The sequence below is a fragment of the Roseibium marinum genome (assembly GCF_002906165.1).
GTDB classification, from domain to species: domain Bacteria; phylum Pseudomonadota; class Alphaproteobacteria; order Rhizobiales; family Stappiaceae; genus Roseibium; species Roseibium marinum.
On the sequence record NZ_PPCN01000011.1, the window covers coordinates 57672 to 114087 of the forward strand.

Annotated in this window: 56 protein-coding genes (1 of these 56 running past the window's edge); 26 read left to right on the forward strand and 30 right to left on the reverse strand. The window is 60.1% G+C overall.

The features are described 5' to 3' along the window. Positions 1 to 17: 17 nt before the first annotated feature. From fabF to fabD, 4 genes are all read right to left on the reverse strand, one after another. Positions 18 to 1283 carry a beta-ketoacyl-ACP synthase II gene (fabF, locus tag CLV41_RS21095; protein WP_103224457.1) on the reverse strand — a complete coding sequence of 422 codons (1266 nt, stop codon included), beginning with the start codon at positions 1281 to 1283 and terminating at the stop codon, positions 18 to 20. An 86-nt stretch (positions 1284 to 1369) separates the two neighbouring features. Further along, positions 1370 to 1603: an acyl carrier protein gene (locus tag CLV41_RS21100; RefSeq protein WP_008194310.1), complete on the reverse strand. Its 234-nt coding sequence runs from the start codon at positions 1601 to 1603 to the stop codon at positions 1370 to 1372. Positions 1604 to 1864: 261 nt separating this feature from the next. Continuing rightward, positions 1865 to 2602 (reverse strand): 3-oxoacyl-[acyl-carrier-protein] reductase, encoded by a 738-nt coding sequence (gene fabG / locus CLV41_RS21105; RefSeq protein WP_103224458.1) that lies wholly within the window; start codon positions 2600 to 2602, stop codon positions 1865 to 1867. A gap of 72 nt (positions 2603 to 2674) precedes the next feature. Continuing rightward, entirely contained in the window at positions 2675 to 3619 is a 945-nt protein-coding gene (gene fabD / locus CLV41_RS21110) for an ACP S-malonyltransferase (protein ID WP_103224459.1), read from the reverse strand. Positions 3620 to 4186: 567 nt separating this feature from the next. On the opposite strand from fabD, the gene rpsF reads away from it, so the two are divergent. The 11 genes from rpsF to CLV41_RS21165 all read left to right on the forward strand — a co-directional run bounded on the left by rpsF (position 4187) and on the right by CLV41_RS21165 (position 14437). Continuing rightward, a complete protein-coding gene (gene rpsF, locus CLV41_RS21115) occupies positions 4187 to 4651 on the forward strand; it encodes a 30S ribosomal protein S6 (RefSeq protein WP_103224460.1) in 465 nt (154 codons plus the stop codon). Between the two features lie 6 nt (positions 4652 to 4657). Continuing rightward, positions 4658 to 4906, forward strand: coding sequence for a 30S ribosomal protein S18 (rpsR, locus tag CLV41_RS21120; protein WP_103224461.1), 249 nt, complete (start codon positions 4658 to 4660; stop codon positions 4904 to 4906). A gap of 115 nt (positions 4907 to 5021) precedes the next feature. Then, positions 5022 to 5630 carry a 50S ribosomal protein L9 gene (gene rplI, locus CLV41_RS21125; protein ID WP_103224462.1) on the forward strand — a complete coding sequence of 203 codons (609 nt, stop codon included), beginning with the start codon at positions 5022 to 5024 and terminating at the stop codon, positions 5628 to 5630. 364 nt (positions 5631 to 5994) lie between these two features. Continuing rightward, positions 5995 to 7479: a replicative DNA helicase gene (locus CLV41_RS21130; protein WP_103224463.1), complete on the forward strand. Its 1485-nt coding sequence runs from the start codon at positions 5995 to 5997 to the stop codon at positions 7477 to 7479. Between the two features lie 181 nt (positions 7480 to 7660). Beyond that, positions 7661 to 8791 carry an alanine racemase gene (alr, locus tag CLV41_RS21135; protein ID WP_103224464.1) on the forward strand — a complete coding sequence of 377 codons (1131 nt, stop codon included), beginning with the start codon at positions 7661 to 7663 and terminating at the stop codon, positions 8789 to 8791. Positions 8792 to 8806: 15 nt separating this feature from the next. Further along, entirely contained in the window at positions 8807 to 10201 is a 1395-nt protein-coding gene (gene radA / locus CLV41_RS21140) for a DNA repair protein RadA (protein ID WP_103224465.1), read from the forward strand. A gap of 73 nt (positions 10202 to 10274) precedes the next feature. Next, positions 10275 to 10886, forward strand: a complete 612-nt coding sequence (locus CLV41_RS21145; protein WP_103224466.1) for a CvpA family protein — start codon at positions 10275 to 10277, stop codon at positions 10884 to 10886. A 183-nt stretch (positions 10887 to 11069) separates the two neighbouring features. Continuing rightward, a complete protein-coding gene (purF, locus tag CLV41_RS21150) occupies positions 11070 to 12542 on the forward strand; it encodes an amidophosphoribosyltransferase (RefSeq protein WP_103224467.1) in 1473 nt (490 codons plus the stop codon). Positions 12543 to 12604: 62 nt separating this feature from the next. After that, a complete protein-coding gene (locus CLV41_RS21155; protein WP_103224468.1) occupies positions 12605 to 13333 on the forward strand; it encodes an SDR family NAD(P)-dependent oxidoreductase in 729 nt (242 codons plus the stop codon). A 71-nt stretch (positions 13334 to 13404) separates the two neighbouring features. Continuing rightward, positions 13405 to 14019, forward strand: a complete 615-nt coding sequence (locus CLV41_RS21160) for an HAD family hydrolase (RefSeq protein WP_103224469.1) — start codon at positions 13405 to 13407, stop codon at positions 14017 to 14019. A gap of 4 nt (positions 14020 to 14023) precedes the next feature. Continuing rightward, on the forward strand, positions 14024 to 14437 hold the full coding sequence (locus CLV41_RS21165) for a VOC family protein (protein WP_235867211.1): 414 nt from the start codon (positions 14024 to 14026) through the stop codon (positions 14435 to 14437). Between the two features lie 23 nt (positions 14438 to 14460). Here the strand turns inward: CLV41_RS21165 and CLV41_RS21170 are convergent, their stop codons facing one another. The 8 genes from CLV41_RS21170 to CLV41_RS21205 all read right to left on the reverse strand — a co-directional run bounded on the left by CLV41_RS21170 (position 14461) and on the right by CLV41_RS21205 (position 21999). Beyond that, positions 14461 to 15258 (reverse strand): inositol monophosphatase family protein, encoded by a 798-nt coding sequence (locus tag CLV41_RS21170; protein WP_103224470.1) that lies wholly within the window; start codon positions 15256 to 15258, stop codon positions 14461 to 14463. Between the two features lie 95 nt (positions 15259 to 15353). Then, a complete protein-coding gene (gene der, locus CLV41_RS21175; RefSeq protein ID WP_103224471.1) occupies positions 15354 to 16781 on the reverse strand; it encodes a ribosome biogenesis GTPase Der in 1428 nt (475 codons plus the stop codon). A gap of 150 nt (positions 16782 to 16931) precedes the next feature. Further along, positions 16932 to 18284: an outer membrane protein assembly factor BamB family protein gene (locus tag CLV41_RS21180; protein WP_103224472.1), complete on the reverse strand. Its 1353-nt coding sequence runs from the start codon at positions 18282 to 18284 to the stop codon at positions 16932 to 16934. Further along, on the reverse strand, positions 18285 to 18965 hold the full coding sequence (locus CLV41_RS21185) for a tetratricopeptide repeat protein (RefSeq protein WP_103224473.1): 681 nt from the start codon (positions 18963 to 18965) through the stop codon (positions 18285 to 18287). Between the two features lie 199 nt (positions 18966 to 19164). Then, positions 19165 to 19746 (reverse strand): NnrU family protein, encoded by a 582-nt coding sequence (locus CLV41_RS21190; RefSeq protein ID WP_103224474.1) that lies wholly within the window; start codon positions 19744 to 19746, stop codon positions 19165 to 19167. Between the two features lie 96 nt (positions 19747 to 19842). After that, positions 19843 to 20250 carry a Fur family transcriptional regulator gene (locus CLV41_RS21195; RefSeq protein ID WP_103224475.1) on the reverse strand — a complete coding sequence of 136 codons (408 nt, stop codon included), beginning with the start codon at positions 20248 to 20250 and terminating at the stop codon, positions 19843 to 19845. Beyond that, positions 20247 to 21074, reverse strand: coding sequence for a metal ABC transporter permease (locus CLV41_RS21200; RefSeq protein ID WP_103224476.1), 828 nt, complete (start codon positions 21072 to 21074; stop codon positions 20247 to 20249). The genes CLV41_RS21195 and CLV41_RS21200 overlap by 4 nt, the downstream gene beginning before the upstream one ends. Beyond that, positions 21064 to 21999: an ATP-binding cassette domain-containing protein gene (locus CLV41_RS21205; protein WP_103224621.1), complete on the reverse strand. Its 936-nt coding sequence runs from the start codon at positions 21997 to 21999 to the stop codon at positions 21064 to 21066. Before CLV41_RS21205 ends, CLV41_RS21200 begins: the two co-directional genes overlap by 11 nt. A 189-nt stretch (positions 22000 to 22188) precedes the next feature. On the opposite strand from CLV41_RS21205, the gene CLV41_RS21210 reads away from it, so the two are divergent. Both CLV41_RS21210 and pcaF read left to right on the forward strand, forming a co-directional pair. Further along, a complete protein-coding gene (locus tag CLV41_RS21210; RefSeq protein WP_103224477.1) occupies positions 22189 to 23592 on the forward strand; it encodes a mannose-1-phosphate guanylyltransferase/mannose-6-phosphate isomerase in 1404 nt (467 codons plus the stop codon). A 111-nt stretch (positions 23593 to 23703) separates the two neighbouring features. After that, positions 23704 to 24909 (forward strand): 3-oxoadipyl-CoA thiolase, encoded by a 1206-nt coding sequence (gene pcaF, locus CLV41_RS21215; RefSeq protein WP_103224478.1) that lies wholly within the window; start codon positions 23704 to 23706, stop codon positions 24907 to 24909. 40 nt (positions 24910 to 24949) lie between these two features. Here pcaF and CLV41_RS21220 read toward each other — a convergent pair whose 3' ends face one another. Next, the gene (locus CLV41_RS21220; protein WP_146048619.1) at positions 24950 to 25396 is read right to left on the reverse strand and encodes a hypothetical protein; all 447 of its coding nucleotides are present in this window, start codon (positions 25394 to 25396) and stop codon (positions 24950 to 24952) included. A 185-nt stretch (positions 25397 to 25581) separates the two neighbouring features. After that, on the reverse strand, positions 25582 to 26493 hold the full coding sequence (gene puuE, locus CLV41_RS21225; protein WP_103224480.1) for an allantoinase PuuE: 912 nt from the start codon (positions 26491 to 26493) through the stop codon (positions 25582 to 25584). Positions 26494 to 26668: 175 nt separating this feature from the next. On the opposite strand from puuE, the gene CLV41_RS27860 reads away from it, so the two are divergent. Further along, positions 26669 to 26818 (forward strand): hypothetical protein, encoded by a 150-nt coding sequence (locus tag CLV41_RS27860; RefSeq protein ID WP_170107277.1) that lies wholly within the window; start codon positions 26669 to 26671, stop codon positions 26816 to 26818. 15 nt (positions 26819 to 26833) lie between these two features. On the opposite strand, the gene CLV41_RS28010 is transcribed toward CLV41_RS27860, so the two are convergent. Further along, a complete protein-coding gene (locus CLV41_RS28010; RefSeq protein WP_208987650.1) occupies positions 26834 to 27235 on the reverse strand; it encodes a hypothetical protein in 402 nt (133 codons plus the stop codon). A gap of 266 nt (positions 27236 to 27501) precedes the next feature. Here CLV41_RS28010 and CLV41_RS21235 point away from each other — a divergent pair, with 266 nt between their 5' ends. The 5 genes from CLV41_RS21235 to CLV41_RS21255 all read left to right on the forward strand — a co-directional run bounded on the left by CLV41_RS21235 (position 27502) and on the right by CLV41_RS21255 (position 35385). After that, entirely contained in the window at positions 27502 to 28059 is a 558-nt protein-coding gene (locus CLV41_RS21235; protein WP_103224481.1) for a helix-turn-helix transcriptional regulator, read from the forward strand. A gap of 27 nt (positions 28060 to 28086) precedes the next feature. Further along, the gene (locus tag CLV41_RS21240; RefSeq protein WP_103224482.1) at positions 28087 to 29190 is read left to right on the forward strand and encodes an efflux RND transporter periplasmic adaptor subunit; all 1104 of its coding nucleotides are present in this window, start codon (positions 28087 to 28089) and stop codon (positions 29188 to 29190) included. Continuing rightward, on the forward strand, positions 29187 to 32741 hold the full coding sequence (locus CLV41_RS28200; RefSeq protein WP_103224483.1) for an efflux RND transporter permease subunit: 3555 nt from the start codon (positions 29187 to 29189) through the stop codon (positions 32739 to 32741). The genes CLV41_RS21240 and CLV41_RS28200 overlap by 4 nt, the downstream gene beginning before the upstream one ends. Before the next feature lie 263 nt (positions 32742 to 33004). Then, positions 33005 to 33958 carry a bifunctional helix-turn-helix transcriptional regulator/GNAT family N-acetyltransferase gene (locus CLV41_RS21250; protein ID WP_103224484.1) on the forward strand — a complete coding sequence of 318 codons (954 nt, stop codon included), beginning with the start codon at positions 33005 to 33007 and terminating at the stop codon, positions 33956 to 33958. Between the two features lie 482 nt (positions 33959 to 34440). Continuing rightward, complete coding sequence (locus tag CLV41_RS21255; protein WP_103224485.1) at positions 34441 to 35385, forward strand: substrate-binding periplasmic protein; 945 nt, start codon at positions 34441 to 34443, stop codon at positions 35383 to 35385. Positions 35386 to 35578: 193 nt separating this feature from the next. Here CLV41_RS21255 and CLV41_RS21260 read toward each other — a convergent pair whose 3' ends face one another. From CLV41_RS21260 to CLV41_RS21275, 4 genes are all read right to left on the reverse strand, one after another. Then, a complete protein-coding gene (locus CLV41_RS21260) occupies positions 35579 to 36328 on the reverse strand; it encodes an SDR family oxidoreductase (RefSeq protein WP_103224486.1) in 750 nt (249 codons plus the stop codon). A 151-nt stretch (positions 36329 to 36479) separates the two neighbouring features. After that, positions 36480 to 37355 carry a CDP-alcohol phosphatidyltransferase family protein gene (locus CLV41_RS21265; RefSeq protein WP_103224487.1) on the reverse strand — a complete coding sequence of 292 codons (876 nt, stop codon included), beginning with the start codon at positions 37353 to 37355 and terminating at the stop codon, positions 36480 to 36482. 5 nt (positions 37356 to 37360) lie between these two features. Next, positions 37361 to 38065: a phosphatidylserine decarboxylase gene (locus tag CLV41_RS21270; protein WP_103224488.1), complete on the reverse strand. Its 705-nt coding sequence runs from the start codon at positions 38063 to 38065 to the stop codon at positions 37361 to 37363. A 151-nt stretch (positions 38066 to 38216) separates the two neighbouring features. Continuing rightward, complete coding sequence (locus tag CLV41_RS21275; protein WP_103224489.1) at positions 38217 to 39167, reverse strand: LysR family transcriptional regulator; 951 nt, start codon at positions 39165 to 39167, stop codon at positions 38217 to 38219. Between the two features lie 97 nt (positions 39168 to 39264). On the opposite strand from CLV41_RS21275, the gene CLV41_RS21280 reads away from it, so the two are divergent. After that, positions 39265 to 39456: a hypothetical protein gene (locus tag CLV41_RS21280; RefSeq protein ID WP_146048620.1), complete on the forward strand. Its 192-nt coding sequence runs from the start codon at positions 39265 to 39267 to the stop codon at positions 39454 to 39456. A 29-nt stretch (positions 39457 to 39485) separates the two neighbouring features. Here the strand turns inward: CLV41_RS21280 and CLV41_RS21285 are convergent, their stop codons facing one another. The 3 genes from CLV41_RS21285 to CLV41_RS21295 all read right to left on the reverse strand — a co-directional run bounded on the left by CLV41_RS21285 (position 39486) and on the right by CLV41_RS21295 (position 43608). Further along, a complete protein-coding gene (locus CLV41_RS21285) occupies positions 39486 to 41339 on the reverse strand; it encodes an ABCB family ABC transporter ATP-binding protein/permease (RefSeq protein ID WP_328590052.1) in 1854 nt (617 codons plus the stop codon). 142 nt (positions 41340 to 41481) lie between these two features. Continuing rightward, positions 41482 to 41874: an ArsR/SmtB family transcription factor gene (locus tag CLV41_RS21290; RefSeq protein ID WP_208987652.1), complete on the reverse strand. Its 393-nt coding sequence runs from the start codon at positions 41872 to 41874 to the stop codon at positions 41482 to 41484. A gap of 240 nt (positions 41875 to 42114) precedes the next feature. Next, entirely contained in the window at positions 42115 to 43608 is a 1494-nt protein-coding gene (locus CLV41_RS21295) for a LysM peptidoglycan-binding domain-containing protein (RefSeq protein ID WP_103224491.1), read from the reverse strand. Between the two features lie 214 nt (positions 43609 to 43822). Between CLV41_RS21295 and CLV41_RS21300 the strand changes: the two genes are divergently transcribed. Further along, on the forward strand, positions 43823 to 44440 hold the full coding sequence (locus CLV41_RS21300; protein WP_103224492.1) for an LOG family protein: 618 nt from the start codon (positions 43823 to 43825) through the stop codon (positions 44438 to 44440). A gap of 182 nt (positions 44441 to 44622) precedes the next feature. Here the strand turns inward: CLV41_RS21300 and rarD are convergent, their stop codons facing one another. The 6 genes from rarD to cysS all read right to left on the reverse strand — a co-directional run bounded on the left by rarD (position 44623) and on the right by cysS (position 50432). Beyond that, positions 44623 to 45567, reverse strand: coding sequence for an EamA family transporter RarD (rarD, locus tag CLV41_RS21305; RefSeq protein ID WP_103224493.1), 945 nt, complete (start codon positions 45565 to 45567; stop codon positions 44623 to 44625). Positions 45568 to 45699: 132 nt separating this feature from the next. After that, positions 45700 to 47295: a citramalate synthase gene (gene cimA, locus CLV41_RS21310; protein ID WP_103224494.1), complete on the reverse strand. Its 1596-nt coding sequence runs from the start codon at positions 47293 to 47295 to the stop codon at positions 45700 to 45702. A gap of 68 nt (positions 47296 to 47363) precedes the next feature. After that, on the reverse strand, positions 47364 to 47861 hold the full coding sequence (locus CLV41_RS21315) for a GFA family protein (RefSeq protein WP_103224495.1): 498 nt from the start codon (positions 47859 to 47861) through the stop codon (positions 47364 to 47366). After that, positions 47858 to 48352 (reverse strand): GFA family protein, encoded by a 495-nt coding sequence (locus CLV41_RS21320; RefSeq protein ID WP_103224496.1) that lies wholly within the window; start codon positions 48350 to 48352, stop codon positions 47858 to 47860. The genes CLV41_RS21315 and CLV41_RS21320 overlap by 4 nt, the downstream gene beginning before the upstream one ends. Next, a complete protein-coding gene (locus CLV41_RS21325; protein WP_328590050.1) occupies positions 48352 to 48837 on the reverse strand; it encodes an endonuclease domain-containing protein in 486 nt (161 codons plus the stop codon). The genes CLV41_RS21320 and CLV41_RS21325 overlap by 1 nt, the downstream gene beginning before the upstream one ends. A gap of 179 nt (positions 48838 to 49016) precedes the next feature. Then, positions 49017 to 50432, reverse strand: a complete 1416-nt coding sequence (gene cysS / locus CLV41_RS21330; RefSeq protein WP_103224498.1) for a cysteine--tRNA ligase — start codon at positions 50430 to 50432, stop codon at positions 49017 to 49019. Positions 50433 to 50764: 332 nt separating this feature from the next. Between cysS and CLV41_RS21335 the strand changes: the two genes are divergently transcribed. The 3 genes from CLV41_RS21335 (at position 50765) to CLV41_RS21345 (ending at position 53228) form a co-directional block, all read left to right on the forward strand. Next, positions 50765 to 52378, forward strand: a complete 1614-nt coding sequence (locus CLV41_RS21335) for a L,D-transpeptidase family protein (RefSeq protein ID WP_208987653.1) — start codon at positions 50765 to 50767, stop codon at positions 52376 to 52378. Between the two features lie 141 nt (positions 52379 to 52519). Further along, on the forward strand, positions 52520 to 52708 hold the full coding sequence (locus CLV41_RS21340) for a sugar transporter (RefSeq protein ID WP_103224500.1): 189 nt from the start codon (positions 52520 to 52522) through the stop codon (positions 52706 to 52708). A 178-nt stretch (positions 52709 to 52886) separates the two neighbouring features. After that, entirely contained in the window at positions 52887 to 53228 is a 342-nt protein-coding gene (locus CLV41_RS21345) for an ArsR/SmtB family transcription factor (protein WP_103224501.1), read from the forward strand. A gap of 32 nt (positions 53229 to 53260) precedes the next feature. Here the strand turns inward: CLV41_RS21345 and CLV41_RS21350 are convergent, their stop codons facing one another. Together CLV41_RS21350 and CLV41_RS21355 are read right to left on the reverse strand one after the other, a co-directional pair. After that, positions 53261 to 53776, reverse strand: coding sequence for a CreA family protein (locus CLV41_RS21350; protein WP_103224502.1), 516 nt, complete (start codon positions 53774 to 53776; stop codon positions 53261 to 53263). Positions 53777 to 53912: 136 nt separating this feature from the next. Then, positions 53913 to 55202 (reverse strand): MBL fold metallo-hydrolase, encoded by a 1290-nt coding sequence (locus CLV41_RS21355; protein ID WP_208987654.1) that lies wholly within the window; start codon positions 55200 to 55202, stop codon positions 53913 to 53915. 345 nt (positions 55203 to 55547) lie between these two features. On the opposite strand from CLV41_RS21355, the gene CLV41_RS21360 reads away from it, so the two are divergent. Together CLV41_RS21360 and CLV41_RS21365 are read left to right on the forward strand one after the other, a co-directional pair. Next, positions 55548 to 56048 carry a MarR family winged helix-turn-helix transcriptional regulator gene (locus tag CLV41_RS21360; RefSeq protein WP_103224503.1) on the forward strand — a complete coding sequence of 167 codons (501 nt, stop codon included), beginning with the start codon at positions 55548 to 55550 and terminating at the stop codon, positions 56046 to 56048. 190 nt (positions 56049 to 56238) lie between these two features. Continuing rightward, positions 56239 to 56416: the start of a DUF2865 domain-containing protein gene (locus CLV41_RS21365; protein WP_103224504.1), read on the forward strand. It continues 1193 nt past the right edge of the window; the window shows 178 of its 1371 coding nt (coding positions 1-178); the start codon lies at positions 56239 to 56241; its stop codon lies beyond the right edge, outside the window.

A 56416-nucleotide genomic window follows, 5' to 3' on the forward strand; every position in this document is an offset into this window, starting at 1 on the left:
GATAGAATTTGAATGGGTTATGCGGCAACTTTACGGAAGACAAGCGAGGCATTTGTGCCACCGAATCCGAAGGAATTCGACAAGGCGACGTTGATGTCCATCTTTTTCGGCTTGTGCGGCACCAGATCAATTGCGGTCTCGACCGACGGATTGTCCAGATTGATGGTCGGTGGAGCCATGCCGTCGCGGATAGCCAGAACCGAGAAAATGGCTTCGACGGCCCCTGCCGCACCCAGCAGATGGCCGATCGAGGATTTGGTCGAAGACATGGTGAGGCCGGACGCATGTTCGCCGGCGAGCCGGGTCACGGCGCCCAGTTCGATCTCGTCTCCCAGCGGTGTCGATGTCCCGTGGGCATTGACATAGTCGATGTCGGCCGGGGTGATTTCCGCGCGTTTCAGTGCCGCAACCATGCAACGGAAGGCGCCGTCGCCGTCGGAGGACGGGGCGGTGATGTGAAAAGCGTCGCCGGAGAGCCCGTAGCCGATGACCTCGGCGTAGATATTCGCGCCTCGACGCACGGCATGCTCATATTCTTCCAGAACCACGACGCCGGCGCCCTCACCCATCACGAAGCCATCGCGGGCCTTGTCATAGGGCCGCGATCCTTGTTCGGGTCTGTCGTTGAACCCGGTGGACAGGGCCCTGCACGCGGCAAATCCGGCGAGCGACAAACGGCAGATCGGAGACTCGGTCCCACCTGCCACCATGACATCCGCGTCGTCGAAGGCGATCAGGCGGGCTGCATCGCCGATGGCGTGTGCTCCGGTGGAACACGCGGTCACCACGGCATGATTCGGTCCCTTGAGACCGTGACGGATGGAGACATAGCCGCCGGCCAGATTGATGAGGCGGCCGGGAATGAAAAACGGGCTGAGACGCCGCGGGCCTTTTTCCGCCAGCAGATACGCCCCCTGTTCAATGCCCTGAAGTCCGCCGATGCCCGAGCCGATCAACACCCCTGAACGGACTTGCTGCTCATAGGTTTCGGCCTTATAGCCTGAATCGGCCATTGCCTGTTCGGCGGCAGCCATGGCGTAGACGATGAAGTCATCGACCTTGCGCTGCTCCTTGACTTCCAACCAGTCGTCCGGATTGAAAGCACCTTCTGCGGAGGGATCGCGCGGGATCTGGCAGGCGATCTGACAGGCCAAATCGTCGACTTCGAAATTGGTGACCTTGTTCGCCCCGCTTTTGCCTTCGAGGATCTTTTTCCAAGTGACATCGACACCACACCCAAGCGGCGTCACCATGCCAACCCCAGTTACGACAACTCGCCTCATACACCTGCACTTGCGTTGGAAAGGCCTGGCGGGGACCTGCCCCGCCGGCACCATCTTTCAGATCAAAATCAGGAAGGGCTGAGCCCTTACTTGTTGGCTTCCAGAAACTTGACGGCGTCGCCAACAGTCAGGATGGTTTCTGCTGCGGTGTCCGGGATTTCCACGCCGAATTCTTCTTCAAATGCCATCACCAGTTCAACGGTGTCGAGGCTGTCCGCGCCGAGATCGTCAATAAAGCTTGCGCCTTCCACGACCTTTTCCGCATCCACACCGAGGTGTTCAACGACGATTTTCTTTACCCGATCCGCGATATCGCTCATCTTTTATTTCCTTAGTTTTCGTCTGTTCATCTCTGGCGAAGCTGTCCCGCACCGGTTTCCAGGAAAGCGGTGGCGGGCGATCGCTGTCTTCAAGATGCCTACGCGCAGGCAAGATGAAATTCCGAACACGGAATTTCGAACTTGACTGCGCAATTCGTAACAATCGGCGGGTTGGTAACATACTTTGTTGCCCTTTACCAGCCGGTCCAGACCGCATGGAAGCGACCCGGATTCTTTTTGCCTGCTTGGCGAAATTTCCTTTTAAATCATAGCCATGCCGCCATTAACGTGCAGCGTCTGACCGGTCACATAGGCCGCTTCCTCGCTGGCAAGATAAAGCGCTGCGGACGCAATCTCCATCGAAGTCCCCAAACGGCCCGCCGGGACGTTTGTCAAAATCGATTCTTTTTGCTTGTCGTTCAGCGCATCGGTCATCGCGGTTTCGATGAAACCCGGTGCGATCGTGTTGACCGTTATGCCGCGGCTGGCCACTTCCCGGGCAAGAGACTTATACATGCCGATCATGCCGGCCTTCGCCGCGGCATAGTTGGCCTGCCCCGGATTTCCGGTAACCCCGACAACAGACGTGATGCCGATGATCCGGCCGGAGCGGCGCTTCATCATGCCCCTGATCGCAGCCCGGCACAGATGAAAGCCGGAGGTCAGGTTGACCTCCAGAACCTGATCCCACTCTTCATCCTTCATTCGCATGAAAATGTTGTCGCGGGTAATGCCGGCGTTGTTGACCAGGATGTCCACGGAGCCCATCTTTTCCTCGGCCGTGGCAAGAAGTCCCCCGACAGCTTCCCGGTCCGACAGGTTCGCGGGCGTCACAAAGGCGCGCTCGCCCAGATCCGCGGCAAGGGTTTCCAGTTTCTCCGCCCGGGTTCCGGACAATGAAACCGTCGCTCCCTGCGCATGAAGCACACGGGCGATGGCCTCGCCGATCCCTCCGGTTGCGCCGGTGACGAGAGCGTTTTTCCCTGCCAAGCTGAACATGTGGGGGTCCTTCCCTGATCCTGAATGCGCCCCGCAGCGGGACTTGAGGTCTGATGGCCGGCGATAGAGGCGTCAGCCGGAGATTTTTTCCAGCACGGCGTCGATGTCTTCCGGTGTGTTCACGGCAAGACCGGTGGCGTCCTTGTGAATGCGCTTGACCATACCGGTCAGCACCTTACCCGTTCCGATTTCGACAAATGTGTCGACCCCGTTTTCCGCAAGCCAGGTAATACTCTCCCGCCAGCGCACTGTGCCGGTTACCTGTTCGACGAGCCGGCCCCGGATTTCATCGGGATCGGTGACCGGTCCGGCGACGACATTGGCCACCAGCGGCACCGCGGGGGAGCGGACCTCCGCATTGGCGAGCGCTTCGGCCATCTTGTCAGCCGCAGGCGCCATCAGCGCGCAATGGAACGGTGCGCTGACCGGCAGCAGCAAGGCGCGGCGGGCGCCCTTGGCCTTGGCAATCTCGATGGCGCGCTCGACGGCGGCCACGTGACCGGAGACGACCACCTGACCCGGCGCATTGTCATTGGCCGCCTGGCAGACCTCGCCCTGGGCCGCGGCCTCGGCGACTTGCACGACCGTGTCGAAATCAAGCCCCAGAAGTGCTGCCATTGCTCCCTGACCGACCGGCACCGCGTTCTGCATGGCATCGCCGCGCACGCGCAGCAGGCGGGCGGCGGTTGCCAGATCCAGGCTGCCGGCAGCCGCGAGCGCGGAATATTCACCAAGCGAATGCCCGGCCACATAGGCGACGCCGGCGGCCAGATCGAAGCCCTTGGATTCCAGGACGCGCATGGTGGCGAGGCTGACGGCCATGAGGGCCGGCTGGGCATTCGCGGTCAGTGTCAGCGCGTCCTCCGGACCGGTCCACATGATTTCTGAGAGTTTTTGACCCAGCGCCTCGTCCACCTCATCGAAGACAGCTTTCGCTTCCGGATAGGTATCGGCAAGGATCTTGCCCATCCCGACACTCTGGCTGCCCTGTCCGGGAAAGGTGAATGCGATGGTCATCTGGAATACGCCTCCGTGACACGTATGAAATCCCTGCCGTCCGGCAAAAGATCTTCGGCTTTGATTGAAAGCGGTGCAGCGGCCCGCCCGGGGCCACATGTCTAACTTGGCGCGAGGCTATGATACGCTCTTGACCAAACTGTCAAGGCCCAGCCCTCAATCAATTACAAATTCGTGCCTTGTTTACGCGTTTTCCTGCCGGGCCGCATCCGAAAAGCCAATTTTCCGATTTCTTTCTCCAGATGTTGATTGCGGTAGGGACAGCCCGTAAAAACGTGTTCCCAAGAGTCATTCCGGCAAGAAACCGCTGCTTCCAGAGGGGCAATGCAGGCTTTGCGGTTTCCCTCATCTTTTGGCGGATTGAGCTTGCAATTTCCATGAAACGGAGTATAGAGCGCGCTTCATCCGGGGTATGGCCGGGGGCTGAACGGAAGGGCATTTGCCAGGATCCCTGAAAAGATCCGACTTCCCGTGTTCCCGCTCTCGTTAGAATTCTCGTGCCTTTCCGAAGCTGCGAGGAGGCTTTGCGCCAGCCCTGCGTTGTCAACACGAAGAAAGGCTTGTTTCATGCCTCTTTACGAGCACGTTTTCCTGGCGCGCCAGGATGTTTCGGCCCAGCAGGTCGAACAACTCGTCGAACAGTACAAGGGCCTCATCGAAGGCGCCGGCGGTACTGTCGGCAAGGTGGAGACCTGGGGTCTGCGATCCCTTGCCTACCGTATCAAGAAGAACCGCAAGGCTCACTACACCCTGATGAACCTCGACGCACCGCATGCAGCGGTTGCCGAGATGGAACGCCAGATGGGTCTGAGCGAAGATGTCCTGCGCTTCATGACGTTCCGCGTCGAAGAGCTGGACGAAGAACCGTCCGCAATGATGCAAAAGCGTGACCGTGACGACCGCCGTGGTGGCGGCGGACGCGGCGATGGACCTCGTGGTGACCGGGGCGATCGCGGTGACCGGGGCGATCGTGGCGACCGGGGCGACCGCCCGGGTGGCAGCCGTCCTCCGCGCCGTGCAGAAGGGGAGTAAGAGATCATGGTTGATGTTGCACAGCTTCCGAGCCGCCGTCCGTTCTTCCGCCGCCGGAAGACCTGCCCGTTCTCCGGTTCCAACGCGCCGAAGATCGACTACAAGGACATCCGTCTGCTGCAGCGCTACATTTCCGAGCGCGGCAAGATCGTTCCGAGCCGCATTACCGCGGTTTCAGCCAGAAAGCAGCGTGAACTGGCCCGTGCGATCAAGCGCGCCCGCCTGCTCGGCCTGCTGCCTTTCCTGATCGCCTAAGCGTCTCCCGTCTCTGGAGACGCCTTTCTCCCGGGTCCGCCCGGGAGTCCCGAATTGGGGCCGCGGGCAAACGGCCTCTAACCACCGCTAACGGTGGGACAGTAGGAGAAATAAAATGCAAGTTATCCTTCTTGAGCGTATCGCCAGGCTCGGCCAGATGGGCGACACCGTACGCGTTCGCGACGGCTACGCCCGTAACTTCCTTTTGCCGCAGGGCAAGGCGCTGCGCGCCAACAAGGCCAACCTGGAACGTTTCCAGAATGAGCGTGCTCAGCTTGAAGCCCGCAACCTCGAGCGCAAGAGCGAAGCGGAAGCGGTTTCCTCCAAGCTCAACGGCGAAATTCTGGTCATGATCCGCTCTGCCGGCGAAACCGGCCAGCTCTACGGTTCGGTGTCCACCCGCGATATCGCGGAAGGTCTGACCGGCACCGGCTTCAGTGTTGCCCGCAGCCAGGTTGAATTGCGCACTCCGATCAAGACGATCGGCCTGCACAGCGTTCTGATCAGGCTCCACCCGGAAGTCGAAGTCTCCGTTACGGTCAACGTTGCCCGTTCCACGGACGAGGCAGTCCGTCAGGCAGCCGGTGAAGACCTCACCACTCCGGAAATGGACGTCTTCGAATTTGAAGAAGAAGAAGAAGAAAGCGGAGACGACGCTGAGTCCGAAGATGGCGAAGAAGCTGCCGAGGCCGCCGAAGAAGCGGTCGACGAAAAGCCAGAATAACCCCTTCGCAAATCTTATCCGGCTAAAGTTAAACGGCGCTGCCCGCAGCGCCGTTTTTATTTTGCCGGCAATTCTTCTTCCCCGTTACGGAACCCGGCTAAACCGGCAAATTCAATCTCCGCCGCAAGGCATTGAAACCCATGATAAATTCTTAACCGTCTATTCATCATTCCAAAAAAAGATGTAATTTCAATAACTAAGACCTAGCGCGTTGAGTCCACAACAGGCTTTTAAGTCAAGCGGGATTCGATTCTATCCCCGTTGATCTGTGGATGTCAGTGGGAAACAAAATCATCCATTTTGTCGCTTGAGCCTGTCACCGTCTGAGGGTATTCCGAATGAAGTTGGGCCACCGGGGGACGATATGAACGGCAAACTGCAGAAGGTCGAAACTGAGGAAGACATCCAGCGTCTGGCACCGCATAACGCGGAGGCCGAACGGCAACTACTGGGTGCGATTCTGGTGAACAACGAAACGTTCTACCGGGTGTCCGACTTTCTCGAGCCGCACCATTTTTTCGTACCGCCCCACACGGATGTTTACGAGAAGATCTCCCATCTTATCCGGGCCGGCAAAACCGCGTCTCCGGTCACGCTGAAAACCTTCTATCCGACGTCCGCGAAAATCGCCGACCTCACCGCGACCCAGTTTCTGCTGCGCCTTGCAGGCGACGCCGCGTCGATCATCAATGCGGAGGACTACGGCCGCACGATCTACGATCTTGCCATCCGCCGGAACCTGATCCGCATCGGCGAGGACATGGTCAACATCGCCTATGACGCCCCCATCGACGTACCGCCGACCCAGCAGATCGACGACGCCGAACGCCGGCTGTTCGATCTGGCCGAAACAGGGCGAACCGAAGGCGGGTTCGTCTCCTTCAGCGACGCCCTGTCGGAAACCATCGAAATGGCGCATGCCGCCTACAACCGGGAGGGCGCCCTCTCAGGCATTTCCACGGGCATGCGCGAGCTCGACCGGCTGATGGGCGGGTTGCAGTCCTCCGACCTTATCGTTCTCGCAGGCCGTCCCGCCATGGGCAAAACCTCGCTTGCGACCAACATCGCCTACAATATCGCCCAGTCCTACAAGGCGGAAGAACGGCCCGACGGCAGCCTGGAAACAATCAACGGCGGTGTGGTCGGCTTTTTCTCGCTGGAAATGTCGGCGGAACAGCTCGCCACGCGTATCATTTCCGAACAGGCGGAAATTTCGTCCTCGAAAATCCGGCGGGGGGAGATTACCGAAGCTGAATTCGAGAAACTCGCGGCCTGTGCCCAGACCATGCAAACGGTCCCTCTGCATGTGGACCAGACCGGGGGTATCTCCATTGCCGCCCTGGTGTCGAAGGCCCGGCGGCTGAAGCGCCAGCGCGGGCTTGACCTGCTGGTGGTCGACTATATTCAGCTGCTCTCGGGATCCGCCAAGAACTCCGGCAACCGGGTTCAGGAAATCACCGAAATCACGACCAACCTGAAGGCACTGGCAAAGGAGCTGCAGGTTCCGATCATCGCCCTGTCCCAGCTCTCCAGGCAGGTGGAATCTCGAGACGACAAGCGGCCGATGATGTCGGACCTGCGTGAATCGGGCTCCATCGAGCAGGACGCGGACGTGATTCTGTTCGTTTATCGCGAGGAATATTATCTTTCCAAAACAGAGCCGGAAATCGGCTCACCGGAATACGCGGCCTGGGAAGCCAAGCACGAGGCCGCCAAGGGCAAGGCGGAAGTGATCATCGCCAAGCAGCGTCACGGCCCGACAGGTACGGCTTACCTCCACTTCGAAGGCCAGTACACCCGCTTCTCCGACCTTGCGGAGGATGACCACCTGCCGGAGCGCTACGAATAGCCTGCAACAGACAAAAAGCGTATTGCTGCCGCGATACCTCAAGCGAACTGGCCGCGCGCGTAATTGCCGCGGCCCTGCTTTTTTGAAGATTGGCGGACACACCGGTCTATGCGTTAAACTCGACACCGATTCCAATGATGTCTTGCGTGACTGGAGAACCATCCGGACCGTGTCTACTCCAATGTCCTCCCCTTTTCCCTCCGGTTTGTATGGCGGACGCCTGACAATCGATCTGGAGGCACTCGCCGCGAACTGGACCTCGTTGAACGGCAGGCTGGACGGCGGAGCCGAATGCGCCGCGGCCGTCAAGGCGGATGCCTACGGCGTCGGCCAGGAACATGCCGGGCGGGCGCTTTTCGATGCGGGATGCAGAACCTTCTTCGTCGCGGTCCCGACCGAGGCGGTCGCCTTGCGCGCGTGTCTTCCGCAGGCAGTCATATACGTTCTCGACGGTCTCTTTCCGGGAACCGCTGAGCATTTCATCCAGCACGATGTCCGCCCCGTCCTGGGATCGCTTTGCGAACTTCGCGAATGGACGCAGATATGCAGGACGGCCGGAAAAAGCTTCGATGCGGCGATCCATGTCGATACGGGCATTCACCGTCTCGGCCTGACACCGACCGAATTTTCAGCCGCGATGCGTGATCAGGATCTGCTCGGACCGTTCGTCCCCGCGCTGATCATGAGCCATCTGGCCTGCGGATCGACGCCCGCGCATCCGATGAACCGGCGGCAGCTCGACCTCTTTCGCGAGGTCACGGCTCCCTTTCCCCGCATCTCAAGATCCCTGGCGAATTCCGCCGGCATTCTGATGGGGCCGGACTATCATTTTGACCTCGCCCGGCCGGGCATCGCGCTCTACGGGGGCCAGGCGATTGAAAACAAGGCCAATCCGATGCGGCCGGTGGCCAAGGTAGAGGCCCGCATCATGCTGGTGCGCGATGTGCCGGAGGGAGACACGATCGGCTATGGGGCCCGCCAGAGGGCCACCCGCCCCCTCAGGAACGCCGTGGTTGCCGCCGGCTATGCGGACGGCCTGCTGCGCCGCGCGAGTTCCACGGATGAACGTCCCGGCGGCTTCGCCATGATCGGCGGATACAGGGCGCCTATCCTGGGGCGCATTTCCATGGACATGATCACGCTCGATGTGACCGATGTTCCTCAAGAGCTTCTCAAGAGGGGCGCCCTTGTGGAAATGCTGGGGCCGAGTGTTGCGGCTTCGGACCTTGCAGCTTATGCGGAAACCATCGATTACGAATACCTGACAAGTCTCGGGCGGCGCTTTGAGCGCGTCTACGCCCCCCTTACCTGATCGGAGTAACGTTTCATGGCCCGGCGGCCCTCGTCCTATGTCTGCCAGTCCTGCGGGGCGGTTACGCCCAAATGGGCCGGGCGCTGCGAATCCTGCGGCGAATGGAACAGTATTGTCGAAGAGCAGACCGGCGGCGGGATCGGCGGCGGCCCCGCCCGGGCGTCGCGCAGCAAGGGACGGGTCATACCGCTGGTGGGACTGACCGGCGATGCAAAGGAAGCAGCGCGCATCAAGACCGAGGTGGCCGAACTCGACCGGGTAACAGGTGGCGGGTTCGTTCGCGGCTCGGCCCTGCTCGTCGGCGGCGATCCGGGAATCGGCAAATCCACGCTGCTGATCCAGGCGGCCGCCCAGCTTGCCCGCCTCGGGCACAAGACCGTCTATATCTCCGGCGAAGAGGCCATCGGTCAGGTGCGGCTGCGGGCTGAAAGGCTCGACCTGTCGGAGGCCCCGGTGGCGCTTGCGGCGGAGACAAGCGTCGAAGACATTCTGGCAACGCTCGAATCGGATACGCCCCCTGCCCTGCTGATCCTGGATTCCGTTCAAACGCTATGGACCGACAAGGTCGAATCGCCGCCCGGCACGGTCACGCAGGTGCGTGCCTCGGCGCAGGCTATGGTGCGTTACGCAAAGAAGAACGGCACGACCATGGTGCTTGTCGGACATGTGACCAAGGACGGCCAGATCGCCGGGCCACGGGTTGTCGAGCACATGGTCGATGCCGTGCTTTATTTTGAGGGCGACGGGGCGCACCAGTACCGCATCCTGCGTTCGGTCAAGAACCGCTTCGGCGCGACGGATGAAATCGGTGTCTTCGAGATGACGGGCAAGGGCCTTGTTGAAGTTCCGAACCCGTCGGCCCTGTTTCTGGGCGACCGGAACTCCAGCGCCCCGGGAGCCGCCGTTTTTGCCGGACTGGAAGGCTCGCGTCCGCTGCTGATCGAGATCCAGGCACTGGTGGCGCAATCCACCCTCGGCACGCCGCGCCGGGCCGTGATCGGCTGGGACAGTGCGCGCCTGTCGATGATCCTGGCGGTGCTGGAAGCGCGCTGCGGCGTCCGCTTCTCCCAGCACGATGTCTATCTGAATGTCGCCGGAGGGCTCAAGATCAACGAGCCTGGCGCCGACCTTGCCGTGGCGGCCGCCCTGATCTCTTCACTCAGCGGACTTGCCCTTCCGGCCAATTGCGTCTATTTCGGCGAAGTCAGCCTGTCCGGGGCCATCCGGCCGGTGGCCCAGGCGCAATCCAGGCTGAAGGAAGCGGAAAAACTCGGCTTCGATCAGGCCTATTGCCCTGAAGGCAACCTGAAGGACAGCGCGGGCTCGTCCTTCAGGACGACCGGATTGGCGGAACTTGGGGACTTTGTCGCCAAAATCTCGGCTGAGGCTGGTGCCTCGGGTGAAAGTTGACGCATGATGGAAACGGGTTCGAACTGAAGGTTGCCGCTCGGTATCGAGCGCCAGAAGAGGATTTTTCAGGAACATGCCGATAACGCTGCTGGACGGACTGCTCTTGGTCATCATGTTCATTTCGGCGGTCCTCGCGATGATCCGCGGATTTGTCCGGGAAGTGCTCTCCATCGTCTCCTGGGTTGCGGCGGCGGCGGCGGCCTTTCTGCTCTATGAGCGCGTTCTGCCCTACGCCAAGCAATATATAGCGCATGATCTGGTCGCCATCGGCGTTTCCGCCGCGGCCGTCTTCCTGGTCACGCTGATCGTCGTCAGCTACATTACGATGCGCATTTCCGATTTCGTGCTGGACAGCCGGATCGGGGCGTTGGACCGGACACTGGGCTTTGTGTTCGGTGCCGTGCGCGGACTGCTTCTGGTCGTGGTGGCGATGATGTTCTTCAACTGGTTTGTCCAGCCCGACCAGCAACCGGGCTGGGTGGTGAATGCCAAAGCGCGGCCGATCCTCCTGTCCATCGGCGAGCGTCTGGTGGCCGTTCTGCCGGAAGATCCGGAAAAGGCGATCCTCGACAAGATCCGCGACAACAACCTGGGTGGCGGCGATGCCTCCACGCCGGCGGAAGAACCGAACTACAGCGATTCCGAGCGCCAGGGTCTTGAACAACTTACGACGGACAGCAATTGACGCGGACAGGCAGCGCGTCCTGGAATGCAGAAAAATTGATCCGCAGTATCCTGCATTCAGTAGAACGCAGGATACTGCGGCACTTTGAAATCGATCAACTTTCAAACGTCCAGCCGATTCCGATTGGACGTCTGTTGATCCAGGCTGGCCCTTCCCGCCGGCCGGAATGAAGGAGTGTTCGCCATGAAAGGCGAAGCCGACTTGCATGAAGCGTTTGACATCGATGCCGACACGCTGCGCGAAGAGTGCGGCGTGTTCGGTATTCTGGGTCACGAGGATGCCAGCGCCCTGACGGCCCTCGGCCTGCATGCCCTTCAGCACAGGGGCCAGGAAGCGGCCGGGATTGTCACCTTCGACAATGAGCAGTTCAGGGCGGAACGCCATCTCGGGCTGGTCGGCGATCATTTCTCCGACGCGGAGACGATCGGGCGCCTGACCGGCATGGCCGCCATCGGTCATGTGCGTTATTCCACGACCGGCGAGACGATCCTGCGCAACGTCCAGCCGCTGTTCGCCGAACTTGACGGCGGCGGCATCGCCGTGTGCCACAACGGCAATTTCACCAACGCCCTCACCCTGCGGCGCCAGTTGATCCGCGACGGGGCAATCTGCCAGTCGACATCGGATTCCGAAGTCGTTCTCCAGCTCGTCGCCCGCTCGCGCAAAGGCAAGATCGTCGACCGCTTCATCGAGGCGATCACCCAGATGGAGGGCGCCTATTCCCTGGTGGCGCTGACATCCAAGAAGCTGATCGGCGCACGCGACCCGCTGGGCATCCGCCCGCTGGTGCTGGGAGATCTCAACGGCGCCCCGATCCTGGCTTCCGAGACCTGCGCGCTCGACATCATCGGCGCGAAGTTCATCCGCGAAGTGGAGAACGGCGAAGTCATCGTGTGCACCCCGACCGGGATAGAATCCTATTTTCCGTTCGGCAAGCAGACCGCCCGGCCGTGCATCTTCGAATATATCTATTTCTCGCGTCCCGATTCCATCGTCGGCGGGCGCAGCGTCTATGACGTACGCCGGGAGATGGGCAGGCAGCTTGCCCGGGAAACCCAGGTGGAAGCGGATGTCATCGTCCCGGTGCCCGACAGCGGCGTCCCGGCCGCCATCGGTTACAGCCAGGAAAGCGGTGTGCCGTTCGAACTGGGCATTATCCGCAATCACTATGTCGGCCGCACCTTCATCGAGCCGACACAACAGATCCGTGCGCTCGGCGTGAAGATGAAACACTCGGCCAACCGGTCGCAGATCGAGGGCAAGCGCGTCGTCCTCGTCGACGACAGTCTGGTGCGCGGCACGACGTCCGTCAAAATCGTTCAGATGATCCGCGATGCCGGAGCCCGCGAGGTTCACTTCCGGCTGGCAAGCCCGCCGATCAGGTATTCCGACTATTACGGCATCGACACCCCGGTGCGCGAAAAGCTTCTGGCGGCCAAATACGGCCTTGAGGAAATGCGCGCCTATATCGGTGCCGACAGTCTGGCGTTCCTGTCCGTGGACGGCATTTACAAGGCCATGGGCTATGACGGGCGCGACAATGCCAATCCGCAGTTCACCGATCACTGCTTCACCGGGGATTACCCGACGCCGCTGACAGACCTTTCCGGGGAGCAGGACTTCATCAGACCGCCCCGCCTTGTGGAAGTCGGCTAGCACCTCCTGCGTTCAGTTGAACGCGGGAGGCTCCAACACTTTCAAATCGATCAAGACATCCAATGGAAAAAGACTTCGAAGGCCGGATCGCTCTGGTGACCGGCGCCTCCCGCGGCATTGGCTATCAGGTCGCCAAACAGCTTGGTGCGCGTGGTGCCCATGTTATCGCCCTCGCGCGCACGGTCGGCGGTCTGGAAGACCTGGACGACGACATCAAGGCCGCCGGAGGCCAGACAACGCTGGTGCCGGTCGACCTGACCGATTTCGACGCGCTCGACCGGCTGGGCGCGGCGATTTTCGAGCGCTGGAAAAAGCTCGACATCCTCGTCGGCAATGCCGGAATGCTGGGCGTCCTGTCGCCGCTTGGCCATATCGGTCCGAAGGACTTCGAAAAGGTCATGGCGGTGAATGTGACCGCGAACTGGCGGCTCATCCGCTCGCTGGACCCGCTGCTGCGCCAGTCGGATGCCGGCAGAGCGTTGTTCCTGACCTCCGTGCAGGCACAGACCTGCACGGCGTTCTGGGGCCTGCAGGCCACCAGCAAGGCGGCGGTCGAAGCGATGGCCAGGACCTGGGCCAATGAAAGCCGGCAGACCTCCATGAAAATCAATCTGATGGATCCCGGCCCGACCCGCACCGGTCTGCGCGCCAAGGCCATGCCGGGCGAGATTCCCGAAAACCTTGCAACGCCCGCAGTCGTCGCCAACGACCTCCTGGAACTGCTGAGACCCGATGTGCTGGAAACGGGCCGGCTCTTCGACCGGGTCAGCCGTGAGTGGGTTCAACGCTGAGGTCCGCCTTCCCCTCTCACGGTTTGCCAAGCCGGTGGTAACGGATAGTGCTGAATTCGGAGCATTCGTGAATGCACAGCGACATCAAAGCGATCGCCTGGGACTTTGACGGGGTGCTCAACCGCAACATCGTCAACGGCCGGTTCGTGTGGGCCGACAATCTTGAAGCGGATCTGGGCATCCCGGTCGAGGCGTTCCAGAAAGGTATTTTCGACGCGCAGTTCGCCCACGTGATTTCCGGCAAGCGGGATCTGAAAACCCATGTGCAAGACTGGCTTGACCAGAGTGGTCACGCAATCGACGCGTCCATGCTTCTGGACTACTGGTTCGCCAAGGACGACCTGAAAGATCCATACACGTTGGGGCTACTCGGGCAACTGGCTGAACGGAACATTGCGCAGGTGATCGCAACGAACAACGAAACCCGGCGCACGGCCTATATTGAGGAGCAGGCGGGGTTCGGGAAGCAGGTCAGCCACATTTTCTCGTCCGGACGCATCGGTCATGCCAAGCCCGACGCGGCTTTTTTCCGGCACGTTGCCGGGACAATAGGCTTTGCCCCCCATGAGATTCTGCTGATCGACGACAGTGCCACGAATATCAAATCAGCCGGCGCGCTCGGCTGGAAGGGCTATCATTTCACCGAAGATAACCGCGCTGAGCTTGCTTCCTTTCTCGGACTTTGAAAGCATGCTTCCAAGGCTTCCCGGTATTCTGGAAAAGGAGCTTTCCATGCAGCTCGGTGCGTTTTCAATCAGTCTTGCGGTCAAGGATCTTCAGAAATCAAAAGCCTTTTACGAAGGGCTCGGCTTTTCCGATATTGGCATATCCAATGCGGATAACTGGACCGTCCTCAAGAACGGCGACACGATTATCGGATTGTTTCAGGGCATGTTCGAAAACAACATCCTGACCTTCAATCCCGGATGGGATCAGGACGGACAGACCCTCAAGGATTTTCAGGACGTGCGGGAAATCCAGAAAGACCTGAAAGCCAAAGGCTACAGCTTCGTCTCGGAGGCGGATGAGACAGGCAGCGGCCGCGCCAGTTTCATGCTGGTCGACCCGGATGGAAACCCGGTCCTGGTCGATCAGCACGTCTGAACCTGGAACAGCCGATTTGCCGGTCAGGCGGCCTCGAACGGGGCGAAGGAACTTTCGGCGATTTCCTTCAGGTCACTGAAGACGCCGGGAGCGCCGACAACCACCCGTGCACCGTGATGGAGGGATTGATTGATATCCTGTTCCATCACTTGGCCGCCGGCCTCGCTGGTGATCAGCATGCCGGCAAGGCAGTCCCAGGCGTTCATGTGGGATTCCACATAACCGATGAGACGGCCCGAGGCAGCGTAGGCGAGCATCAGGCCGCCGGAGGCATTGCGGAAGAAGACGCCGCCCTTGGACACCAGCGCACCGACGACGTTCACCGCGTCTGTGACTGCCGTGCGGCCATTGAACCCGACGCCCACGGAACCGTTGGAAAGGCTTTTGCTGTCAGACGCCTTGATCGGCTTGCCGTTGAGAAAGGCACCGTGACCTGCCGCCGCCTTGAAGGTTTCGTTGGATACCGGATCGTGAATGACGCCGACGATCACCTTCCCCTGGTGCACGCAGGCGATGATCACGCACCACTGCGGGATGCCGGCGACGAAATTCGCCGTTCCGTCGATGGGGTCGGTCACCCAGGTAAAACCCGAGGTGCCTTCCTCCATGCCATGCTCCTCACCCAGAATACCGTCTTGCGGATAAACCTTGCCGATTTCGTCGCGAATGAGCGTTTCCACATTCCGGTCGGCTTCGGAGACGAGGTCCTGATGGCCTTTTTGGGTCACCGTCAGGGTATCCAGCTTGCGGAAATATTCCATTCCAAGGTCACCCGCCTTGCGGGCCAGGTTTTCGGCGAAATCAAGCCGTTCCAGTGACATCAAAAGAACTCCTTCAAAGAGATTTACCGGAGGAAAAGCTGTTCAAGGCCAATCGAACAGCTTTCGCATGAAAGTTTGCAGCGAGGGGCGCCCTGCTATTGGATTTTCCGCTTTTTCTTGGTCGCGTAAGGGTTTTCCCCTTTGCGGTAGGACAGGCGGATTGGCGTGCCGTGAATATTGAAGGTGGCCCTCAAGGTGTTCACCAGATAGCGGGTGTAGCTCTCCGGCAGCTGTTCCGGCCGGGAACAGAAGACCACGAAATGCGGCGGACGGGTTTTCGCCTGGGTCATGTACCGCAGGCGCACGCGCCGTCCGGCGACGGCCGGCGGCGGATGGTTGACCGTCACCCGCTCAAGCCAGCGGTTCAGCTTTGAGGTGGAAACGCGCGAGTTCCAGGCCTCATAAGCCGTGAAGACGCTTTCGACCAGCTTGTCGATGCCCTGGCCCTGAAGACCGGACAGGGTCGCGATCTGCACGCCGCGGATCTGGTTGAAATAGCGCTCGTTGGCATCGCGGATCTTCTTCCAGGCCGCTTCCCGGTCCTCGACCAGGTCCCATTTGTTGATCGCGATCACCAGGGCCCGGCCCTCGCGCGCAACGAGATCGATGATCTGAAGATCCTGCTTTTCGAAGGACATGGTGGCGTCCAGCGTCACGATCACCACTTCGGCGAACTTGATCGCCCGAAGGGCGTCGGCGACCGAGAGCTTCTCCAGCTTTTCCTGCACGCGCGCCTTGCGGCGGATGCCCGCCGTGTCGAACAGCTTGATGTGCCGTTCGCGCCAGGTCCAGTCGACGGAAATGGAATCGCGCGTGATGCCCGCTTCGGGGCCGGTCAGCATGCGTTCCTCGCCGAGCATCTTGTTGATCAGCGTGGATTTACCGGCATTCGGGCGGCCGACAATCGCAACCCGCAGCGGCCGGTCATGGGTGCCGACGGGATCCTCCTCGCCGACAATCTCGCCATCCTCGTCGACATCGACATTGGTTATGGCTTCTTCGCGCCTGGCCTCTTCCTCGTCGGTAATCCGGTCGACATGCGGTTTCAGCGCTTCGTAGAGATCCGCGAGGCCCTCGCCATGTTCAGCGGAAATGGCAATCGGTTCACCGAGGCCGAGCGAATAGGATTCATACAGGCCGCTCTGGCCCGCCCGGCCTTCCGCCTTGTTGGCAAGCAGGATCACCGGGCGCGTCGTCTTGCGCGCGACATCGGCGAAATGGGCGTCCAGCGGCGTGACGCCGGCGCGCGCATCGATAACGAAAAGAACCGCATCCGCCGTCTCGATGGCTTCTTCCGTCTGGCGGCGCATGCGCCCAGCCAGCGTGCTCATATCCGCGTCCTCAAGACCCGCGGTGTCGATGATGGTGAAGCGCAGGTCGCCCAGACGGGCGTCGCCCGGCCGCCTGTCGCGGGTGACGCCGGGTGTGTCGTCCACAAGGGCCAGCCGCTTGCCGACCAGTCGATTGAACAACGTGGACTTGCCGACATTCGGCCGTCCGATAATGGCGACTGTAGCGCCCACAGCAATTACTCCTGATGGCGGACCTCCTGAAGGGCCCGGCCTAAGATCAGCCTGCTCTCATGCGGAACCGCAGGAAAGCAGGAAAGCTGATCGATTTTAAAGTGTCAGAGCGACTTGTTCGCGTTCATGCGAACGCGCGTGCTCCAAAAGCTAATTGAACCCGGCGACACCGTCATCGCCGGTCAGCACGACCACACGGCCTCCCGCCGCGATCGGCGTCACGTACACATCCGTATTGGTGCGCTGTGTCAACATGATCTTGCCGGAGGCCGCGTCCACGAGAGCAACCTGCCCGTCGCTGGAAAACGCCACAAGGGACCCGTTGGCCAGAATGGGGCCTGCCCAGTTGCGGCGGCGTTTCTTCTTTTCCGGGCGCGGCAGTGCGGTTGCCCAAAGAGTTTCCCCGGACTTCAGGCTGAGCGCCACCATCCGGTCGTCGAGATCCACCATGAACAGCGCGCTTCCCGACACGACGGGCGTGTGAACACTGCCAAGATCCTGTTCCCACTTGCGCTGTCCGCCGCGGACGTCCACGGCGACGGTACGGCCCGCGACCCCGGTCGCGTAAACCGTGTTCCCCGAGACCACCGGGCTTGCCGAAACATCCGCCAGGCCCGAGAGGGCCAGCGTGCGGAAGCCGCGCGAAACCCCGTCCACCCATGCCGGCTCACCGGACTTGATGTTGATCGCCATGATTTCACCCGAGGAGAACGGCACGATCACGCTGTTTCCCGAAATGGCTGGATTGGCGGCGGAGAGAAGACCCGCGGTTTCCTCTATACCGGCATAGGTCCAGGCAAGGCTGCCATCGGACTGGGAGAGTGCGTAGACCTCGTTGGATTGCGAGACCACGAACACATGGCCGGCTCCTGCCACAGGCGCACCGCGCGCCGGCGTATCCAGTTCGACCTTCCAGATCACGCGGCCGGACCCCGCTTCGAGCGCGGCAAGCTGCCTGTAGCTGGTGGCGGCATAGACCACACCGCCCTCGACGGCCACGCCGCCGCCTGGTCCAATGTCACGTTCGCCTTCCGGGCGCAGGTTCTGCGTCCACTGGCGCGCGCCACCCGTCGACAGGGCAACCACTTCGCCGTTCGGCTTGTAGATGTAGATCCGGCTGCCGTCGCTGACGGGACGGGCCGAAATCCTCAGCGCCGAGGAGGTGATGCCGCGCCCCGAGGATCCGACCTGCGCGCGCCAGGCCCTGTTGCCGGAAACGGAAACGGCCACATTGCCCGGATCGTTGGTTAATCCTCCGCCGGCGGTGGTCCAGCTTTGCCCGCCGGTGGCGGGGCCGATCGATGCCGACTGGCCGAGCGCCTGTGCGACGGGATCCGCCCCGTCGAAAACCGGTTCGCGTTCGCCCGGCAGGATCTTTTCACGGCCGAAGGGATTCACGCTATCGGCGAATTCGCCCACCGAACCGCATCCGGTCAGGGCCAGAGACAAAGCCAGTACACCCAACAAGCCACGCCGGCTGGAAGAAACGGTCGCAAAAATCACCTAGTTGTTTCCTTCACTATCCGCTTTCACGTCGCCGTTCTTGGCGCGGATGACATCGGCCAGAAGCGCCACGCGGCGGCCAAGATCAGCCGGGGTTTCCGGATCTTCCTGAAGCGCTGTTATCCATTGGCGAGCGGTTTCGATATCACCGTTTTTCCAGGCGCTTAGAGCAAGAAGTTCACGTGCTGCCGCACGAAACGGCCCGGTATCTCCGGTCAGTCTTTCCACCCGGTCGGCGACGCTGGCGTAATCCTGCATATCGACCACCAGATATCCGGCCCGTAAAGCCGCGACATCCCTCAGGGCATCCGTCAGGCCGCTTTCCGCGGACAGGGCATCGAATTCGGCAAGCGCCTCCTCCGTCTGCCCGGCATTCGCCAGATCCGTTGCCTCACGGAACCTCGCCAGAGCGGGATAACCGCCAATGGCCGAATCGAGCTCGCCATAAAGCGCGGCTGCTGCCTCGAAATTCCCGGCTTCGGACATCTGCACGGCTTCAAAGAATTTGTCACCGGCCGTCTGGGACTGATTTTCCTGCCAATAGAGCCAGCTGCGATAGCCACCCGTGCCGACCACGATCAGGACCGCAACACCGATTATCCACCAGCCGAACCGGTCCCAAAGCCGACGGTACTTTTCCTGGCGGATGTCTTCATCGACTTCACGAAATATATCGGACATGCGTGTCTTTTTCCTGCATTCACTCTGTCTGTCCGGCAGGCTGGCCGGACCGCGCCCCTGTTTGAGTGGCGCACATTATCCATTTGATCCCTTTCGGGCAATTCCCTGAACGGGCTTAACCTGCATTTCGTGGCGCAAGTGGGGCAACGCCTGCCGAAAAGGCCCGATCTGTCGGAAATTCCGCCGCCGTGGCCCCTGTTCAGGTCACGGATACGCCGATCAGCAGCGCGTGCAGTTTCCAGACGAACAAGCCATAAAGAGCGATCCCGGCCAGAATCACGCCGACATCGGACCACTTTCCGGGGTCACCCGAAACAAAGTCCGGCAGCCCGGCTCCCGGCCCGCGTCGCTTGACCGATATCCTGTCAAACACCGCCCAGGCCAGAAAAGAACCGAAAAGCAGGACGGATGCCAGATCCCCGTTGGCGAGCAGATGGGAAAAGGCCCAGAGTTTGACCGCGACCAGCATCGGATGCTTCAGGGTATTCCTGATCCGGCACGGCACGTAAGCGGTAACGAGAAAGATGAAGACCGGTATCATCAGCAACAGGGTGACATGACGCAGCCAGACGGGCGGGTCGTATATCAGCGGCGAGCCGTCGAAACGCGCGCTACCGTAGCCGTAGACGATCAGAATGAAGCCGGCCGCCGCAATCAGCGTGAAGAGGCCCTTGTAGCCGTTTTCACCGAGTTTCGAAATCAATCCGGATCGAAGAAACGGTCTCGCCGGCACCAGGTGCATTCCCAAAAACAAAATCAGTCCCGCGACCAGTAAAACCATTCCCGCTCTCCCTCAATTCCCCTCAAAGCCACCCAGCCGTTTCGCACCGGACCTGCCCGTTCAACGCAACGAGACAAAGTACAACGCAAACCCAGGCTAACCGGAGGCGACGCAGCCCTTGCAGGTGCCGCGCAATTCAATCGTCGTTCTTGCCAGGGCGAAACCCTGGCTTTCGGTCCAGTTTTTCAGCAACCCGACCGCATCGTCCGGCGTGAATTCGCGCACATCGCCGCATTTTTCGCAAATGGCGAAAGCGGCCGAGCCGTGCCCGGTGCAATCCTTGTGGCTGCAGGCCACAAAAGCATTCAGGCTTTCCAGCCGGTGGACCATTCCGAATTCAACCAGCTTGTCGAGCGCTCTATAGACCTGAAGCGGCGCCCGGAAGCCATCTTCGCGCAGAAGATCCAAAATGGCATAGGCCGTCAGCGGACCGCCCGCATCGGAAAGGGACCCGAAGACCAGAGCCTGGTTTTTCGTCAGTTCGCGATGAGCATGTGCACTCAAGGCCGGTCTCCTCGTGTCTTTGCGCCCATCCTTCTCACGATTAGCCCCCCGGGGACAAGGCTGACCACAAACAACACCATGGCCGCCACGACAATCGACGGCCCCGATGGCGTATCGTAGTGCAGGGACGCATAAAGCCCGCCGGCCGCCGATGCGGCCCCGGCCAGCGCCGCGACCACCGCCATCTGCTCCGGTGTGGATGAAAGCCGGCGCGCGGCTGCCGCCGGAATGATCAGTAGCGCGGTGATCAGCAGCGCACCGATGATTTTCAGGGAGATGGCAATCACCACCGCCGTCAGGACCATGAAAACCAGATCCGTCCGGTCCGGCTGCTGGCCCTCCCCGGCCGCCAGATCCGCACTGACCGTCGCCGCGAAGAGACGCCGCCAGATCAGCGCCAGAACACACAAAACAAGCCCGCCGCCGCCATAGATCATGGCGATGTCCAGTCTAGTCACCGCGAGGATATCGCCGAAGAGCAATCCCAGAAGATCCACACGGACCCAGGTCATGAAAGCAAGGCACACCAGACCGAGCGCCAGCGCGGAATGCGACAGCAGGCCCAGGAGCGCATCGGAGGACAGCGTGTCGCTGCGCCGCAGGAAAAGCAGCAGCACGGCCACGAGGACGGAAACACCCGCTACCGCCAGAGTGGTATTGATTTCCAGCAGCAGCGCCAAGGTGACACCCAAAAGGGCCGCATGCGAGAGCGTGTCACCGAAATAGGCCATCCGGCGCCAGATGATGAAGCAGCCCAGCGGTCCGGCAACCAGCGCAACCCCGATTCCGGCAACCAGGGCCCTTGTGAAAAAATCATCCAGCATTGCCGAGCTCTTTGCGTTTGCCCGCCTCGTTATGGGCGGCTCCGTCCGTACCATTTCCATCTACGGCATGCCTATCTGCGGCATGAATGTGTCCATCAACGGTATGGTCGTGATGAGCTCCCGGGCAATCGGAGCACAACGAGCCGTCGGCATGGCGGACCTTTCCGTCCGGCAGGTGGACATGGTCGTGACGATGTTCATAGACCGCCAGGGCGGTCCCGGCGCGCGCGCCGAAAAGAGCATGGTAACTGTCGTCCTGGCTCACATCCGAGGGCGTCCCCCGGCAACAGACATGGCCGTTCAGGCAAATGACCTGATCGGCGGCGGCCATGACGACATGAAGATCGTGGGAGATCATCAAAATACCACAACCGAGAGAGCCGCGAATTTCGGAAATCAGATCGTAGATCGCGATTTCACCCGCATAATCCACACCCTGCACCGGCTCGTCGAGCACGAGGAGATCGGGATTGCGAGCGATGGCCCGCGCCAGCATGACGCGCTGAAGCTCACCGCCCGACAGGGTCCGTATTTCCGATTTCAACAACCTGCCGGCACCGGTCTGCTCCAGAGCATCCCTGCATTGCGCGTCGGACAGGGGATTGGTCAGGCGCAGGAACCGCTGAACACTCAGCGGCAGGGTCCAGTCTATGGCGAGCTTCTGCGGAACATAGCCGACCTTGAGCCCCGGCCGCCTCGATGCACGCCCCTCGCTCGGTTTCAGGATGCCGAGCGCCAATTTGGCGGTCGTGGATTTTCCGGAGCCGTTCGGGCCGATCAAGGTGACGATTTCACCCGGCGAAACCGTCAGATCGACACCCCGGACCAGCCAGTCCCCACCTTTGCGAATGCCTGCCTTGTCGAGCCGGACCAGCACAGCCTCCCGCGTGGACGCGGGCATGAGTTCCGGTTTGGATTCTGTCATGAATTCTGCTTGTTTCATGGTGTTGCGAGCCTGTTATGCCCGTCCTGCAAAGCGGCTGTTTATGTTATGTTGTAACACAGATAGCGGTCCCGCGCGCTGCTTGCAACTTCCACCGGCGATGTTTATCTCTCGGAACGGGCTGGCAGGCTCCGAGTTTACATTTCGCATACAAATTTCGGGAGCAGGCATATGATTTTTCCGTGCATTCTGTCCGGCGGCATCGGTTCGCGGCTGTGGCCTCTGTCGCGCACGGACAGACCGAAGCAATTTCTGACGCTGTTCGGCGGTGAAAGTCTTTTTCAAAAAACCTGCAAGCGCGTCAACCACTCCGGCTTCGCAACCCCGATCGTGATCGGCAGCAACAATCACCGCTTCCTTATCGGAGAGCAGCTTTCCGAAATCGGGCTGGAAGCAAATTCCATCCTGTTGGAGCCGGTCGGCCGCAACACCGCCCCTCCCGCCCTAATGGCAGCCATGATCGCCGCCGAGACCGATCCGGACGCACTTGTGCTCCTGCTTCCCTCCGATCATCTGATCAAGAAAGAGGACGTCTTCCTTGAAGCCGTCTCCGCTGCCGAAGAAGCGGCCCGGAGCGGCGCAATTGTTACTTTCGGCATCACGCCAAGCGAGCCGAATACCGGCTATGGCTATATCAAGGTTGCCGCAGGCAGCGCTCCGGTCCGGCCGGTGGAGGCGTTTGTCGAAAAGCCGGATCCCGCCCGCGCCGAAGCCTTCCTCAAGGATGGCGGGTATGTCTGGAATGCCGGCATTTTTCTTTATTCGGCGCAAACGATGATCGACGCGTTCAAGACGCATCAGCCGGAAATGTACAAGGATATTGCCGCGGTGATGAAATCCCGGCACGGGGATCTCGACTTTACACGGCTCGATCAGGAGAGTTTCGAAAAGCTCGCCGATATCTCCATCGATTACGCGATCATGGAAAAGGCGGACAATGTCGTGTGTGCCCCGATGGCGCCCGAATGGGACGATCTGGGCTCATGGTCGGCGATCTGGACCGTTCTCGACAAGGACGGAGATGGAAACTCCGCTCTCGGAGACGCACGATTTCTGGACAGTTCCGGCTGTCTTGCCTATGCGGGCCGCGGACTGGTTTCGCTCATCGGTCTCGAAGATGTCATGGTGATCGCCACCACCGACAGTGTTCTGGTCGCCCACAAGGACAAGGCTCAGGACGTTAAAAAGGTTGTCGAGCAGCTCAAGGCGGAAGGCCGCACGGAAGTGGATATCCACCCGCGCTCCTACCGGCCGTGGGGCTATACCGAACGTATTAATGCCGGCGACCGGTTTTCGGTCCAGTCGATGATGATCAAACCCGGCAAGCGTCTCAGCCTGCAGAGCCATCTGCACCGGGCAGAGCACTGGGTCGTCGTCTCCGGAACAATGGAAATCACCATCAACGGGCAGACCAGGCTGCTGACGGAAAACCAGTCGGCCTATGTTCCCCTCGGCGCGCAGCACACATTGCACAATCCGGGAAAGATTCCGGTCCGGATGATCGAGGTCCAGTCGGGAACCTATCTCGATGAAGACGATATTGTGCGGCACTCTGAAACATCACAGGATTCATAACGATCTCCGCAAGCCTGTGACACATTCTTGCCTTCGGTCCTGAATTCCGGCAAAACTTGCCCCGACCGGAGCGCTTCGGTCCCTTCCCTGCACCGAGATCAGGAACAGCACATGCATCACGTATTCATATGCGACTACGTCCGGACCCCGATAGGCCGGTTCGGCGGCATTCTTTCCGGCGTGCGTGCCGACGATCTGGGAGCGATTCCGATCGAAGCGCTGATGGAGCGCAATGCGGATACGGACTGGGCGAATGTCGATGATGTCTTTTACGGCTGCGCCAATCAGGCAGGAGAGGACAACCGAAACGTTGCGCGCATGTCCGCGCTTCTGGCCGGCCTGCCCGATACCGTTCCCGGCCTGACCCTCAACCGGTTATGCGGCTCCGGAATGGATGCGGTCCTGACCGCCGCCAGAGCCATCAAGGCCGGAGAGATCGATCTGGCGATCGCCGGCGGTGTTGAAAGCATGTCCCGCGCCCCTTTCGTTCTGCCGAAGGCGGACGTCGCGTTTTCCCGAAATGCAGAAATCCACGACACCACGATCGGCTGGCGCTTTGTCAATCCGCTGCTGAAAAACCAGTACGGCATCGACTCCATGCCCGAGACGGCGGAAAATGTCGCCGAGGAATTCGGCATTTCGCGGCAGGATCAGGATGCCTTTGCCCTGCGTAGCCAGCAACGCGCGGAGAAGGCACAGGCCTCCGGCCGGTTCGCGGAGGAAATCGTGCCGGTGATGATCCCGCAGCGCAGGGGCGATCCGATTCTTGTCGATACGGACGAACATCCGCGCTCCGGAACGACGCGGGAACAGCTGGCCGGCCTGAAGACACCTTTTCGGGAAAACGGCTCGGTAACCGCCGGAAACGCGTCCGGGGTGAATGACGGCGCGGCTGCCCTCCTGATCGCGTCGGAAGCCGCCGTCGAAAAATACAATCTCAAACCGATTACCCGGATTGTCGGCGGCGCAACGGCAGGCGTGCCGCCGCGCATCATGGGGATTGGCCCCGCCCCCGCGACACGCAAGCTGTGTGCCCGGCACGGCATCGCGCTTGGGGAATTCGATGTGATCGAACTGAACGAAGCCTTCGCCGCGCAAGCCGTCGCCGTGATGCGCGATCTCGGCCTGCCGGAAGACAGTGAGAGCCTCAATCCGAACGGCGGAGCCATCGCCCTTGGCCATCCCCTTGGAATGTCCGGCGCGCGGATTACAGGTTCAGCCGCGCTTGAGTTGAACAAACGTGGTGGAAAACTTGCGCTTGCGGCAATGTGCATCGGTGTCGGCCAGGGCATCGCAATCGCCCTGGCGGCCGTTTAAGTAAGCCCGGGAAGCGATCAGATCGGTCGGATAGGGGCACTCAGACTTTTGGCAATGCGACCGCCGGGTTCCAGTGGCCTGGGCGTGCCGGACGCGTGAAGGTTACGCTGATACGCAGCACCGACAGCTTCCGCCGAGCTTCGTCTTCCATGCCAGGGGCTTGCGCGCGCCGCTGCCTGGACATCTTCCGCTCGACCTCGTCGAGCCTTTTCGCGAGGCCTTCGAACAACAGCGTCGGCATGCGCAGCGTTTTGGCATAGAGCGACACAACTTCATCAGCCGCATCCAGCAAGTTAACCTGCCGGACTTCCTTGTAGGCACCGACAGCCAGCTCCTTCAGCTCCACGGCATCCTCAACCAATGGCCGCACCAGATGGACAGTCCGTTCGGGTTCGTTCGCGACAAAAAGCGCCGAAAAGACCGAAAAAGACACAAAAACAAATATATGGAGATTCCTGAACAAGTAACGCATCACAACCCCAAGCAATGGTTAATAACCAATTAATCTACTCAAGGTCGTAAAACAGGCAGTCCCGGCATGCAACCGTATTTGCTCGATTTTAAGTTGTATTTTAACGATTTTGGTTAATTTCGCGCGCCGTATACATTGCGTCAGAAAACAAAAAAGGCGCTTCCTGCGAAGCCCCTTGCACATAGTCAAAAGCGGCCGGTTCAGCTTCGGCTGTGATGCGCATGCCAGTGCCAGGCGATGTCGATCCGCCGCGCCACCCACACGTCCTCATGTGACAGAACATAGTCGAGGAAACGGGCAAGCGCGGCGGCGCGTCCCGGACGCCCGATCAGCCGGCAGTGCAGACCGACATTCAGCATTTTCGGCGCGCCGTCCGCCCCTTCCGCGTAGAGCGTGTCGAAGGAATCCTTGAGATAAGTGTAGAACTGGTCCCCGGAATTGAAGCCCTGGATGGCGGCAAAGCGCATATCGTTGCTATCGAGCGTATAGGGGATCACGAGATGGTCGCCGTTCGGGCCATCGACCCAGTAAGGCAAATCATCCGCATAGCTGTCGGAATCGTAGAGAAAACCGCCCTCTTCCATGACCAGATCCCGGGTCTGCATGGAGCACCGGCCGGTATACCAGCCGAGCGGCCTGGCGCCGGTCACCTCTTCATGGATGCGGATCGCCTCCTGAAGCTGGCGGCGCTCCTCCTCCTCGGTCATATCGGCGTATTCGATCCATTTCAATCCGTGCGAGGCGATTTCCCAGTCGGCTTCCTTCATGGCCGCCACCACATCGGGGTTGCGCATCAGCGCTGTGGCCACGCCGTAGACCGTGACCGGCAGAGAGCGCTGCGTGAACATGCGCCAGACCCGCCAGAAACCGGCCCGCGAGCCGTATTCATAGATCGATTCCATGTTCCAGTGACGCTTGCCCGGCCAGGGCTGCGCCCCGACGATTTCCGAGAGAAATGCTTCGGATGCCGGGTCACCGTGCAGAATATTGTTTTCGCCGCCTTCTTCGTAGTTCAGCACGAATTGAACCGCGATTTTAGCTCCCCCGGGCCATTCCGGATCCGGCGGTGTCCGGCCGTATCCAATCATGTCACGCGGATAAGAATCGTTCATTTTTTGCTCCAGGCAGACTTGTTCTCCAGACAAAAGAGCGCATCGGGACAAGCCGTGCAAGCATACAGATAATCGGCCATGTCAAAAGTGCCGGTAGGTAAAATTTTACTGGAGCTGTTACCGGAGCCTTAGAAGCTGCGGCGCTATAACCCGCCTGACAAACAAGGAGAACGTCATGATCGAAAGGACCGGAGAGATGAAGCTTTCATCCGCAGGGCTGCTGCTTCTTCTTACGGCTGCGGCCATGACACTGTTCGCTGATTTCGACCCGCGCCAGACAAACGGCGCCAAAGCGAACGTCGTCTACAGGACGCTGGCAGACTAGATTTTTCAGGTATTATCAGCGGCGGCTGCCCGCCGCGACCGGCAGCGGCTTGAGTTCATTTTTCAAGCGCATACGGCCGGTTCTCAGCGGGGTCGCACCCCCGGCATCGGTTTCCCCAAGCAGCATGATGGCCGATCCGATGACAACGGATCCGAGCGTGATCACCAGCGCAAAGGCCAGCATCAGAACCGGCAGGACCGGATCGTCAGAATTGACCACCAGCACCCGTAAATTGCCGATATTGGCCCAGAATATTCCGACGAGAACCAGGCCGGCGATGGCGATACCTGCAATGCCGTTTATCGCCAGGAGCCTGAACAGCGGATCGCGCGGTAATTTCAGCTGGCCGAACGCCTTGCCAAACCTGCCCATCCTGGTGTCTCCCAATGCTGGAATTGCGAAAAGAAGTGGCGTCATTCTAGCGTCCGCTTCGCGCCTTCAACAAGCTGTCAAAAGCAGCGAATAAGTTCAAACCGGTTTGGATCGTCTGAATTTGTTTATCCAACACGGAAAAATTGTGCATCGCAGTCTTGATTGCCGTGGAGAAGATATATATTTGTTCGATATATCGGACCGTCATATGTGGGTTTTTGACAGGTCCAGGGGTGTGGCTGGTTCTGTCATTCCGTTCATGTTGAAAGGACCGTCAATCCGGGAGGAAGCTCCCGGTCGCGGAGAAGCCAATGAGCGTACGCAGCTTATGTCTTGCAATCCTGTCTTTCGGGGATGCCACCGGATACGAGATCCGCAAGGAGTCTACCGAGGGGCGGTTCAGCTATTTCGAAGACGCGAGCTTCGGGTCGATCTATCCGGCTCTGGCGCGCCTTGAATCGGAGGGGCTGGTGACTGTGCGCGAGGAACCCCAGGCAGGCAAACCCGCGCGGAAAGTCTATTCCATTACGGAGGCCGGGCGGACGGAATTCATAAACTCGCTCTGCGAACCGCAAGCGCCGGACACCTTCAAATCCCCGTTTCTACTCATCGCCCTGAATGCGGCGCAGCTTCCGCCGGAAGTCATCCGCCGCGCCCTGGAGCGGCGTAAAGCGCAGGTGCAAGAGGATTTGCGCCTGCTGACGGACACACACAAGGACAAGGAATGCCCCCACCCCGGCTCCGGATGGACGCGGGACTTCGGCATTGCCTGCATGAGTTTCACCCTCGCCTATCTGGAAGAACATGGCGAGGCCCTGATCAATATTGCTGAAGACGCAGCCCGGCCTCTTGCGCCGGCGGCGGAGTAAGCCTTGACGTTTCGGAGATAAAGACAGATGCGCGTGAAAGTTTCCTACATCCTGGCGGCCGCGCTCGCGGCCGGTATCGGATTTTGGATGTATACCGGCACGATGGTGATCGGCGGTGTCGGCGACAGTGAACACGCGACGCCTTCTCCGGCTCAGCGGGTCAGCCAGGCAACCGACACCCTTTTCCGCGTTCGGGTTCAGCGGCTGACGGCAAAAGACCGTCAGGCTGTTCTGGAAGTTCGCGGGCGAACGGAAGCCGAGGCGAAGGTCGCCGTGCGGACAGTCACCACCGACAACGTGCTGGAGCGACCTGCGCGCGAAGGAAGCCGTGTGTCCGCAGGCGACATCCTTTGTGTCCTCGACCGGGGAACCCGTGAGGCAAGCGTGCTGGAGGCAAAGGCCGTGCTTGCGCAGGCGAAACTCGACCATGATGCGGCCACGCAGTTGAACAGCAAGGGCTTCACCGCAGAAACCCGGGTTGCCGCTGCCCTCGCCCAGCTCGACGCGGCCAGTGCCCGGCTCAAGGAGGCCGAACTTGAACTCCAGCGCACCGTGATAAAGTCACCGATCGACGGTGTCATCGAAAGCCCGATGGCTGAAGTGGGAGCGCATCTCGAAAAAGGCGATATCTGCGCGACCGTGATCGATTCCGATCCGATGATCGCCATCGGCCAGGTGTCGGAACTGGATATCAGCCATGTGTCCATCGACATGCCGGCGACGGTCAAGCTGGTGACCGGAGAAACGCTCGAGGGCAAGGTGCGCTACATCTCGCCGTCGGCCAATCCCGACACGAAGACCTTTCGCATCGAGGTCGAATTGCCGAACCCGGAGGGCAAGGCCCGCGATGGTGTTACCGCGGTCACAATGCTGTCTCTACCGGCTGAAAAGGCACATCTGATCTCCCCGGCGATCCTGACGCTCAACGATGCGGGACAAGTGGGAATTCGCGCCGTGGACGAGAACAACAAGACCGTCTTTTATCCAGTCAAGGTTCTGGACGGCGAGCAGGATGGCATGTGGCTCGGCGGTCTGCCGGACGAAGTGATCGCCATCACCGTGGGGCAGGAATACGTTTCGGACGGACAAATTGTGGAGCCGGTTTTTGAGACGGCAGAGGTAAGCCGATGATTGAGATGCTCGAAGGCGTCCTTCGACGCCCCAAAACAGTTTTCGTCATGATGCTGGCGCTGATCATCGCCGGCACCGCGACCTATATCTCCATCCCGAAGGAAGCCAGCCCGGATATCGACCTGCCGATCTTCTACATCTCCATCACCCAGCAGGGCATCTCACCGGAAGATTCCGAACGCCTGCTGGTACGGCCGATGGAGACGGAGCTGCGCGGTCTGGACGGCCTGAAGGAAATCACGGCGATCGCGTCGGAAAGCCACGCGGGCATCGTCCTTGAATTCGACATCTCGTTCAACAAGGACGAGGCACTCGCGGATGTGCGCGACAAGGTCGATCAGGCAAAGAGCAAATTGCCGAACGAGGCCGAAGAGCCGACAATCACCGAGATGAACTTCGCGCTGGCGCCAACGATGATCATCGCCCTTTCGGGCAATGTTCCCGAGCGCACGCTCTATCAGCACGCCCGCAGGCTCAAGGATGAAGTCGAGGCGATCGACTCGGTGCGGTCGGCGGATCTCACCGGCCACCGGGAAGAGCTGCTGGAAGTGCTGATCGACACCCAGAAACTGGAATCCTATTCGATCACCCAGCAGGAACTGCTGAACACGCTGCAACTCAACAACCAGCTCGTTCCGGCTGGCTTCATCGACGGCGGCAAGGGCCGTTTCAACGTCAAGGTTCCCGGCCTCGTCGAAACGGCCGAGGACGTTTACACCCTGCCTCTGAAACAGAGCGGAGAAGGTGTCGTCACCCTGGCGGACGTTGCCGAAATCCGCCGCACCTTCAAGGATGCGAACGCCTATACGCGCGTCAACGGCAATCCCGCGATCTCCCTCCAGGTGGTCAAGCGGATCGGCACCAACATCATCGAGAACAACGCCGCGGTGAAGGACGTCGTCGAGCAGGCTTCGAAGGACTGGCCCGATACCATCCGCGTCGATTTGATGCTCGACCAGTCCTCGAACATCTTCGAGGTGCTCGGCTCGCTGCAGTCCTCGATCCTGACCGCGATCTTCCTGGTGATGATCCTGGTTCTGGCGGCGCTCGGATTGCGATCCGCCCTGCTTGTCGGCCTTGCGATCCCGACCTCCTTCATGGTCGGCTTCCTCATCCTTGGGGGCATCGGGCAAACGGTCAACAACATGGTCATGTTCGGCCTCGTGCTGACGGTGGGCCTGCTTGTCGATGGCGCGATCGTGATGACCGAATATGCCGACCGGAAGATCCAGGAGGGCATGGAGGACCGGGAAGCCTATATCCGGGCCGCGAAGCTGATGTTCTGGCCGATCGTCTCCTCGACCGCGACGACGCTGGTGGCCTTCCTGCCGATGCTGCTTTGGCCCGGTGTCGCCGGCGAGTTCATGAGCTATCTGCCGATCATGGTGATCATCATCCTGACCGCGTCGCTGTTCACCGCAATGGTGTTCCTGCCCGTGACCGGGGGCATACTGGCCCAGGTGTCGCACTGGATGAGCCGCCACGCCACCGCGCTGCTCGCCCTGACCATTGCAATCCTGTCCACTCTCGCGGTGGTCGCGGGTCCCTTCTTGCCGCTGGCCTTGTCGGGCCTCGTTCCCGCGGGCCTGATCCAGCCCCTCACAATGGTTCTCGGCGTTCTCGCCTTTGTCCTGGTTGGCTATTTCTCCTACCGCATCCTGCGCCCGTTCGTCCGCTGGTCCCAGGCCCGCGCCGCGAAACGCGCCGAACTGGATCGGCTGGAAGCAGCCAAGCTTTCGGGTTCGGAAGCCTTTGACGTCAGGAATGTCCGCGGTTTCACCGGGCTCTATGTCCGGCTCCTGAAGCTCTTTGCCGGCAATCCCATCGGCAACGTGGCCGCTCTCCTCGTGCTGTTCGTCAGCTGCGCTGCAATCATCGGCGCCTTCATTGCCAACCCCACCGGTGTGCAGTTCTTCATCGACGAGGAACCGGAACAGGCCGTGGTGCTGGTTTCGGGCCGGGGCAACATGTCGGCGGCCGAGGCCCGCGATCTGGTCGTCCAGGTGGAAGACAGGATCATGACGATCGCCGGTGTCGAGAACGTCATCACCAATGCTTTCCCGCCGGGTGGTTCTTCCGGTGGTCCGTCCGTCGGCGACGTCCAGGACAAGCCCGCCGACGTCATGGGCGAAATCAACATCGAGCTCGCCAATTTCTGCTGCCGGCGCGTGGCGAAGGAAATCTTCGCCGATATTCGCACCCAAACAGCGGATATCCCCGGTATCAAGGTGGAAACCCGCAAGATCGAGGGTGGTCCGCCGACCGGCAAGGATGTACAGCTTGAAGTCAAGTCGACCGACTATGACGACATGGTCGCGGCCATTGCGAAGATCCGGGAGCACATCAACGGCGAAGACGTGCTGATGGACCAGGAGGACGACCGTCCCCTGCCCGGCATCGAATGGCAGATTTCCATCGACCGGGAACAGGCCGGCCGCTATCAGGCACATATCGCTTCTGTCGGCAACATGGTCCAGCTCGTCACCAATGGCGTCCTGATCGGAACCTACCGTCCGGGCGACAGCGAGGACGAGGTCGATATCCGCGTCCGCCTGCCGGAAAACGAACGCAGCATCGGCCGGTTCGACCAATTGCGCCTGCAGACCAGCCTCGGCCTGGTGCCGATGGCCAATTTCGTCAGCCGCGAACCAGCGCCGAAGGTGTCGGAAATCGTCCGGCGGGACGGGCTCTATTCCATGATGGTGAAAGCCACCGTCAATCCGGAATCCGGGTCCAATCCGACGGAACAGGTCGCGGCCCTGCAGACCTGGCTGGACGGTCAGGAATGGCCGGATAATGTCTACCTGAAGTTCCGCGGAGCGGATGAGGATCAGCAGGAATCGGGCGAGTTCCTGATGAAGGCAATGTTTGCCTCGCTGTTCCTGATGTTCCTGATCCTGCTGACCCAGTTCAACTCGTTCTATCAGACCTTCCTGACCCTTTCGACGGTGGTTCTGTCGGTCTTCGGGGTGCTGCTGGGCATGCTCATCACCAACCAGCCTTTCTCGATCATCATGACCGGGACCGGGGTGGTCGCGCTTGCCGGTATCGTCGTGAACAATGCCATCGTTCTGATAGACACCTACAACCGGTTCATCGAGGACGGGCTGCCGCCGCTTGACGCGATCCTGAAAACCTCCGCACAGCGGATCCGCCCGATCCTGCTGACGACGATCACCACCATCGCTGGTCTCATTCCGATGGCCACCATGGTCAACTTCGATTTCTTCAATCAGGTGATTGCCTATGGCGGCATAACGGCGGTGTGGTGGGTGCAACTGGCAACGGCGGTGATCTCCGGCCTCGCCTTCTCCACCCTGCTGACGCTCCTGATGATCCCCGTCATGATCGCGGCGCCGAGTGTCTGGTCCGCATCCTTCTGGAATATCGTCGCCTATTTCCAGCGCAAGCCCGCCATCGCGGCGGGCCCGGCCGGGGATGGCACAGAGGATCAGGACAAGGACAGGGTTGCCGCCACGGTGGTCCCCATGCCGAAACCGGCGTCACCCATGCTCCCCCCCCGGGAGGAGCTGCCGCACGCTGCGGAGTGAGGCCGGACCGCATTGGACAGGCCGCCGGAAACATCCCGCTTCGGGATCGACAGGCCTCCAGTCGGACTCGACTGGAGGCCTGAAACCTGACCGGTTCCTTGGACTTGGCGAGCGGGATCCTTCAGAGTTTCAAACCGGTACAGGTTGACATCGCCTTCCGGGAGGAAGATCCAGGCCTCCCGCCTCGCAAAACCATTCCCGCCTCTTGAAAACATCCTGTGCGTTCCATATAGTTGCTACTTACAACTATATGGAACGCACAGATGACCGCCGCCTCTCCAGCTCTTGTGAAAGACATCCGCGCCGCCTCCCGGAAACTGGTCCGGGAATTCGGCTTTCTCGACAAGACCATTGCCGGAACAGACCTTTCCGGCTCGGGTGTCCACGCCATCATGGAAATCGGGCTTCATCCGGGCATCACGGCCAAGGAGCTCGCAGCCAAGCTGAAACTGGAGAAATCCACCATCAGCCGGCTTTTGAAAACTCTCGAGAAACGGGACGAGATCGAACTGACCCGGTCGGCAACGGATCGCCGGGCCTTTGGTTTGAACCTGACGCGGGAAGGGAAGAAGACCTTCCGGACAATCGACCGGTTTGGCGAGCGGCTGGCCTGCGGCGCTCTTTCGCGGGTGAAGGGCGTGACAGCGGAAACCGTTGCCGAGACTCTCTCCGCCTATGCCGACGCGCTGCCATCCCCTGAGGAGCAAACGGACGTGCCGCGATCCTCTCCCGAGATCCTGGAAGGCTATCAGACCGGCATGATCGGAGATGTCGCCGCAATGCATGCCCGCACCCACGCGCCGATCATCGGAACGGGTCCGGACTTCGAAAGCGTTGTCTCAAAAGCCATGGCGGACTTCATGCCGCGTATCGGCAATCCCGTGAACAACAGCTGGAGTGTTGTCGAGGACAGACAGGTCATCGGGTCGATCACAATCGATGGCGAGGACCTTGGCGGCAACATCGCCCATCTGCGCTGGTTCATCCTGTCCGAGCCACTGCGCGGCACGGGTCTCGGCAAGGCCCTGCTTCTCAAGGCATTGACCCATTGCGACAAGCACGGGTTTGACGAAATCCACCTCTGGACCCTGAAGGGCCTCGATGCCGCCCGGGCGCTTTACGAAAGAAACGGCTTCGAACTGGCGGACGAATATGTCGGCGATCAATGGGGCAAGGCGGTCACCGAACAGAAATTCCTTCGCAAGCGGCCGGTCTGACAGCAGATATTCCCTGTACGGGGAACGGACGGATGGGATCGCAGGATCAACCCCCCTGCCGTCCGGTTTAAGGCCTGGGGCTACCGGTCCGCTGTTGAAAACATTATAGATTCTTCGCTTACCGGACATCTTTCTCCCTTTTGACGTGTCGTCCCGGCGTGACGCGTCAGCGGCAAGACCAGGTTCCGGCATGAAGCGCGATTTTACTACACAGACCCTTCTCTGTAAGTATACATTAATATAAGTATTTTTATCATTCATATTTTACTATAAAATAGCTAGCCAACTTACGCAGTAATCTCAATTTGTAAATTATTACCCCTTGAAAAGATCGCAATACATAAATAGCGTTATCTATAGATACGAAGAATAATTTCTTTCTTGAGCAACTTTCCTATCAATCCGCACTAGCGGACCCTAGATAACGTTGTGCTTGAACACCTCGCCCATAGCGAGGACTTTTCAGAGTTGGAAAAACCGAAGTGCCAGAGTCGCAATTTTTCCATGTACCGGGCCAAGAGCGCATCAGTCCGTGGCGTGCAGGTTCACTCACAAACAGGATTTCGGATTTCCGTCGCTTTGTTCTCACCAGACATGGACATGACGATTCTGACGGAACGGGGCAAGTTTTCAGGTCTGATGTCAGCAGCCTCCCCGGCTCCGCAACGATGACCGGAATCGCGCTGAAATCAGCGAAATTATTTTTGATGCTTTTTTGGGCGGCAGCACCGATGCCTGCTTTCGCCGAGCCCGAAATCACAATTGTCTCGCCCGAGCTGGGAGAAGGGCTGCAATCGAACGACAACAAAGGCCACTATCCCGAGCTCGCGCATGAAGTCCTCGATCGCACCGGTAAAGCCTATTCCTATTCTGTTTTGCCTCTCAAACGTGTGCTGTCAGAGCTAACGACGGGTCAAGCCGATTGTGTCTTCGGCATGGACAAAAGGTTTCTTCGTAAATTTGGCATCGATACTCAAAACCTGGTGGAAAGCGACCCGGTTCTTGTTTCACGCCAGCACATCTTCACGCCTCCCGGTGCCAAGTTGTTGACCGACCTGAAATCTCTGCGCAACAAGTCGGTGGCCATACTAAACGGCAGCAACCTGGAGAAAACACTGAAACGGCAGGGAGTGAACTTCGTTCTGGTCAACTCTCAAGAAGCCAAGCTGAAGATGTTACAGCTTCATCGTGTCGATGCCATCATGGGATGGATGCCCGACATGTATCTAACCGCCGACTATTTTGGCATCGAGAAGCCGGATTACGACCCGCAGGCAGTACTCACCACTACAGATGTGAAGCTCATTTGTCGCGACGACGATACCGGTCGCGCACTCGTATCGGCTACAAACGAAGTGATTTGGCGCTTCAGGGCGGACAGCACGTTCCAACGAATCAACGAGCAGTGGAGCGGCGCCCTGTTCTGAGCCGTGTTTCAGGGTCGGTACATTGAGAGCTTTCGGCAACCATCGTCCGAAAGCTCGTTGGCTTGTTCACACATGCCGTAATTTGGGGCTTTTCCAAGCGCCATTTGCTCAGACCTTCCGGACACTGGCAAGCTTGCGGAGTTTCTCCAGTCTCCCCCGCAAGAGAGGAAGACTGGTACATGGTGCAGGCCGATCAGGCCTTGGTGATGGAATTTCCACCGTCGCAGAGCATCGCCGACCCCGTGACGAACGATCCAGCGTCCGACAACAGGAACATCGCCGCGCGGGCGATCTCCTCCGGGTCCGCCATGCGCTTGAGCGCATGCAGTCCGGCGACATAGTCATGAAACGCAGGGTCGTCGCCAGCCATTTCCGTTTTTGTACCTCCCGGCAACAAAGCGTTCACCCGGATGTTGTCCGCTCCGTGTTCGACAGCCAGAACCTGGGTCAGACCGGTCAGACCGGCCTTCGCCGCCGCATAGGCCGCCATCCCCGGCAGGCCGATCGTATGGCCGACAAAGGAGGAGGTGAAGACGATCGATCCGCCTCCTCGGGCTTTCATAGCGGGGATCTGGTGTTTTGCCGCCAGGAAGGCGCTGGTGAGATTGGTCGCGACGACCTCGTTCCACGTCTCCAGGGCCATTTCCGGCACAGGGCCCATGTCACCCAGCATCCCTGCATTGTTAAAGGCAGCGTCCAGACCGCCGAAGGCCTCCTCAGCGGCCCGGACGGACCTTTCCGAAAAGCCCGGATCGGTGACATCGCCCGCGAAAACGCAAATCCGCCCGGCTGCTTCCGGCAGCGCGTCCCTCACCTCTTCCAGCCTGTCCTGGCGCCGGGCGGCAAGTATGAGATTGGCGCCGGCGACGGCGAACAGGCGGGCGGCGGCGGCACCGATGCCGCTGCTGGCGCCGGTGATCAGGACTGTTTTTCCGGTTAACATGGGTTTGGCTCCTCAAGTGATCGAGGGCCTATGTCTGAACCGGAAAAAGATACCGGGAAACCCGATACGCGAGCGTCTGGAGCATCCCGCGTTCAGCTGAACGCAGGGGCCGTGACACCTTAATATCAATCACGATTGGAAGTCTGTTGATCTACCCGCCGTGATCCTTGTCCCGGTCGCCAAGATTGTCGAGATCGGTGTCGCATTCGTCGCCATCGTCATCCAGGGCAAGCGATGCATCGGCCAGGATCAGTTTGCGGTGCGCCCGCCAGGAAAACGGAACGCTCAGCAGATACAGCACCGAACCTCCGGCAAGCATGCGGAACGGATAGCTGACGATAAGTGCCACGATCAGCACAGTGAAGACAAAGAGCGGCAGTACGAGATCCCGGCGCACGCGGGTGCCGAACGACTTGCCGGAATAGGTCGGCAGACGGCTGATCAGCAGGAAGGCGATGGCAATCGTATAGGCCGCCACGAAGGCTTCATCGGCAAACCAGTGCGGGAACAGGCCGAGAAAGTCGAGATAAAGCGGCAGCAGCACCGTCAGCGCTCCCGCCGGCGCCGGTACACCTGTAAAGAAGCGATGCGCCCAGGCCGGTTTTTGCGGATCTTCTAGCGCCACGTTGAAACGGGCAAGGCGAAGGGCCGCGGAAATCGCGAAGATCAGCGCCGCGATCCAACCGATCGAACCGGCGTCTTTCAGGATCCAGAGATACAGCATCAGAGCCGGAGTAACGCCGAAATTGACGAAATCGGCGAGCGAATCCAGTTCAGCACCGAAACGGGATGTCCCTTTCATGTACCGTGCAACCCGGCCGTCGATGGCATCGAGAACCGCGGCGATCAGGACTGCGCCGACGGCGAAATCCCAGGCACCGTCATAAGCCATGCGTACAGCTGTGAGGCCGGAACACAGGGCCAGCAGCGTGACCAGATTCGGGATGATCAGACGCAAGGGAACGCGGCGGAATCTCGGTTGCTGCCGTTGTTGCGCCACCTTGGGTTCGGGAGACTCAGACACCATCGCCCTCAGCTGACACGGGTTAGAGGCTGGGAGGGAGCCTGCGGTTGCGTCAGGTCGGCAAGGATGGTCTCACCGGCGATCATGGTCTGGCCGAAGGCAACTTTCGGCACCGTTCCCACCGGGAAATAGACATCCAGCCTGGAGCCGAAGCGGATGAGCCCGAAACGGTCACCGGTGGAAATCGTTTCCCCTTCGCGCACGAAACAGACGATCCGCCGGGCGACGAGACCGGCTATCTGGACCACACCTATCCTTGTATCGCCCGCTTCGATGACCAGACCGTTGCGCTCATTGTCCTCGCTCGCCTTGTCCAGGTCGGCATTCAGAAACTTGCCGGCACGGTAGGCGACACGGGTGATCCTGCCACCGAACGGCGCACGGTTCACGTGGCAGTTGAAGACATTCATGAAGATCGACACGCGCATCAAGGGTTCGTTGCCGAGTTCCAGCTCCACCGGTGGCCGGGCAAGCCCCACATGGCTGACCACCCCATCCGCCGGTGAAATCACCAGGCTGTCACCGACAGGTGTTACCCGCCTGGGATCGCGGAAAAAGTAACATACCCAACCGGTAAAAATCAGCCCGATCCAGAACAGGGGATCGATGAACCAGCCGATGACCAGCGTCGCGACCAGCGCAATCGCGATGAAGGGCCAGCCCTCCCGGTGGATCGGCACCATGGCCTTGGTGACGGAATCTACTATCGACATTCTGACTTTCCGCTTTCAGAACAGGAGCATGCGCGCATTACGCTTCTCGCTTTTCCGGAACATGTCAGCTCCGTAAATGCACCTGTTGCGTCTTTTTCTCCCCCTGCTTCTAGAGGCTTTTGGAGCGGAAGAGAACAGGCTTTGCGGAATTTCAAGCGCTTTTCAAAGCACCTTGCCCGGATGCCCCGGTGGCGGCCTGCCGGTAATCGGTTTCCCAGTAAGCCGGACGGCCATATTTGGAGATCAGGAAATCGACAAAGGTGGTGATCTTGGGCGGGATGAACTTGGCCGGCGGATAAACAGCAAAGATATTGCCGGTGCGTGTGATCGGAAAATCCTCCAGGAGTTCCACCAGCCGGCCGTCGCGCAGGTCCTCCCAGACATGCGCCAGAGACTTGACCGTCAGACCGAGACCGAAAATCGCGGCATCATAGGCGAAGTCGCCGTTGTCACCCGAGATCACCGGGTCTTCGGCCTGGTAGGCAATCTCGCCGTCCGGTCCGCTGAAATACCATACGGGCATGGATTCAAAGCCGATACAATCGTGATGGCGCAGGTCGTCCAGCGTCTTCGGTGCCCCCTTGCGGGCAAGATAGTCGGGGCTGGCGCACAGCACACGCCGGTTGCCGCCGAGTTTCCGGGCGATGAGGCTGGAATCGGGCATCGGCCCGCCACGGATACCGAGGTCATAACCACCCTCCAGGAGATCGACCATCCGATCCGTCATGTCGACCTGAAGGTGGAGATCCGGATAGAGCTGCCGGTATTCCGCCAGGTGGGGCAGAATGTGCTTGCGACCGAAGAAGACATTCGAAGATAGCCGCAAGGTGCCGCGGGGCGTATCCCCGGCGGCATCGATCAGCGTCCGGGCCTGGTCCATCTCGCGAACCGCGGAACTGGCATGGCGCAGGAATACCTCGCCGGCCTCCGTCAGGCGCGTGCGCCGGGTGGTCCGGGACACAAGTTGAGCCCCCAGGTTCTTTTCCAGCGTGCTGAGCCGGCTGCTGGCCGCGGAGGGGGACAGGCCGATCTCGCGGCCGGCCGCGGAAAGACTGCCGAGCTCCGCAACCCGTTTGAAGAACTTCAGATCATCAAGGCGCATTATTCGAAACTTTCGAAAGATGTTTTTGAAATTAGCCCAATTCTTCAACCAAACGCAACATGCGATACCATTCTCACCGAAACGGAGAAACATGACCATGATGCATACAGGAGACGAGTACGAAGCCCGCGCCCGCGCCGCCAGACATGCGGAACTGCGCGCGCTTGTCCGTGTATTGTCCGGATTTCTGTTCCGTCCGCAGCCCTCGCGCAATTCAGGCCGCCCACCCCATTTAGGACGCACCGCATGCGCCAACGACCGGGCGCCGAAGAAAGACCGGGCCGCGTAGGCACTCCAACCGGACAGATCCTGACGGCTCTATTTTGCCGGAACGTAGTCCGCCGTCTGACCGCGCGTGACGATGCCGAGCTCGTCGTTTTCCCGCGCCGCCCGCAGCCGCTCCTCGGCTTCGTCCGCCTCACGCTGGCGCGCCCACATGGAGGCGTAGAGCCCGCCGCTGTCCAGCAGCTCCGTATGGGTTCCCCGCTCGGCGATCCGGCCGGCTTCCAGCACGATGATCTGATCGGCATTGACCACCGTCGACAGCCGGTGGGCGATGACGAGTGTCGTGCGGTTCTGGGAAACCTCGTCCAACGCGGACTGGATTTCGCGCTCCGTATGGGTATCGAGCGCCGAAGTCGCCTCGTCCAGGATCAGGATCGGCGGAGACTTCAGGATCGTACGGGCAATCGCCACGCGCTGCTTCTCGCCGCCGGAAAGTTTCAGGCCGCGTTCACCGACTTCCGACGCATAGCCCTTGGGCAGTTTTTCGATGAAGTCGTGGATCTGCGCCATACGGGCCGCTTCCCGGACTTCCTCGTCGCTCGCAGCCGGACGCCCGTAGCGGATGTTATAGGCAATGGTGTCGTTGAAGAGCACCGTATCCTGCGGCACCATGCCGATGGCGTGGCGCACGCTTTCCTGCGTGACGTCGCGCAAATCCTGCCCGTCGATCTCAACCGACCCGCCGGTCACGTCATAAAACCGGAACAGCAGCCGGGAGATGGTCGACTTGCCTGCTCCGGACGGGCCGACGATCGCGATGGTCCGGCCGGCCGGCACTTCGAAGTCGATCCCCTTCAGGATCGGCCGGTCGGGATCGTAGTGAAAGCGGACGTCCTTGAAGGAGATCGTGCCTTCGACCGCCTTGAGCGGAACGGCGTCCGGCTTGTCGCTGATTTCGGTGGGAACCAGCAGCAGATCGAACATGGATTCCATGTCCGCGAGCCCTTGCCGGATTTCCCGGTAGAGGAAGCCGATGAAGTTCAACGGAATGGAGATCTGCATCAGCAGCGCATTGATCAGGACGAAGTCGCCGATATCCTGTTCGCCCGCCAGAACCGCCCGGGCCGACAGCCCCATGCAGGCCGCCATGCCGAAGCCGAGAATCACCGATTGGCCGAGGTTGAGCCAGGCGAGCGACGTCCAGGTTTTGGTGGCCGCGCTCTCGTATTTCGCCATGGATTCATCGAAGCGCCGCGCTTCCATCTTTTCATTGCCGAAATATTTGACCGTCTCGAAATTCAACAGGCTGTCGATGGCCTTGGAGTTGGCGTCCGTGTCGCTGTCGTTCATCTCACGCCGGATTTCGATCCGCCAGTTCGAGCATTTGATCGTGAACCAGACATAGGCAACGATCATCACGGCGACGATGATGACGTAGTAAAAGCCGAACTGATACCAGATCACCGCAGCCATAAGGGCGAATTCCAGGACGGTGGGGATGCCGTTCAGGATGGTGAAGCGGACGATGGATTCAATGCCCTTGACACCGCGCTCGATGACACGGCTGAGCCCGCCGGTCCGCCGGGCAAGATGAAAACGAAGCGACAGTTCGTGCAGATGGCGGAAGGTCAGGAACGCGAGCTGGCGCACAGCGTGCTGTCCGACCCGGGCAAACAGCGCATCGCGCAGCTGGTTGAAGGCGACAGCCAGAACGCGGGCAGCATTGTAGGCAAGGACAAGCATGACCGGTGCGACGAGAAAGGCCGGCAGATTTGGCGTCCCTTCCCCGGTCAGGGCATCGGTCGCCCAGGCGAAAAAGTAGGGAGAGAGCACCGTCACGAACTTGGCGATCACAAGGGCAAAGATGGCCAGCAGGACCCGTTGTTTCAGGTCGGGACGCTCCGACGGCCAGATATAGGGCCACAGATTGGTCAGCGTTGTCAGTATGCTGCCTTCATCGGCACTGACCGCCTTGACCGGGGCCTGTTTTGGATGGCTGCCTGATGCCGCGGCCGATGGCTTTCGCGGCGAGGTGGCTGATGGGTCTGTCACATGAATTCTCCGGACTGCCGGGGCAGCCTGTAAATCTCTATTTTCTGTTGGAACCGAACGGTTCATCCGCCTGAAGCCCGGCGGACTCCACGGCATTGAGACGGGACCAGAACTCGTTCGAGCTCTGCTCCGCCTGACGCAGCTTGTCCCGGTTCAAAAGATAGTGGCAATTGCGCCCGCGGGTATCGCAGGACAGGAGACCGGCGTCCTTGAGCACCTGCAGATGCTGGGAAACGGTCGACTGGGCGAGCGGCAGGTGGCTCACGATTTCCCCGCAACAGGCATCGGTCTGCCTGGCAAGCTGTCTGATGATCGCAAGACGCGCCGGATGGCCCAAGGCACGGAAAATGGCTGCGAGTTCCTCGCAACTCGACATTTCCTCCCTGGACGCCACGCATCCGGTTTCCGACGGCGATCCCGCCCCGCTCATTTCTCAGCTCCTTCGAAGAAACCCATATCATCTGCTTTCACGCGATGCCGCACGACAGCGGGAAAGCCGGTTTTGTGGTTGGTCAGGGCAACCTGCGGACAGCGACGCGCGCACAGGAAACCCGGAAATGTCTTATCGGTGATATGCGATGAAACACCCCTAAAACAAGGGGTGTGACAAAAAGGACAGAAAACCGGATGTGGTTTCCTGTCCTTTTTCTTTGAAAAGTCCAGCCTGAAATCAGCCGTTGTCGGCCGGCGGTTTTGGCCAGTTCAGATCCCCTTCCGGCGTCAGGAACACCTGTCCGGGATAGATGAGGTCCGGATCGCGAATCTGATCCTGGTTGGCCTGGTAGATGGTGGAGTAGCGAACTCCGTCGCCATAAAGACGGCGGGAGATCCGCCAGAGATTGTCGCCCTTGCGGATGATGACCACCGGCAGGGATTTGCGGACGTCAGCCCCCTGGTCTGCGCTGCCGCCGCTGGCGCCGGTCGCGACCACCTTGGTGAGGACGATCTGCTTGTCCTGTTCCTTTTCAAAGGTCACGGCCGCGCGGGCATGCACCGAATTGCCGTCTTCTCCGATCAGGTCGGCACGGACTTCCACATTCCCTTCGGCAACGTTCTTGGTGCCCTGCACAAGCCATTTTCCGCTGGGATCGACCTTGGCTTCACCCTGGAAGTCTTCGCCGACATAGACGCGGACGGAAGACCCGGGTGCACCCGTCCCGGCGACGTAAACCTTGTCTTTTTCCGATTCGACCGCTTCGACCGTAACGGTCGGGGCTGCCGTATCCGCATCACCGGCCGATCCGCTTTTCACGGTAACCGCTGGTAACGGGCTCTTTTCACCGTCGGCGGTCTCAAGCGCGCTCTTCGAACCGGCAGCAGGCTCATCAGGCGCCGTTGCCGCGGCAAGTTCCGTCCCTGCGCCGTCATCATCCGTTGCCGGACCGGAGGTTGCGGGTGCGGAAGCCTGCCGATCCGGTACAGCGGGCCTGGTTTCCCCGGTTGCCGGTTCCGCCGAAGCTATCACCGTTTCCGATGCTCCGGTTTCCGTCTCCTCCGGCTTCGCCATGACCCCGGCCACCTGTTCTTCGCCCGCGGCAGGAGCATTTCCGGTCCGGGCGACGTCCTGCCCGGCATCCGGTTTCTGTAGAATGTCGGACGGGCCTTCCGGCGAGTTCAGGACAACGAGCGGCTGTTCGTTTCCGCCTTCCGGCAGGGAAACCGCAATGCGCTGCTCGGATTGCGCGATGGGAGTTCCCTTCTCGTCATGGATTTCCAGTCCGACGTCATAATCGCCGGGTTTCAGCGGTGCGTCGAGAATGATGGTCCACTCTCCCGCTTCATTGGCGATACTCTTCCCGACGACTTTTCCATTGGCAGTCAGCGCGACTATGGCACCGGCTTCAGAGCGGCCGGCAACAACGGTCTCGCCGGTCGGTTCGACACCGACCACGTCGAAGCTCGGCCCCTTCACGGCTGCCTTGTCAACGGCCTGATCCTGAGGATCTGCCGTCGCTGTTTGACCGGCCTGATCCGCGAGCGGCTGGGTATCGCCGACAGCTGCCTGATCCTGCGCCGGGCTGTCGGTCGCCGCTGGCGTGGAAACGGTCTCGGCGGGCGTCTGGAACGGCAGGCGGCCGGTCTCGTGATAAACATACCCCGCCACCGCCGCTGCCGCGGCCGGCACCGCTACGATCAAACTCCAGATCAGTGTCTGCTTGTTCATTGTTCATCCCATCAGAAAAGCGGAAGGATACTCCGGCGCTTTCCTGAAACTGTCCCCTTCAGCGCGAAGCGACTGGTGCCGCCGTCGCATAATTCCATCAGGTTTCATGCATAGCCGCCTTTTAAAGGCGCGGCAAGAAATCCTGCTTGAAGACCAGGGTCCGCCGAACAGAATGCTTGACGTTTCACCCGTCACGATGCCACATCTTTGAGTCATGAATACGGTCTCTCAAAATCAACTCAAAAGCGTATGTGTGTATTGCGGATCCAGCTTCGGTTCGGATTCCTCACATGAGGCGGCTGCGATCTGGCTGGGTCAGCTCATAGCGGAAGCGGGCCTGCGTCTGGTCTATGGCGGAGGGTCTGTCGGTCTGATGGGCACGGTCGCGAATTCCGCACTGGAAGCGGGCGGAGCCGTCACGGGCATCATTCCGCATTTCCTGGAAAAGCGGGAAGTCATGCTGGAGTCCCTTGACGATCTGATCGTCACAAAGGACATGCACGAGCGTAAGCATCTGATGTTCCAGAAGTCGGATGCCTTTATCGCCCTGCCCGGCGGTATCGGAACGCTTGAGGAAGCCGTGGAGATGATGACCTGGGCGCAACTTGGTCAGCATCGCAAACCGGTCGCGCTCGCCAATATCAACGGCTTCTGGTCACCGCTGCTTGAACTTTTCGATCACATGCGGGCGCAGGGCTATATTCGGCCGGAAACCGAAGTGCCCTATCTGGTCGCCAATCGGATCGAGGATATCCTGCCGATGCTGCGCCGGTCGCTTTCAGGTGAACCTCAGGAAATCTCCACCGACTTTGTCTCCGTTTCGGATCTTTAGGGTCTGTGGACAATTAGGTTTGGGTCGCGGCGCGAGCCGGATTTCGGTGTCCGAACAGGAGGAAAGTCCGCAGTGGTGCCGCCCACCACAAGGACTTTCCGACGCAGTCGGGACCGAAATCCGCCGCGTCTCGAAGAGATTTGGATGCAAAACCTCGACCAAATCCTTAGTGTCCACAGACCCTAGAGCACTTTTTCCGGCAGCGTCACGCCCTTCCGCAGGCTTTTCCGGTAACGCCGCCAGCTGTCATAGGTGAAAACCGCCAGCGCGGCCCAGATCATGACAAAGCCGATCAGCCTGGTTTGATCCAGCGGTTCGCCCCAGACATAGACGGCCATCAGGAAATGCAGGGATGGCGCAAGATATTGCATCAGCCCGAGCATGAAGAGCGGCACCCTGCGGGCAGCCGAGGAAAACAAGATCAGCGGCAGAGCCGTGACAATGCCGGTTCCCGCAAGCGCCGCCAGAACCGGCAGGTCGTTGAGGACGAGGGCATCCACTCCCCAGCTCAGGTTCAACAGAATGTAGACCCCGGCCAGAGGAAACAGCAGCAGTGTTTCGACAAACAGGCCGGGCGTTGCCTTGACCGGCGTGACCTTGCGGACATAGCCATAGCCGGCGAAGGAAAACGCCAGGACAAGCGATACCCACGGCAAGCCGCCAGCCAGAATAGCCTGCAGGATCACAGCCAGCACAGCGATCGCGACCGCAATCCCCTGCCCGCGCGACAGTTTCTCGTGCAGCACCGCCAGCCCGACCACAATGCTCACCAGCGGATTGATGAAGTATCCGAGCGAAACATCAAGCACCTGGTTGTTGGCAATCGCCCAGACGAACACCAGCCAGTTCACCGCGATGAAGGTAGCCGAGGCACTCAGTGCCATGAGCACCTTCGGCTGGCGGAAGACCTCCCGCACTTCCTGCCATCGGCCGCGCAGGTAAAGATACAGCCCGACGAACAGCACCGACCACAATATCCGGTGGGAGACGACGAGATCCGCCGGAACCGTCTCCGTCAGCTTGTAGTAGGCCGGAAGAAAGCCCCACATGGCATAGGCCGCCAGGCCGAACAGGAGACCTTGGCGCAAATCGGCCTGCGCGTCGGTGTCGGGCACCGTCTGCGACATGAAATCTGCCTTTCTGGATCAACCTTCGCAAATCCGTCCGGAACCGGTTAGACGTACGAAGGTTGACCTAATTTCAGGTGGTTACGCAGCCCTCGTCCGTTCTGACATCAAGCTGCACTTGTGCGTTTCGCCTCAGGCGGGGTTCGCCTTCAGCAGCGCGAATGTGATGGAGTCCACCAGTGCCTGGAAGGAGGCATCGACGATATTGGAGGAGACCCCGATCGTGAACCATCGGCGATGGGTCTTCGTATCTTGGCTTTCGATCAGGACGCGCGTGACGGCGCCGGTGCCGCCATTGAGGATACGCACCTTGTAGTCGATCAGCTCCAGACCTTCGATGGCGGACTGGTATTTGCCCAGGTCCTTGCGCAAGGCCATGTCGAGCGCATTGACCGGGCCGTTGCCTTCGGCGACCGACATCCGGGTCTCGCCGTCGATATCGACCTTTACCACGGCTTCCGAAACGGTGAGCAGATCTCCGATGGCATTGAACCTGCGTTCCACCATCACGCGGAAGGAATTGACTTCAAAGAACCGCGGCACATCGCCCAGTACCTTTCGGGCAAGCAATTCGAACGAGGCATCGGCCGCCTCATAGGCATAGCCTTCCGCCTCACGATCCTTGACCTTCGCCAGAAGCCTGTCCAGCCGTGGATCGGCCTTGTCGACCTTGATGCCCACCCGGGCGAGTTCGCCGATCAGATTGCTCTTGCCGGCCTGATCGGAGACCAGCACGCGGCGCTGGTTGCCGACGCTTTCCGGCGTGACATGCTCATAGGTCTGCGGATCCTTCAGGATCGCGGACGCATGAATTCCGGCCTTGGTGGCAAATGCGGTCTCGCCGACATAAGGCGCCTGCCTTGCTGGCGACCGGTTCAGGACTTCGTCGAAGGCATGCGAGATCGAGGTGATTTCCTTGAGCTGGTCGTCACTGACGCCGGTCTCGAACCGGTCCGCGAAGGCGGCTTTCAGCTTGAGTGTCGGGATCAGCGTGATCAGGTTGGCATTGCCGCAGCGCTCACCGAGACCGTTCAGGGTTCCCTGAATCTGCCGGACGCCGGCGTCGACAGCCGCCAGCGAGTTGGCCACCGCATGACTGGTGTCGTCATGGGTGTGAATGCCGAGATGCGAGCCGGGAACGACGTCCTGCACCTTGGTGACGATGTCGAAGATCTCGTCCGGCAACGTGCCGCCATTGGTGTCGCAAAGCACGACCCAGCGGGCGCCTGCCTGATAGGCGGCGCGCACGCAGCCGAGCGCATAGTCCGGATTGGCTTTGTAACCGTCGAAGAAATGCTCGCAGTCGATCATCGCTTCCTTGCCGGCGGCAACCGCGGCGGACACCGTGTCCGCGATGGAATCCAGATTTTCCTCGTTGCTGCAGCCCAGCGCGACACGGACATGGTAATCCCACGCCTTGGCCACGAAACAGCAGGCATCGGAGCTGCTGGACAGGATGTCCTGGAGACCGGGATCGTTGGCTGCCGAACGTCCCGCCCGCTTGGTCATGCCGAAGGCCGTGAAGACCGCCTTTTCCGTCCGCTTCCTGCTGAAAAATTCCGTATCGGTCGGGTTGGCGCCGGGATATCCGCCCTCGATGTAATCGACCCCCAGACGCTCCAGAAGTTCCGCGACGACGATCTTTTCATTGACCGAAAAATCGACGCCGCTGGTCTGCGCGCCGTCGCGCAGCGTTGTGTCGAAAAGGTAGAGACGTTCCTTGCTCATGGGCGTTTCCTGCCTGGATCGAACCGCATTGCCGCGAAAGCGCAACGCAACCGATCCTTTTTGTCCTGTTATCCGTTTTCCGTTTCGCCGGGGTGAACCGGCGGCCAGGTTTCCGTGTCGTGATCGGGATGCTGGTTTGAAACGATGGCTGCCAGAAAGGCCTCCGCCTCGTAGTCCTCTTGCGTGGTGCGGGCCGGGATGTCGGCCATGTGGTCGGTATAGGGAAGCTTGCCTTCCACCCCATACTGGATGACCGGTGCAATCGCACCCGGATCGTCAAAAGCGCCAATCGCGATCGCGATGCCGTCCGGCGCTTCATAGGTCAGCGGCGTGCCGCACTCCGGGCAGAAGCCGCGAGCGCCCATATTGGAACTCTGGAACCGCTTCGGCTCGGCCCGCGTCCAGGTGAGATCCGTCTCGTTCACGACGCTGACCAATGGAGCGTAAAAACCGCCGAAGGCCTTCTGGCACATGCGGCAATGGCAGATCGATGCCTGGCCAAGCTTTCCGGAAACGCGGAACCGCACCGCGCCGCACTGGCATCCGCCTGTGTGAACCTCGCTCATATAGCTTCACAGCTCCAGTTTTCCGTGTCGTGGTCGGGATGCTGCCGGTTCGTCGTCGCCACATCCTTGATTCCGCCCGGCAGGTCGTCCCGACTGGAAGGGGTTTCCCGCAACGAGAAGAGACCGGCATAGAACGGCACCCGCCCCTCGACACCGGACTGTTCGACCGGGGTCACGGCCGCGACGTCATCAAGGCTGCCGTGAGTGAAGGCGATATAGTCGTCCCCGACCGTCTCGAAGGACAGCGGCGTGCCGCAATTTCCGCAAAACCCGCGCCGGACGGGTTTTGAGGAATGGAACCAGGAAGGTTCTCCGCGGGTCCAATGAAATTCGTCTTTCGCCGCACCGATCAGCGGCAGGAAGAAGTTTCCCGATGCCTTCTGGCACATGCGGCAATGGCACAAATGCGGGTAGCCGACTTCTCCCGTCACCCTGTAGCGCACGGCACCGCATTGGCAGCCGCCGGTAAGTTCGCTCAACTTGTCCGCCATCAAAAATGCTCCTTGCGGCAGGCATCCAGGATTTTCCGGCAGACACCGTCGAGATCGGTCACGACCTCCGTATTCCAGAACCGCAGAACCGTCCAGCCGAGGGAACGGAGCGTTCGGTCTCGCCGTTCATCGCTGGCTCGACCTTGAATTTCACCGTGCCGGGAACCGTCCAACTCAACGATCAAACGATGGGTTGGCGCTGCGAAATCCACGATGTATCCGGCGATTGGCATCTGACGTCGAAAGGCAAGCCCTTCAAGCCGGTGACCTCCGATAACTTGCCAAAGCTTTTTCTCCGCTTCCGTCATATCCGAACGGAGTTTCCGTGCGTTGCTTCTGAGACTTTGGGGGATCTTCTGATGTGGCATCGGGCAGGCTCTTTTTTGTATCCCGAAGACAGCGTGTGGAACCGAGGCTGTATACCCCCCTCTACCCGCCAAGGCGGGCATCTCCCCCGCAAGGGGGGAGACTGGAGTTTGCCGCATTCGCCCGGTGAAATTTAATTCATTCGATGTGAGAAGACCTTGCGAACGGCCACGCTGCCACAGTCCACCGAGGACTTTGTGAGCACAGCGGCCCGGCAGACGCCCCTCTCCCCCCTTGCGGGGCAGATGTCCCCGCAGGAGACAGAGGGGGGTATGTGGCCTATCCGCCAGAACGACCCTCACCTCTTGACCTCCCAGGTAGTCACCCGCTCGCCGGTTTCTGAGTCTTTTGAATCCTTTAGGAGGATACCCTGAGATGTCAGATCATCCCGGATCCGGTCGGCTTCCGCCCAGTTTTTGTTTCCGAGCGCTGCCAGACGGGCCGCGACGGATGCTTCAACCGCCGCCGTGTCGATGCCCGACAGGTCGGCCTTGACCGGCGAGAGTCCAAGCAAAGCCGCCGAGGCGGAATAGACCGCCAGCTTTTGCGGGTCCTTTGCCGCTTCGCCGGCCAGGGCGTGCAGGGACTGGATGGCGACGGTGGTATTCAGGTCATCGCAAAGCGCCGCGACGATTTCCGGCGCGGGCCCGGCCTGCGTTGCCACCGGTTCCGGCCACTTGGCCAGAAGGTTCTCCGCTTCTTCCAGCTTGCGCACCGAAAAGTCGATCGGTTCGCGGTAGTTGGTCATCACCATGGCAAGCCGCAACACTTCGCCCGGCCATTTGCGGCCGCCGAAATTTTCCGTTTCCAGCAGTTCCTGTATGGTGAAGAAATTGCCCTCCGATTTGGACATCTTCCTGCCTTCGACCTGCAGAAAACCGTTATGGAGCCAATAGTTGGCCATGGTTTGCGTCCCATGCGCGCAGCGGGACTGGGCGATCTCGTTTTCATGGTGCGGGAAGATCAGGTCCAGGCCCCCGCCGTGGATGTCGAACACCTTGCCCAAGTGATGCTCGCTCATGACCGAGCACTCGATATGCCAGCCCGGGCGCCCGCGGCCCCAGGGGCTCTGCCAGCCCGGTTCGTCTCCCGAAGACAGTTTCCACAAGACGAAATCACCCGGATTTTTCTTGTGCGCATCGACGGCGATACGGGCGCCCGCCATCTGTTCGTCCAGCTTGCGTTTGGAAAGTCCGCCGTAGTCCGGCATGGAGGCCGTATCGAAGAGCACCTCCCCGCCCGCTTCATAGGCGTGACCTTTTTCAATCAGCACCGCGATCATGTCGATCATGCCGCCGATATGGCCGGTCGCCCGCGGTTCGAAACTCGGCTCCAGAACAGCCAGCGCCGCGATGTCCTTGTGGAACTGGTCAGCGGTTTTCTTCGTCACACCGGCGATGGCTTCATTCAGCGGCAGATCCGGGAAGTCCCTGAGCGCCCGCGCGTTGATCTTGTCGTCGACGTCGGTGATGTTGCGCACATAAGTGACATGGTCCGCGCCATAGAGATGCCGCAACAGGCGGAAAAGCACGTCGAAGACGATGACGGGCCGGGCATTGCCGATATGCGCGAAATCGTAGACCGTCGGCCCGCAGACATAAAGACGCACGTTTTCATCATCGATCGCCCGGAAGTCTTCCTTGCGGCGCGTCAATGTGTTGGTGAGCCTCAAACCCTTGAAAGTGCCGGATGACCCGGTCTCGGCGGCGCTCATGTCAAACGGTCTCCTGGCCGGCTGGCCGGGCGGTCCGTCTCAGGGGAAATTTTGCCATGAGGGATCGGCCACAGCCAGCGGTGTCGCTAGCTGCAAATAATGGTGATCGAAATGATGTTCCGTGTGGCCGTCATCATGGCCACTTTATGGACCGGAAGACGGAAGCCGGTCAAGACCGCAATTGCCGGCAAATGCTGAAAGCCGCCAACGCGGCGTTGGCGGCCGGCACGACTTCGACTAGTCTTCTGCACGTGGGAATCAGAGGGGGCTTTCCCGTGAAATGCATTCGTTCGTTCCGTTCTTTATCTTCTGCTTTGCTGTTGGTGTCCGTTGTGGCTCTTTCTCCGGCGCTGACCGCCGGTTTCGCGCAGGCACAGTCCGCAGCGCCCGAGGCTTCGGGGGCCGAAACGGCTGCGCCACCGGCTGCCGGTGAGCCGCAAACACCGATCGCGGAAGCGATTCAGGCCGCCATATCCACGGATATCCCGGACGGGCTGGCGCGTTACTACGGCAACAGGGCTTTCGCCCCTGTGTGGTTCGATCAGAACGGCTTGAGCGAAAAGGCGCATCTGGTGATCGCCGCGATGGCCGCGGCCAACGACCATGCGCTCAATCCTAACAACTACGGCCCGCTGGACCTGGTTCAATTGTCGGAGACGGCACGAACACCCGATGAGTGGGCCCAGTTCGATCTTCAGCTTTCCGTTCAGTTCCTGCGCTATGCCACCCACCTGTCCTCCGGCCGTGTGCAGCCCAACAGGGTCAATCAGGCGCTCAATCTCTTTCCCGACCGGCCGGAGCCGGAAACGCTGTTTGAAACGGCGGAAAAAGCTGCCGATTTCAGTGCGTTTCTTGAAAGCCTCGTTCCCCGGTCCGACAATTACGCCAGGCTGAAGCGGCGGCTTGCCCAATACAGAAAAAAGGCGGCCGAGGGCGGGTTCACGCCAGTCCCGGACGGCGACGTCCTCAAACCCGGCATGAGCGACCCGCGCGTCGCCGTGTTGCGGACCCGGCTGATGGAAGAGGATATTCCGGGCGCCGGAGATCACACCGGCGAGGTCTATGACGGCGCGCTGGTCGAGGCGGTGAAGGTCTTTCAGGACTATCATGGCCTGGAAACCGACGGTGTCATCGGCAAGAACACGCTGGAGCGCATCAATATTCCCATCCAGGAAAAGCTCATCCAGATGGAGCTCAACATGGAGCGGCGACGCTGGATGCGCGATGACCTTGGAGACTTCTATGTCTTCGTCAATCTTGCCGACCAGAACCTGAAGGTGGTGCGCGACGGCAAGACCGTCCACACGACCCGGGTCGTTGTCGGCAAGCCTTATCATGCGACCCCGGTCTTTTCCGACCGCCTGGAATACGTGGAAATAAACCCCTTCTGGAACGTGCCCTATTCCATCGCGACAAAGGAATATCTTCCGAAGCTGAAGAAAAATCCGTCAGCGCTGAGCGCGCAGAACATCCGGATCTTCGAGAACGAACGGGAAGTTCCCGCCACTCAGGTAGCCTGGAACAGCTATTCGGGAGGCAATTTCCCCTTCCGGCTGCGCCAGGACCCGGGAAACGGCAACGCCCTTGGCCGTGTCAAATTCATGTTCCCCAACAAGTTCAACATCTACATCCACGACACACCGTCGAAATCCCTGTTCTCACGATCCGAACGGGCGTTCAGCCACGGCTGCATCAGGGTTCTCGATCCCTTTGCGCTTGCCGATGTTCTGTTGCAAGACGTCAATTCCACTCCCGGATACTGGGAACAGGTGCGCGACAGCGGAGAGCGGCAGGTCGTAAAGTCGCAAACGCCCATCGAGGTTCACCTGACATATCTGACCGCCTGGATGAACAAGGACGGTTCCACCCATTTCAGAAAGGACATCTACGGGCGTGACAAAGTTCTGCTGGACGCCCTCAGAACGGCTATGACGCAGAACCTATGATCGCTATAACAGATTGATTATTATCATATTTTCAATTTGTTTAGATAACTGAACGCAAGCTGAACGGGCCACTCAGCATGGGTTCAAGGCAGCGCCGGTAATCTCCGGGCAATCGAAACGGATTGCCTTCAGGAGACGACCATGTTGAACCGCCTTTTTGTCCTCATCTTCCTCGCCATCGTTCTGGCAGGACCGTTCGCGGCAATTATCGCGATCACCGACGGCACCAAGGCGTTCGGCCAGGAAATGCAGCAGAAAAGCCTGTGCCTCATGTCCGGTACGGGCTGCGGCAACGGAAACATCATTGTCACCGCCGCGAGCCGGATATAAAAGCAGCAGCAGATCAACTTTTCCGCTTTCATACGGAATGATGTGAAATCAGAAAAGTTGATCGGTTTTAAAGTGCTCAAGCATCTTGTCCGCCTAAGGGTACGGACCGCAGGGTGCTCCAGAGCGGGAACGGTTGCTCCTGCTTGCAGTTTACCGGCATGTTTGGCAAGGTTGCTCCATGGATTATGACTTGCTTGAAGAGAAGGCGGAATCCGCTGCGGAGTTCTTGAAGATGATGGCGTCCGCTCCGCGCCTTCTCCTGATGTGCCTCGTTCTGGAAGAAGAGCGCAGCGTCGGTGAACTTGCGGAAAAGACGGGCCTGCGCATGCCGACGGTTTCCCAGCAGCTCGCCCTCTTGCGCGCGCAGGGACTGGTGACGACCCGCCGGGAAGGCACCACCATTTACTACAGACTTGCCAGCGAAGCTGTCAAAGACATCATGGCGATGCTCTACAAGCATTTCTGCGCCGGTTCGGATCTGCCCGTCGCGCAACATCTGGAAAGCCTGGAAGCGAAGTGATCCGCGTTGCGGCGCCGGATTCAGTTCCCGTCTCAGTCGGTGAGGAAATCACCGCATTTCGGCGGCATCTGGTCGCCCCAGGGCATCAGCGGAACGGTTGAAGTCGAATTTTTCGGACTGCCCTCGATCAGCTTGTCGGAATAGACCAGATAGACCAGAACGTTGCGTTTGATGTCGCAGCCCCGCACGATCCGCATCTTCTTGAAGACGAAAGACCGGCGCTGGCGGAACATTTCCTCGCCCTGTTCGAACTTCTCCTTGATGGTAACCGGCCCCACCTGGCGGCAGGCGAGCGAGACGTCGGAGACTTCCTCGGCAACGCCAAGCCAGCCGGTAACACCACCTTTTTCAGGAACCGTGAAATGACAGGCAACGCCATCGACAATCGGGTCGTCGATCGCGTAGGTAGCCAGCTTGTGGTCCGGTGTCAGGAGTTTCCAGACGGTCGATTTCTTGAAGATCAGATCGGGTTCATCGGCGGCAAGAGCAGCGCCCGCCCCCTGAACGCACAGTACAAGAGCAAGAGCGATTGCGGTCAGGAAACGCATTGGGACCTCCGGGTGTGAATCGAGTGACATGTGGGGTTCGCCATCGGGCGATCAAGCAAGGCCGTCAAATAAATCAAAACGCGCGCCGAGACGGCGCGCGCATACGGAAATTACACAAAACGGTTGCCGCAGCCTGTCAGCGGGCGTTTTCCAGAACCTTTTCCGTGTCTTCCCCGGCCGTATCCTCGGGCTGCGCGGCTTCGCCATCCTCGTCTTCCGCCCCGGCGATGTCTTGCGCGGAAAGATCCGGACCACCCTCTTCGTCCGCCTGTTCCAGGGAGGCGGCGAAATCGCTGTCGGCAACCAGCTCGCGCTTGCCGTCTCCAGCGTCTGCCTCGTTCGCGGCGTCTTCCGCCTCCAGGTCAGATACAGGCTCAGGCTCGGTATCCGCGGCCGTTTCAGCAGCGTCCCCGGCGGACAGGGCGATGGAGGAAAAGCCACCCAGGGCATCTTCCAGATCCGCCAGGCGCTCCCGCGTCCACACCTGGGGCTGATCCAGTCCGAGCGCTTCGTCATAAGCCCGGGCAAGGCTGAGAGGCAGATTGAATTCAAAACCGGTCATGGATCCAAAGCGTGGCTCCAGCGCATCCTTCACAGCCAGAAAAGTATCCTTCAGGCCGAGGCTCTGGACGACGCAGGCAGCAGCGGCATCGTGCAGGGTTGTGACGAAATCCCGCGTGGTCTCGATGGCCTTGGCAACGGCGGAAGCGCCGATCGCCGGGCGTCCGCGGCCGGGCATGAGGGACGTGGGCCGGAAGGCGGAAATTCGGTCAAGGGCGCGCGGCCAGTCGGCCAGATGCGCGTCGCCGCAGAAGGGTACCGCCGATTTCTGGACCAGATCGCCCGCGAACAGGACCCCGCGGGCCGGCACCCAGACCACAAGGTCTCCCATGGTGTGTCCACGGCCGAGATGCATCAGCCTGACGTCCAGTCCTCCAAGATCGATCGTCATGGAGGACGCGATGGTCATCGTCGGTCCGACGATACCGGCATTTTCAGGCAGTCCCTCAAAAAGAGCCGGCATGCGTTGCCTTGAGACGCGGATCTCCTCACTGCCCCGCGTGTCCATCATCCGCCGGGTCAGATCGGAGGCGACAATCTCCCCCGGTTCGAAAGCCAGGGCACCTAGACAGCTGTCTGAATGAAAATGGGTCAGAACCACCTGTTTGACGGGTTTATCCGTGAGGTCGCGAATTTTCTGGAGAACCTTTTCCGCCAGTTGGGGCGTTGCCTGACCGTCAACGACCAGCACCGCCTTTTCGCCGATGATCACGCCGGTATTGGAACATCCGTCCGCGCTGTAGGCGTAACAGCCGCGTCCGAGTTCCTCGAACCGCCCGTTTTCACCAGGCACAGTGCCGGACTTGTTGTTGATCTCTACCATAGCGGTCTCGCTTTCCTGCCGGCTGACGGTCTGACTTCTCATGCTTTTCATCCGGAAAAACGTCTTTTACTGTTGACTGCAGCGTCTCAGTTTCCATCCCTGATTCGCAAACTTTCATTCTCCAATTCGTTAACTAATCCTTTCTTATCAACAGATAGGTCAGCTTAAATCGCAGCTTTTCGACTATATACGCTCAAGCTCTCCGTCAACCTTGCTTGCATTACCGCGTTTTTACCGAAGCAGCGCTGGTTGTCTTTTCCGATTTGTTCAGTTGGTTATACTTGCTAGTTATCGAACGTGGCCGGATGACGGCAACTTTATCTGCCGGTCCTGACGCGCGTCCGGTATGACAGCGCATAACGAAATTTCCGAGGCAGCTTCCAACTCATGTCCGAAGACCCCGTTCCCCCCCTCGATCAGACCTGCGGCGAGGACGAAATCCGGCCGGTTCTGAAGCTCAACAGGTTCCTGCCCTACCGGCTCAACCACCTTGCGGAGACCGTCAGCCGCTCCTTTTCGAAAATCTATGCCGGCAAATACGGCATAGGCGTTCCCGAATGGCGGGTGGTCGCCACCCTCGGCGAGCATCACGCCATGACCGCGCGCGACATCAGCCAGGCAACCGCCATGCACAAGACCAAGGTGAGCCGCGCGGTGGCAGCGCTCGAACAACGCGGGCTGATCGTGCGTGGCAGAAACCCTGACGATCAGCGCGAGCAAATGCTGAAGCTCAGCCCCGAGGGCTGTGCCATGTATGAGGAACTGATCCCGGAAGCCCTGGTCTATTCCGCAAAACTGCAGAATGCCCTCACCGAGGAGCAGAAAGCGCTTCTTGACGACATCTTCGAACGCCTGCTCACCGCGGCCAGTTCCACCCCGCGTGAATAGGCATTCTTTCGGATGCCGGTATTAACCGAACGTCAGAGCTTTCATTGCTATTGATAGGGGTAACAGCGATAGTGAAGCCGACGGCCCGGGTCATCTTTCAGAGCGTTAGTTCATCTTGTCCGCGTTCATCTGAATGCGTGGATGCATCAGGGCCGGTCCGGCGCAAGGCAATGCGCTGCAGGGGAAGGGTATGTGGTTTCGCAGCACCGTCTGGTCTGGTGATTTCGTGCGTGCACTTGTCGTGTGCGCGGCATTCCTGTTGCCCTTGAACACTGCCGCCGCCGCCAGCTGTTCCGGTCTGAAGGCCGAATTGCGGCGGCTGGAGTCCGGTTCCGCTTCCAGTTCACCCGCTGCCAGGAAATGGACGA

What these genes read in the sequence shown, in the direction of transcription:
- fabF (WP_103224457.1), bottom strand. Translation starts at nt 1,283, where the DNA reads ATGAGGCGAGTTGTCGTAACTGGGGTTGGCATGGTGACGCCGCTTGGG.
- CLV41_RS21100 (WP_008194310.1), bottom strand. Translation starts at nt 1,603, where the DNA reads ATGAGCGATATCGCGGATCGGGTAAAGAAAATCGTCGTTGAACACCTC.
- fabG (WP_103224458.1), bottom strand. Translation starts at nt 2,602, where the DNA reads ATGTTCAGCTTGGCAGGGAAAAACGCTCTCGTCACCGGCGCAACCGGA.
- fabD (WP_103224459.1), bottom strand. Translation starts at nt 3,619, where the DNA reads ATGACCATCGCATTCACCTTTCCCGGACAGGGCAGCCAGAGTGTCGGG.
- rpsF (WP_103224460.1), top strand. Translation starts at nt 4,187, where the DNA reads ATGCCTCTTTACGAGCACGTTTTCCTGGCGCGCCAGGATGTTTCGGCC.
- rpsR (WP_103224461.1), top strand. Translation starts at nt 4,658, where the DNA reads ATGGTTGATGTTGCACAGCTTCCGAGCCGCCGTCCGTTCTTCCGCCGC.
- rplI (WP_103224462.1), top strand. Translation starts at nt 5,022, where the DNA reads ATGCAAGTTATCCTTCTTGAGCGTATCGCCAGGCTCGGCCAGATGGGC.
- CLV41_RS21130 (WP_103224463.1), top strand. Translation starts at nt 5,995, where the DNA reads ATGAACGGCAAACTGCAGAAGGTCGAAACTGAGGAAGACATCCAGCGT.
- alr (WP_103224464.1), top strand. Translation starts at nt 7,661, where the DNA reads ATGTCCTCCCCTTTTCCCTCCGGTTTGTATGGCGGACGCCTGACAATC.
- radA (WP_103224465.1), top strand. Translation starts at nt 8,807, where the DNA reads ATGGCCCGGCGGCCCTCGTCCTATGTCTGCCAGTCCTGCGGGGCGGTT.
- CLV41_RS21145 (WP_103224466.1), top strand. Translation starts at nt 10,275, where the DNA reads ATGCCGATAACGCTGCTGGACGGACTGCTCTTGGTCATCATGTTCATT.
- purF (WP_103224467.1), top strand. Translation starts at nt 11,070, where the DNA reads ATGAAAGGCGAAGCCGACTTGCATGAAGCGTTTGACATCGATGCCGAC.
- CLV41_RS21155 (WP_103224468.1), top strand. Translation starts at nt 12,605, where the DNA reads ATGGAAAAAGACTTCGAAGGCCGGATCGCTCTGGTGACCGGCGCCTCC.
- CLV41_RS21160 (WP_103224469.1), top strand. Translation starts at nt 13,405, where the DNA reads ATGCACAGCGACATCAAAGCGATCGCCTGGGACTTTGACGGGGTGCTC.
- CLV41_RS21165 (WP_235867211.1), top strand. Translation starts at nt 14,024, where the DNA reads ATGCTTCCAAGGCTTCCCGGTATTCTGGAAAAGGAGCTTTCCATGCAG.
- CLV41_RS21170 (WP_103224470.1), bottom strand. Translation starts at nt 15,258, where the DNA reads ATGTCACTGGAACGGCTTGATTTCGCCGAAAACCTGGCCCGCAAGGCG.
- CLV41_RS21185 (WP_103224473.1), bottom strand. Translation starts at nt 18,965, where the DNA reads ATGTCCGATATATTTCGTGAAGTCGATGAAGACATCCGCCAGGAAAAG.
- CLV41_RS21190 (WP_103224474.1), bottom strand. Translation starts at nt 19,746, where the DNA reads ATGGTTTTACTGGTCGCGGGACTGATTTTGTTTTTGGGAATGCACCTG.
- CLV41_RS21200 (WP_103224476.1), bottom strand. Translation starts at nt 21,074, where the DNA reads ATGCTGGATGATTTTTTCACAAGGGCCCTGGTTGCCGGAATCGGGGTT.
- CLV41_RS21205 (WP_103224621.1), bottom strand. Translation starts at nt 21,999, where the DNA reads ATGACAGAATCCAAACCGGAACTCATGCCCGCGTCCACGCGGGAGGCT.
- CLV41_RS21210 (WP_103224477.1), top strand. Translation starts at nt 22,189, where the DNA reads ATGATTTTTCCGTGCATTCTGTCCGGCGGCATCGGTTCGCGGCTGTGG.
- pcaF (WP_103224478.1), top strand. Translation starts at nt 23,704, where the DNA reads ATGCATCACGTATTCATATGCGACTACGTCCGGACCCCGATAGGCCGG.
- puuE (WP_103224480.1), bottom strand. Translation starts at nt 26,493, where the DNA reads ATGAACGATTCTTATCCGCGTGACATGATTGGATACGGCCGGACACCG.
- CLV41_RS27860 (WP_170107277.1), top strand. Translation starts at nt 26,669, where the DNA reads ATGATCGAAAGGACCGGAGAGATGAAGCTTTCATCCGCAGGGCTGCTG.
- CLV41_RS28010 (WP_208987650.1), bottom strand. Translation starts at nt 27,235, where the DNA reads ATGACGCCACTTCTTTTCGCAATTCCAGCATTGGGAGACACCAGGATG.
- CLV41_RS21235 (WP_103224481.1), top strand. Translation starts at nt 27,502, where the DNA reads ATGAGCGTACGCAGCTTATGTCTTGCAATCCTGTCTTTCGGGGATGCC.
- CLV41_RS21240 (WP_103224482.1), top strand. Translation starts at nt 28,087, where the DNA reads ATGCGCGTGAAAGTTTCCTACATCCTGGCGGCCGCGCTCGCGGCCGGT.
- CLV41_RS28200 (WP_103224483.1), top strand. Translation starts at nt 29,187, where the DNA reads ATGATTGAGATGCTCGAAGGCGTCCTTCGACGCCCCAAAACAGTTTTC.
- CLV41_RS21250 (WP_103224484.1), top strand. Translation starts at nt 33,005, where the DNA reads ATGACCGCCGCCTCTCCAGCTCTTGTGAAAGACATCCGCGCCGCCTCC.
- CLV41_RS21260 (WP_103224486.1), bottom strand. Translation starts at nt 36,328, where the DNA reads ATGTTAACCGGAAAAACAGTCCTGATCACCGGCGCCAGCAGCGGCATC.
- CLV41_RS21265 (WP_103224487.1), bottom strand. Translation starts at nt 37,355, where the DNA reads ATGGTGTCTGAGTCTCCCGAACCCAAGGTGGCGCAACAACGGCAGCAA.
- CLV41_RS21270 (WP_103224488.1), bottom strand. Translation starts at nt 38,065, where the DNA reads ATGTCGATAGTAGATTCCGTCACCAAGGCCATGGTGCCGATCCACCGG.
- CLV41_RS21275 (WP_103224489.1), bottom strand. Translation starts at nt 39,167, where the DNA reads ATGCGCCTTGATGATCTGAAGTTCTTCAAACGGGTTGCGGAGCTCGGC.
- CLV41_RS21280 (WP_146048620.1), top strand. Translation starts at nt 39,265, where the DNA reads ATGATGCATACAGGAGACGAGTACGAAGCCCGCGCCCGCGCCGCCAGA.
- CLV41_RS21290 (WP_208987652.1), bottom strand. Translation starts at nt 41,874, where the DNA reads ATGAGCGGGGCGGGATCGCCGTCGGAAACCGGATGCGTGGCGTCCAGG.
- CLV41_RS21295 (WP_103224491.1), bottom strand. Translation starts at nt 43,608, where the DNA reads ATGAACAAGCAGACACTGATCTGGAGTTTGATCGTAGCGGTGCCGGCC.
- CLV41_RS21300 (WP_103224492.1), top strand. Translation starts at nt 43,823, where the DNA reads ATGAATACGGTCTCTCAAAATCAACTCAAAAGCGTATGTGTGTATTGC.
- rarD (WP_103224493.1), bottom strand. Translation starts at nt 45,567, where the DNA reads ATGTCGCAGACGGTGCCCGACACCGACGCGCAGGCCGATTTGCGCCAA.
- cimA (WP_103224494.1), bottom strand. Translation starts at nt 47,295, where the DNA reads ATGAGCAAGGAACGTCTCTACCTTTTCGACACAACGCTGCGCGACGGC.
- CLV41_RS21315 (WP_103224495.1), bottom strand. Translation starts at nt 47,861, where the DNA reads ATGAGCGAGGTTCACACAGGCGGATGCCAGTGCGGCGCGGTGCGGTTC.
- CLV41_RS21320 (WP_103224496.1), bottom strand. Translation starts at nt 48,352, where the DNA reads ATGGCGGACAAGTTGAGCGAACTTACCGGCGGCTGCCAATGCGGTGCC.
- CLV41_RS21325 (WP_328590050.1), bottom strand. Translation starts at nt 48,837, where the DNA reads ATGCGGCAAACTCCAGTCTCCCCCCTTGCGGGGGAGATGCCCGCCTTG.
- cysS (WP_103224498.1), bottom strand. Translation starts at nt 50,432, where the DNA reads ATGAGCGCCGCCGAGACCGGGTCATCCGGCACTTTCAAGGGTTTGAGG.
- CLV41_RS21340 (WP_103224500.1), top strand. Translation starts at nt 52,520, where the DNA reads ATGTTGAACCGCCTTTTTGTCCTCATCTTCCTCGCCATCGTTCTGGCA.
- CLV41_RS21345 (WP_103224501.1), top strand. Translation starts at nt 52,887, where the DNA reads ATGGATTATGACTTGCTTGAAGAGAAGGCGGAATCCGCTGCGGAGTTC.
- CLV41_RS21350 (WP_103224502.1), bottom strand. Translation starts at nt 53,776, where the DNA reads ATGCGTTTCCTGACCGCAATCGCTCTTGCTCTTGTACTGTGCGTTCAG.
- CLV41_RS21355 (WP_208987654.1), bottom strand. Translation starts at nt 55,202, where the DNA reads ATGAGAAGTCAGACCGTCAGCCGGCAGGAAAGCGAGACCGCTATGGTA.
- CLV41_RS21360 (WP_103224503.1), top strand. Translation starts at nt 55,548, where the DNA reads ATGTCCGAAGACCCCGTTCCCCCCCTCGATCAGACCTGCGGCGAGGAC.